Raw genomic sequence first — 56,648 nt, 5'->3', positions numbered from 1 at the left:
AGGTCGGCGGTGCTCATGCCCACACGCGCGGTGGTGACAACCAGCTGGTCACCCGTCGGGCCGCCCAGCGCGGGGCAGGTCACGTTGCTGACCGGGACCGAGTAGCGAGCGAGGAGGCGGCCGTCCCGTGCGTAGCGGGCGACGGCGGCGTTGCCCCACTCGGCGTTCCACAGGCAGCCTTGCGCGTCGATGCAGGAGCCATCGGGTTCGGCGGCCTCGACGTCCTTCTTGACGAAGACGCGCGGCTCGCTGACCTGGGCGGTGGCCGAGTCGTAGTCGCAGACCATGATGCGGCGGGCCAGCGTGTCGCAGTAGTGCATGCGCCGGCCGTCGGGGCTGAAGCAGATGCTGTTGGCGATGGCGACGCCGTCCAGCGCCAGGCGGCGCAGGCCGTGGGCCAGCGTGTACTGGTAGAAGCCGCCGATGGATTGACGGGGGTTGGCTTCGTCCAGCGAGCCGAAGACGAAGGCGCCGTCGCGGTCGCAGCGGCCGTCGTTGACGCGGGTGGTCGTGAACGCGGCCTCGACCGGCGTGATCTCGACCGGCTCGCCAGCGATGCTGCCGGTGGCCTGCAGGTCGGGGATGTGAAGCCGTGCCAGGCGCTTGGCCATGCCCAACAGCAATGCGCCGGAGCGGCTGTGCACGAAGCAGCCGACGCGCTCGGGCAGGCGCACCTGCAGCGTCGCGCTGGCGCCGGGCGTCCAGGCGTAGAGGCAGGCGCCCTCGATGTCGGTCCACCACCAGCGGCCGCTGGCGGCATGCCACTGGATGCCTTCGCCGAGCGTGGCGGCCTGGGCAAGGGAGAGGGCGAGCGGGTGTTCAGGATTCATCGGGTCGGGCTTCCAGGGTGGCGCGCGCCTGCTTGCGGGCGATGGCCGACGCGTGGCGCCGGCGCTCGTCGGGGGTGAAGGGGCGCAGCGGCGCCACGGGCACGGGCTTGTTGTCGTCGCCCACGGCCACCATCGTGAAGTAGCAGCTGTTGACGTGCCGGGTCTCCTGGGTGCGGATGTTCTCGGCCACGACCTTGATGCCCACCTCCATCGACGAGCTGCCGGTGTGGTTGATGCTGGCCAGGAAGGTGACCAGCTCGCCGACGTGGATGGCCTGGCGGAAGATCACCCGGTCCACCGACAGCGTGACGACGTAGCGGCCGGCATAGCGGCTTGCGCAGGCGTAGGCGACCTGGTCGAGCAGCTTGAGGATGTTGCCGCCGTGGACGTTGCCGGAAAAATTGGCGGTGTCCGGTGTCATCAACACCGTCATCGTCAGTTGGTGGGCGGGCAGGTCCATGGCGTCGATCTCGTCAGCTGAAGCGGTGCACGGTGGTGCTGCGCCAGACCTCGCCCGGCCGCAGCACCGTGGAGGGCCAATCGTCGCTGACGGCGTGATGCGGCGAATCGGGGTTGTGCTGGGTTTCCAGGCACAGACCGTCGCCTTGTCGGTAAACGCGGCCTTCGTGGCCGGCGAGGCTGCCGTCCAGGAAGTTGCCGGAATAGAACTGCAGCGCCGGCTCGCTGGTCAGCACGTCCATGCGCCGGCCGGAGTGGGGGTCCTCCAGCGTGGCGGCGGGGCGCAGGCCGTCGGCGTCGGGTTCGCCGTCGAGCAGCCAGTTGTGGTCGTAGCCCTTGGCGCGCAGCAGCTGCGGGTGGGCCTCGCGGATGCGGGCCACGATGGGCATGGGTGCGCGGAAGTCGAAGGGCGTGCCTTCAACCGTCGCGTGCTGCTGCGGAATCAGGTGCTGATCGACCTCGCTGTAGCGCGACGCGGGGATGGTCAGGCGGTGGCGCACCGCGGAGCCATGGCCGGCGAGGTTGAAGTAGTCGTGGTGGGTCAGGTTGACGACGGTGGCGCGGTCGGTCGTGGCTTCGTAGTCGATGCGCCAGCTGTTGTCCGTCGCGCTGACCGAGTAGCGCACATAGACCCGCAGCTCGCCGGGGAAGCCTTGCTCGCCATGCGGGCTGGTGTAGCTGAAGAGCAGCGCCTCGGCTTCGCCGGCGCGGGGTTCGACAGGCGCCGCGGACCACAGGCGATGGCCGAAGCCCTCGGTGCCGCCATGCAGGCAGTTGGGGCCGTCGTTGCGGCCCAGCGTGTGCGTCTGGCCGTCCAGCTCGAAGCTCGCACCGGCGATGCGGTTGCCGTAGCGGCCGACGATGATGCCGAAGGACGGGTTGCGGTGGACGTAGTCGTCCAGGTTGTCGAAACCCAGCACGACGTTGCCGGTCTGGCCCTGCACGTCTGGCACCCACAGGCCGGTGACGATGCCGCCCAGCGTGATGGCGGTCAGGCGCAGGCCCAGGCCGTTGCTCAGCGTGTACTCATGGACGAGCCGGCCGTCGGGCAGCGAGCCGTAGTCGCGACGCTCCATCGTCAGACCCAGCCGCCGTCGACGATGAAGTCCTGCGCCGTGCACATCGCGCTGTCGTCCGCCGCGAGGAACAAGGCCATGCGGGCGATGTGATCCGGCATCAGCGGTGCGTTGATGCACTGGCCCTTGGCGATCTCCTGCTTGGTCTCTTCGGTGACCCAGAGCTTGAGCTGCTTCTCGGTCATGACCCAGCCCGGCACCAGCGTGTTGACGCGGATGTTGTGCGGTCCGAAGTCGCGCGCCAGGCAGCGCGTCAGCCCCTGCGCCGCGGCCTTGCTGGCCGTGTACGCCGGCATGCCGCCCTGCTTGAGCATCCAGCTGATGCTTCCGAAGTTGATGATGGCGCCGCCGCCGGCCGCCTTCATGTCCGGCAGCACAGCCTGGGCGGTGAAGAACTGGTGCTTGATGTTCACGCCGACGCTGGCGTCCCAGAACTCGGGCGTGGTGTCCTCGACCGCGTGGCGCTTGTCGTTGGCGGCGTTGTTCAGCAGCACGGTGAAAGGCCCCAGGCGCTCGCGCAGCGTGGCGATGGCGCCGCGCAGGGACTCGACCTGGCTGAGGTCGGCCGCGACGAACTGCGGCGCATGGCGTGCGCTGCTCAGCCGGGCAGCCAGCGCCGCGCCCTCGTCGGCTGCCAGGTCGATGAAGCCCACCTTGGCACCCTGTTCGGCAAAGGCTTCGACCAGCGTTTCGCCGATGCCGGTGGCCCCGCCCGTGATCAGGACGCCCCGGTCCTGCAGGCTGGGGTAGCGGGCGTAAGAACTCATCGAACTGTCTCCTGCGATAGCCGGCCCGGCTGCTTTGGCCGGGCGATGACGGGATTATTAGTCATACTTTTTTGTTTGCAAAGCCGGCAATTTTCGGGTTAACCCCAATGATGCCGGTTAAATAGTCATACTTTAATGACGACATGCCGGCGATGACAGCCAGCCCTGCGCCCACGAGCCGGCGCTTGAACCAACTTCCCCCAGAGACAAGGGACCGCACCATGAGCGCCTCCACCAGCCGTCCGTACCGCGGCGTTTTTCCCGTCGTTCCGACCATCTTCCACGCCGATGGCACGCTGGACCTGCCGGGTCAGCTGCGCTGCATCGACTTCATGATCGACGCGGGCTCCACGGGCCTGTGCATCCTGGCGAACTTCTCCGAGCAGTTCGTGCTGTCGGACGCCGAGCGCGAGACGCTGACGCGCGCCATCCTGGGCCACGTCGCCGGCCGCGTGCCGGTCATCGTCACGACGACGCATTACTCGACCCAGATCTGCATTGAGCGCAGCCAGTTGGCTGAAGCGCTGGGCGCGGCCATGGTGATGGTCATGCCGCCGTACCACGGCGCCACCTTCCGCGTGTCGGAAGGCCAGATCGAGAGCTTCTACCAGCGCCTGTCCGACGCGATCTCGATCCCCATCATGATCCAGGACGCCCCGGTGGCCGGCACGCCGCTGTCGGTGCCGCTGCTGGCGCGCATGGCCGCCAACATCGCCAACGTGAAGTACTTCAAGCTGGAGATGCCGCAGGCAGCCGCCAAGATGCGCGAGCTGATCCGCGTCGGCGGCGCGGCCATCGAAGGCCCGTGGGACGGCGAGGAAGCCATCACGCTGCTGGCCGACCTGGACGCCGGCGCCACGGGCGCGATGACGGGCGGTGGCTTCCCCGACGGCATCCGCAAGATCTTCGACGCCTTCCATGCCGGTGACCGCGAGACCGCCGTCGTCGAGTACGGCCGCTGGCTGCCGCTGATCAACTACGAGAACCGCCAGGGCGGCATCCTGACCGCCAAGGCGCTGATGAAGGCCGGCGGCGTCATCGACAGCGACGCGCCGCGCCACCCCTTCCCCGAGATGAGCCCCGAGACGCGCGCCGGCCTGCTGGACGCGGCCAAACGACTCGACCCCCTGGTCCTGCGCTGGGGCAAGTGATGCGTGCGCTGTGGGCGCTGGTGGCAGCACTGGCGCTGTGCCTGGCCGCACGCGTGGACGCCGTCGAGCCGCAGGCCGAGCCCGGCGCGCACGACCCGACGCTGCTGATCCAGGGCGACCGCTGGTTCGTCTTCACAACGGGCCGCGGCCTGCAGCGGCTGGAGTCGACAGACGAAGGCAAGACCTGGCGCCGTCTGGCGCCGGTGTTCAGCCAGCCGCCCGCCTGGTGGGCGGACGCCGTGCCCGAGCACAAGGGCGTGGACGTGTGGGCGCCCAAGCTCTTCCAGCACCACGGCCGCACCTGGGCGCTGTATTCCATCTCGACATTCGGCAAGAACCGCTCGGCCATCGGCCTCGTCAGCAGCGACAAGCCGGACGGCAGCGAGTGGCGCGACGACGGCCTGGTCGTGCAGAGCGTGGCGACGGACAACTTCAACGCCATCGACCCCGACTTGTTCGTCGACAGCGACGGCAAGCTGTGGCTGAGCTACGGCTCGTTCTGGAGCGGCCTGCGCCTGACCGAACTGGACTCGAAGACCTTGCGCCCCATTGGCGAGTCACGCTTCATCGCCCGCAACAAGCCCGGCATCGAGGCGCCCACCATCATGAGGCACGGCGAATGGGTCTACCTGTTCGCCTCCTACGACCTGTGCTGCAAGGGCGCCGACAGCACCTACAACGTCCGCGTCGGCCGCGCCCGCAGCGTGACCGGGCCTTACCTGGACCGCGACAGCAAGGACCTGATGGACGCCGGCGGCACGCCGGTGCTGTCGGGCGGCATGCGCTGGAAGGGCCCGGGCCACCAGGACGTCGTCGGCGACTGGTTGGTCCATCACGCCTACGACACCGAACGCGGCGGCAAGCCGCATCTGCGCATCAAGCGCCTGAGCTGGTCCGACGATGGCTGGCCCGTGGTCGCACAAGAAGAATGAACCGGAGACACCCACCGTGGCTGGCCTGAAGTTGGAGAACGTCTGCAAGCGCTACGGCGCGGTGCAGGTCATCGAGAACCTGTCGCTGGACGTCGCCGAAGGCGAGTTCGTCGTCTTCCTGGGCCCGTCGGGCTGCGGCAAGACCAGCCTGCTGCGCATGGTGGCGGGGCTGGAAGAGGTGTCGGGTGGGCGCATCCTCATCGGCGACCGCGACGTCACCGTCGCGCCGCCCGGCCAGCGCAATCTGGCCATGGTGTTCCAGCACTACGCGCTGTACCCGCACATGACCGTGCGCGACAACCTCGCGTTCGGCCTGAAGAACCTCGGCATCCCGGCCGACGAGATCGCCAGGCGCATCACCGAGTCGGCCCGCATGCTGGAGCTGGACACGCTGCTGGACCGCAAGCCCGGCCAGCTCTCCGGCGGCCAGCGCCAGCGCGTCGCCATCGGCCGCGCGGTGGTCAAGGAGCCGGGCATCTTCCTGTTCGACGAGCCGCTGTCCAACCTCGACGCCGCGCTGCGCGGCCGCACGCGGCTGGAGCTGGCGCAGCTGCACCAGCGCCTGGGCGCGACGATGGTCTTCGTCACGCACGACCAGATCGAGGCGATGACGCTGGCCACGCGCATCGTCGTCATGAAGGGCGGCGCCATCGAGCAGGTCGCCACGCCCGCCGAGCTCTACCGCCGGCCGGCCACGCGCTTCGTCGCCAGCTTCATCGGCACGCCGGGCATGGGCTTCGTGCCGGTGCAGCGCGCGCCGGACGATCGCGGCCGCGCGGTCGTGACGGTGCCGGGCGGGCATGCGGTGACGACGCGGGTCGCAGCTGACGGCCTGGCTTCGCAAGGACTGGTGCTCGGCGTACGACCGGAGAACCTGCGCGTGGCAAATGTTGGCCCGCTGCGCGGCCGTGTCGAGCTGGTCGAGTTCCTGGGCGAGCGCACGCTGGCGCACCTGAAGCTGGAGGGCGGCACGCCGCTGATCGTCACGGTGCCCGCCGGCGTTTCGCCGAAGCTGGGCGCTTACGTCGCCGTCAGCGTGGACGTCGCCGAGGCTCATCTGTTCGACGAGTCGGGCCGCGCCCACCACGCGCAGGAGTCCCTGGCATGAGCGCCGCCGTCGGGCTGCGCGCCTCGCGCCCGGCCTACGCCCTCTTCGTGCTGCCCTTCGTGGCGATGTACGCGCTGATGCTGCTGTGGCCGCTCGCCAAGGGGGTCTGGATCAGCTTCCACGACCACGACTTGCTGTCCGACGACAGCTTCTGGGTGGGCCTGGCCAACTACAGGGAACTCTGGGCCGATGAGGTCTTCCAGCAGGTCGTCTGGAACACCATCCGCTTCGTCGCCATCAGCACGCCGATCTTCGTCATCCTGTCGCTGATGCTGGCGCTGGCGTTGAACCGTCCCGGCAAGCTGGCGACCTTCCTGCGCGCCACCTTCTTCTGCGCGTCGGTGTTCTCGGTCACGCTGATCACGCTGGTCTGGAAGCTCGCGCTGATGCCCGAACGCGGCCTCATCGCGCAGCTTTTCACCGCCCTCGGCATCCCCGAGCTGCCGCTGCTGACGAGCGACAACCTCGCGTTGCTCACCATCGCCTTGGTCACGGTGTGGTGGATCATCGGCCTGCCGATGATCCTGTTCCTGTCGGCACTGCAGCAGATCCCGGGCGACATCTATGAGGCCGCCGCGCTGGACAACACGCCGCGCTGGCGCGTGCTGACGCACATCACGCTGCCCAGCCTCAAGCGCGCCATCGTGCTGGTGGCGCTGATCGAGGTGATCCGCCAGTTCCAGGTCTTCCCGCAGATCATGCTGATGACCAACGGCGGGCCCAACAACACCACCCGCTCCATCGTGCAGTTCACCTACGAGCAGGCCTTCATGCAGCTCTCGCTGGGCTATGCCACGGCGGCCTCGCAGATCCTGCTGGCCATCATGCTGGTCGGTGTCTCCGCGCAGCTCTGGCTGGAACGTGATCGCAAGGGAGCCGCGCGATGAACCCTCTGCTCAGACGCGGTTGGTTCGACCGCTTCGTGATGGCCGCGCTCACGCTGCTGGCGCTGGCCTGGATGGCGCCGCTGTTGTGGGTGCTGGCCCTGTCCTTCAAGCCCAACGAGTTCCTGCTGCGCCACACGGAGGTGTTCCTGGCGCCGCCGTACACGCTGGCCAACTACCTGGACATCCTGCAGACCTCGCAGGTGTTCCGCTGGCTGGGCAACAGCGCGCTCGTCGCGCTGCTGCAGACGGTGGGCGTGCTGGTTCTGTCGTCGCTGGCCGGCTACGGCTTTGCGCGCTGCGAGTTCCCGGGTCGCAAGGTCCTGTTCGCGCTGGTCATGTTCGGCCTGGCCGTGCCGGCGCAGTCGGTGTTCATTCCGCTGCACCGGCTGTTCTCCGAGTGGAACCTGCAGAACACGATTGCCGGCGTGGCGCTGCCGGGCCTGGCCGCGCCGTTCGGCGTCTACCTGATGACACAGTACTTCAAGGCCATCCCGGCGGAGCTGGAAGAAGCGGCGATGCTGGACAACGCGTCGCGCTTCAAGACCTTCCTGACCATCATCCTGCCGCTGACGCTGCCGGCGCAGGCCACTTTAGGCATCTTCACCTTCCTGGCCTGCTGGAACGACTACCTGTGGCCGCTGGTTATCGCGACGCAGCCCGACATGTACACGCTGACGCGGGGCCTGGCTTCGACGCAGACCAACTTTGCGCAATCCGAGGGGCTGGGCTTCCTGATGGCACAGGCCGTGTTCGCCGGCGTGCCCGCGCTGATGCTGTATCTGTTCTTCCAACGCCACCTCGTCACCGCGGTCGCTGGGACGGGCAAGTCATGAAGCGCCTGTTGATTTGTCTCTCGGCCGCGCTGCTCGCGGCCTGCGGCGCCCGCACGCCCGAAGCCGGCAAGACCGAGATCACGCTGATGCGCTTCTTCGGCAGCTGCGAGTCGCAATTCGGCCAGGTCGTGAAGACATCCGAGGGCGTGGGCGAGTGCGGCATCGTCACCGCGCTGGTCAACGAGTTCAACGCGACGAACAAAGACGGCATCGTCGTGCGCACGCAGATCGGCGAGTGGGGACCGTACTACGACCAGCTCACCGCGCGCCTCGTGTCCAAGGACATCCCGACGGTTGCCGTCATGCACGAGTACGCGCTTGGCGACTACGTGCGCCGCAAGCTGGTGCTGCCGCTGGATGAGGATTTCAAGCGCGCCGGCGTGCCGGTGGACGACTTCACCGAACACGCGCGCAAGGGCACGACGTTCAACAGCCAGACCTACGCGCTGCCCTTCGACACCTGGGCCTGGCTGTGGCACATCAACACCAAATTGATGAAGCAGGCCGGCCTGCTGGGCGCCGACGGCCAGCCCGTGCTGCCGCGCTCGCCGGACGAGCTGCTCGCGCAGGCAAGGCAGTTCAAGCAGAAGACCGGCAAGCCCTTTTTCGCCTGGGCCGTGGCCAATGAGACGGCTGCCAACAACCGCACCTTCCAGTCGCTGGTGGCGCAGCAGGGCGCCGCGCTGTTCGCGGCCGACGGCAAGAGCATCCACATGCAGCAGCCGGCGGTGACCAAGGCGCTGACGCTGATGCAGACGCTCTACAAGGAAGGCCATGTGCGACCCAACCTGGATTACGCCGCCGCCAACCAGGCCTTCCTGAACGGCGAGGCGGGTGTCGTCGTCGTTGGCACCTGGACCATCGACCAGTTTCTGCGTGAATCCAAGAAGGCCGACTCGCCGCTGCAGGGCGGCTATGCGGTGCGGCCGTTCGCGCAGCTGTACGACAAGCCCGCCGTGTTCGCCGACGGCCACTCGTGGGCGCTGTTCAAGGGCGGCACGACCGACGCCAAGGGTCATGAGGCGGCCGTGAAGTTCCTGAAGTTCGTCTGGGACCACAGCGCCGAGTGGTCGCGCACCGGCCACCTGCCGGTCAGCAAAACGGTGGCGCAGAGCGAAGCCTTCCGCGCGCTGCCGCAGCGCGAGTCGCTGACCGAGATCACGACCACCGGCGCGTCCATGCCCGGCAACGTCCCCACGCAACGCAACATCGAGCTGCTGATCGGCGAGGACGTGGCCAACCTGCTGCTGTCGGGCAAGCCCGTGGCCGAGGTGCAGGCCAGCGTCGAGAAGCGCGTCAACAAGGCACTGCAGAAAGCCCGGCGATGACCTTCGAAGCCTCCCTGATCGTCGACCGCGACTTCGACCTCGCGCCGCTGGACCGCCGCCTGTTCGGCGTCTTCGTCGAGCACCTGGGCCGCTGCGTCCACAACGGCATCCACGAGCCCGGCCACCCCACCGCCGACGAGCTGGGCTTTCGCGGCGACGTGGCCGAGCTGACGAAGGAGCTGGGCGCCACCATCGTGCGCTACCCCGGCGGCAACTTCATGTCGGGCTACAACTGGGAGGACGGCGTCGGCCCGAAGGACCAGCGCCCGCGGCGCCTCGACCTGGCCTGGTTCTCGACCGAGACCAACCAGGTCGGCACCCACGAGTTCATGGCCTGGTGCCGCAAGGTTGGCATCGAGCCCATGTTCGGCGTGAACCTCGGCACGCGCGGGCCAGACGAGGCGCGGCACTACCTCGAATACTGCAACCACCCCGGCGGCACCGCGCTGTCGGACCTTCGCCGCTCGCACGGCGCCGAGGAGCCGCTGGGCATCAAGTTCTGGTGCCTGGGCAACGAGATGGACGGCCCCTGGCAGATCTGCCAGAAGACGCCCGACGAGTACGGCCGCATCGCCAAGGAGACCGCCAAGCTGATGCGCTGGGTGGACCCGAGCATCGAGCTGGCCGCCTGCGGCTCGTCGGCCTACGACATGCCGACCTACGGCGTGTGGGAAGACCGCGTGCTGGAGCATTGCTTCGAGCAGGTGGACTATCTGTCGCTGCACAGCTACTTCGTGAAGCCTCCGAGCGACACCAGCACCGAGAGCTTCTTCGCGCAGATCGAGACGAATGCGCGCTACATCGAGGACACCGTGGCGATTGCCGACGCGGTAGCCACGCGCAAGCGGTCGACGAAGCGGCTGAAGCTGTCCTTCGACGAGTGGAACGTCTGGTACCGCGCCCGCCACGGCGAGCATCTCAAGCAAGCGGGCTGGCCCGAGGCCCCGCGCCTGCTGGAAGAGGTCTACACGTTGGAGGACGCGCTGCTGATCGGCGGCATGCTGACGATGTTCATGAACCATGCGGACCGCCTCAAGGTGGCCTGCATGGCGCAGCTGTGCAACGTCATCGCGCCCATCATGACCGAGCCCGGCGGCGCGGCCTGGCGGCAGACGATCTTCCACCCGTTCGCGCAGGCGGCGCGCTGGGCACATGGCGATGTGATGCGCCCGGTCGTCAAGTCGCCCGGCTACGCCAACGCCCGGCACGGCGAGCTGCCCTATCTGTGCGCCAGCGTCGTCGACGACGCAGCGACCGGCCAGACGGCGGTCTTCCTGCTCAACCGTCACCTGACCGAAGAGATGGACCTGTCCATCACGCTGCGTGGCCTTGGTGTGGACCGCGAGCTGGTACTGGCCGAGCAACTGCACTCGGCCGACCTCAACGCCACCAACACCGCCGAAGCGCCCGACCGCGTGGCGCCTCAACCGCTCGATGGCATCTCCATGGCAGGCGACCGACTGAGCGTGAAGCTCAAGCCCGCGTCGTGGAATGTCATCGTGACGAAAGCCGTCCGCGCATGACCGCCTGGAACAACCCCCTCATCCCCCAGCGCGCCGACCCGCAGATCAGCCTCGTCGACGGCCGCTACTGGTTCACCGCCTCGGTGCCCAGCTACGACGCCATCGAGATCCGCGCCGCGCACAGCATCGCCGGTCTGGCGACTGCGCCGACGAAGGTGATCTGGCGCAAGCACGACAGCGGCCCGGCGAGCTTCCACGTATGGGCGCCGGAGCTCCATCGCATAGCCGGTCGCTGGTACGTTTACTTCGCAGCCTCTGAACGCGACGACATCTGGAAGCTGCGCATGTACGTCCTCGAATGCGAAGGCAGCGACCCGCTGACCGACGCGTGGGTCGAGCGCGGCCAGATCGCCACACCCGAGGAAGGCTTCTCGCTGGATGCGACGCCCTTCGAGCACCACGGCAAGCGCTACCTCTGCTGGGCGCAGAAGAGCCCGCCGACGGAGAGCAACCTCTACATCGCTGAACTGTCCGACCCGTGGACGCTGAAGACCGCGCCGGTCGTCATCACGCGGCCCGAGCTGGCCTGGGAGCGCATCGGCTTCTGCGTCAACGAAGGCCCCGCCGTGCTCAAGCGCAACGGCCGCGTCTTCATCGCCTACTCGGCCGCCGCGACCGACGCGAACTACTGCATGGGCCTGCTGTGGGCCGACGAGAACACCGACCTGCTCGACCCGGCCAGCTGGCACAAGTCGCCCACGCCGGTGTTCGCGACGGACCAGTCCGTCAGTCAGTTCGGCCCCGGCCACAACAGCTTCACGACGACGCTCGACGGCCAGACCGACTTGCTGGTCTATCACGCGCGCAACTACCGGGACATCGTCGGCGACCCGTTGAACGACCCCAACCGCCACACCCGCGTGCAGGCCTTTGGCTGGCGCGACGACGGATTCCCTGACTTCGGCACGCCAGTCGCCGACGGCCCTTACTCGATCTGACGCCATGAAATTCATTGCTTCTCTGTTGATCGCCGCACCCGCCCTCGCCAACGCGCTGGGCAGCCCCGACGGCCAGCTTCAGGTCGACGTGTCGGTCAACGACCAGCGGCAACTCGTCTACACGGTGCAACGTGCCGGCCAGCCCGTGCTGCTGGCCTCGCGCCTGGGCCTGGTGCTGGAGCAGGGCGACTTCGCCAACGGCTTGAAACTCGTCGCGACGTCGCCCGTGAAGGCCCATCGCGAGCAATACACGCTGGCCGCCGGCAAGAAGAGCAGCGTGGACTACCGCGCCAACGAGCAGCGGTTCACCGTCGCCAACTCGGCCGGCCAAAGGCTCTTGCTGACGCTGCGCGCCTCCAACGACGGCCTGGCGCTGCGCTACACGGTGGACGGCGCGGGCCAGAAGACCTTCAGGGACGAGCTGACCAGCTTCGCCTTCGCGCCGGAAGCCCGCGCCTGGCTGCAGCCCATGTCCGTCGCCAAGACGGGCTGGAAGCGCACCAACCCGTCCTACGAAGAGCACTACCAGACCGACATCGCCGTCGGCACCGCCGCGCCGTCGCACGCGGGCTGGGTGTTCCCCGCGCTGTTCCGCTCGGGCGCCAACTGGGTGGCGCTGACCGAGGCCGGCATGGACGGGCGCTTCCACGCGTCGCGCCTGGCCGCGGATTCCACGGGTGGCACCTATCGCATCGGCCTGCCGGAAGCCAGCGAGGTCAACACCAACGGCCACCTGTTGGCTGACGTGAACGGCCCGCTGACCACGCCCTGGCGCGTGCTGGCCATCGGCCCGCTGAAGTCGGTCATGGAGTCCACGCTGGGCACCGACCTCGCCGCACCCGCCGTCGCCTTCGACAAGAAGAAGCTGAAGCCGGGCCACGCGTCGTGGAGCTGGGCCATCCTGAAGGACGACGCCACCGTCTTCGACGTGCAGAAGCGCTTTGTCGACTACGCCGCCGACATGGGCTGGAACTACACGCTCGTCGACGCCGACTGGGACCGCAAGATCGGCGACACCAAGATGAAGGAGTTGGCCGACTACGCCAAGACCAAGAACGTCAGCATCCTCGCTTGGTACAACTCCTCGGGCGCCTGGAACGACACCGAGTACAGCCCCAAGAGCGCGCTGTTGACGAAGGCCGCCCGCGCCAAGGAATTCGCCCGCGTGAAGGCCATCGGCATCAAGGGCCTGAAGGTCGACTTCTTCGGCGGCGACGGCGCCTCCATGCAGGCCTACTACGTCGACCTGCTGAAGGAGACCGCGGCCGCCGGCTTGCTGCTGAACTTCCACGGCGCGACGCTGCCGCGTGGCTGGAGCCGCACCTATCCCAACCTGTTGACCGTGGAGGCCGTGAAGGGCTTCGAGTTCGCGACCTTCGAGCAGAAGGACCAGGACAAGGTCGTCGGCCATGCGGCCATGCTGCCGTTCGCGCGCAACCTGTTCGACCCGATGGACTTCACGCCCATGGTGTTCGGCGACATCCCCAACATCAAGCGCGCCACGCGCAACGGCTTCGAGCTGGCGGAGAGCGTGCTCTTCCTGTCGGGCATCCAGCACTACGCCGAGACGCCCGACGGCATGGCCACCGTGCCGGCCTACGTGAAAGGCCTGCTGCGCGAGCTGCCGCGGCATTGGGACGAAGTGCGCTTCCTGGACGGCGAACCGGGCAAGTTCGTCGTGCTGGCCCGCCGCGCCGGCAAGCAGTGGTTCGTCGCCGGCCTCAACGCCGATGGCCAGCCGCGCGAGGTGCAGCTGGATCTGGCCTGGCTGGGTGCTCGTGAAGGCCAGCTCATCACCGACGGCGCGGGCGAGCGCGAGTTCGCCGAAGGCAAGCTCGCCGCACCCGCGGCGAAGCTCACGCTGGCGCCCAGGGGCGGCTTTGTCGCGCGCTTTCGATAATGAAGGCTCTACTGACCAGCCTGGCGCCCATGCGAACCCGAGCGGACCACTCCACCTACAGCGCCCAGACCGAGGGCAAGAGCCAGCACGGCCGCATCGTCAGCGAGCTGGGGCTGTCCATCGTCGGCGGTGAACTCAAGCCCGGCGACAAGCTGCCGCCCGAGGCCCAGCTGCTGGAGCGCTACGAGATCAGCCGCCCCGTGCTGCGCGAGGCGGTGCGCGTGCTGGTGGCCAAGGGCCTGGTCGTGTCGCGCCAGCGCGCCGGCGCCATCGTGCGGCCGCGCAACGAGTGGCATCTGCTGGACCCCGACGTGCTGTACTGGCTCATCCAGTCCCGTCCGCAGCGCGACTTCGTGCAGACGCTGCTGGAAGTGCGCCAGATCTTCGAGCCCGCCGCCGCCGCACTGGCCGCCCGCGCCGCGACGGACGAGCAGCTCGAGGCAATAGCCACCGCCTACGCCGGCATGGCCGCCGCCAAGACGACCGAGGAGCTGCTGGAGCCTGACCTCGCCTTTCACCGGCGCATCGCCGAGGCCACGGGCAACGACCTGCTGGCCTACATCGGCAACATGCTGTCGCTGGCGCTGCGCGAGTCCATCACGCTGTCCAGCCAGCTGCCCAACACGCACGAGCTCTCGCTGCCGCGCCACAAGGCCATCCTGACCGCGCTGCAGGCCCGCGACCCGCTCGGCGCCCGCCAGGCCACGCTGGTGCAGCTGGACGAGACCGGCGACGACATCAACAGCGTTCTCGCCAACGACGGCAGAGTCAATCTTGCTTAAGAAAGTTGCCATGGCCCGCGACGACGATGACGACAGCGGCCTGACCGACGCCAGCCCCAACCCGAACTGGTTCCTGCGCGCGCGGCTGAAGACGCGCCAGCTGCTGTTGCTGATCGCACTGGACGACGAGCGCAACATCCACCGCGCCGCCGAGGTGCTGTGCATGACGCAGCCGGCTGCCTCCAAGCAGCTCAAGGACCTGGAGGACATGCTGGACGTGAAGCTCTTCGAGCGCCACCCGCGCGGCATGGAGCCCACGCTCTACGGCGAGACCATGATCCGCCACGCGCGGATGGCGCTGACGTCGCTCTCGGCCGCACATGACGACATCGTCGCGCTGAAGCACGGCCTGAGCGGCCAGGTCGAGGTGGGCGTCATCATGACGCCGGCCATGGGCCTGCTGCCGCGCGCCATCTCGCGCATCAAGCTGCAGGCGCCCCGCCTGCGCATCGGCGTGCACATGGAGGCCAGCAAGGTGCTGCTGGACATGCTGCAGCGGGGCAAGCTGGACTTCATGATCGGCCGCATCGTCGAGGAGGAAGGCGCCGCAGGCATGCACTACGAGGAGCTGACGGTGGAGCCCGCCTGCGCCGTGGCGCGCGTGGGCCACCCGCTGCTCAAGTCCGACAACCTCAAGCTCGCGGACCTGGCCAACCAGCCCTGGATCCTGCCGCCGCAGGGCAGCGTGCTGCGCCATCGCTGGGAGCTGATGTTCCGCCGCGCCGAGCTGGAGCCGCCCGCGAACAACGTCGACACGACGGCGTTGCTGCTGATCACCGCGTTGTTGCAGCAAACGGATTCACTGCATGTGATGCCCGTCGAGGTGGCGCGTTATTACGCGTCGCTGAACGTGCTGGCCATCCTGCCCATCGAGCTGCCGTGCCACATGGATGCGTTCGGGATCATCACGCGTGAGGGGCATCTGATGTCGCCGGGTGCGAGGCAGCTGCTGCATGAGGTGAGGTTGGCGGCGCGGGATTTGTATTGAGGGGCGCCGGCCTCCGTTTCATCCGATACCCCCCGCGAACTGGTGCTGAGAACACGAAGGTCTAGGGGTTGTGTGCGACCCCGGCCGGCGTAGCCTGCGCAGCTTGTCAACCAACGATGGTGGTCCGAGATGGTGTTCAAACATCTGCCTTGGCTCCTCGTCGCGCCGCTGATGGCGCACGCCGCGGACAGCCTGGTCATCAACGGCTCGATGAACTTCTCGGGGACAGGCGCGCCCACGGGGTGGACCGTGCTGGTCCCGAACGGTGAGTCGTGGCAATCCTTCGAGAGCCGGCCCAGCCCGGAAGGGGGCTCGTACTTCGGCATCCAGGACCTCGACTCGTTCGCGCCCCGGTTCAACGCGGGTGGCATCACGCAGCTCGTGTCGGGGCTGGAGGTCGGCACCAGCTATCAGCTGAGCTTCTTCTCGATGTCCAACCACACGTCGCTGAGTCCCACCGCCATGCAGCGATGGAACGTCACGTTCGGTGCGCAGACGCAGGCCAGCCAGCTGACGACGGCCAGCGGCGCGCCCACGTGGGTGCAATCGACGATGACCTTCACCGCCACGGCCACGGTGCAGGCCCTGACCTTTGCGGCCGAGTTCCTGCCGGGCTCGTACCCGGAGATCCTCAACCTCGATGGGGTCACGCTGAGCGCAGCGGCGGTTCCCGAAGCCTCCATCCAGCACCTGCTCGCCGCAGGGTTGGCGGGCCTGGGCTGGCTGAAGCTGCGCCGCCGCCGGGCCACCACCCCTTAGCCACGGCGCCGCGCCCTTGAGCCAGGTCTGGCAGCAATGGCAGGCGCTGGCGGCGTCATTGCCGCACAAGGCGCTCGGCCTGGCCGCATGGTTGCTGGCCATGGCGGTCGTGTTCGGCCTGCTGGAACGCCGGTTTCCGATCCGCGCCCAGCGCTTCCTGCGCAAGGACATGGCGCAGGACATTGGCTACTACTTCCTGGGCGGTCTGCTGCCGCCCTTCCTGACGGTGGTGGCGACGGCGGCCATGGCCTGGTTCGTCAGCGGCCTCGTGCCGGCGGCCTTCTACGCCTGGGTCGCCAGCCTGCCGTTTGCGGTGCGTGTCGGTGCCATGGTGCTGCTGGGCGACGTGGCGTTCTACTGGGCACACCGCTGGTCACATGAGAACGAATGGCTGTGGCGGATGCACGCCGTGCACCACAGCCCGACGTCGCTGGACTGGCTGGTGAACACGCGCGCGCATCCGCTGGACCTGGTGTTTGCTCGCGCGGTGTCGGCGGTGCCCATCGTCGTGCTGGGCATCCGGCAGGGCAACGATGGTCTGGACGCGGCGGTCGGCATCTATCTCGCCCTCACCACGCTGTGGGCGTTCTTCGTGCACACCAATCTGAAGTGGCGCCTCGGCTGGCTGGAACAGCTCGTCGTGACCCCGGCCTTTCATCATTGGCACCACGCCAACATGCCGGGAACCTTGAACAAGAACTACGCCTCTTTGTTCCCCTGGATCGATCGCATCTTCGGCACCTACCACCTGCCCGCGCAGCAATTCCCGCTGTCGTACGGGGCCGACCGGGATCTACCGCAGAAGCTTGGCGAGCAGCTGATCAGCCCGTTCAAAAGACGTCCGGGCTGAGCGCGCCCGCGTCGTCCGTCGGTTCAGACAGCCGCGCCCAGGCCAGCCGGCGAAGGCCTCTTCCGCGACGGCGATGCCGTTCGCCATCAAGCTGGCCCGATCCGCAGAGACGGTGCGGAGACGGGGCATCTGCAACATGCGCCGCATTGCCGCCATCCACGCCTGGTCGTGGGCCGGACCGGCAACGCACCCGCCCCTGCTTGCAGGGCACGGCCGACCATCTCGATGGAGACGACTTTGAGCGCACACACTTCAAACCAGGCCTTGCTGACGCATCGCCCCAGGCACGCCCGTTCGCTCGCCTGGGCCGCCACCGGCGCCGCGCTGCTGCTCCTTTGCGCCCCCGGCCGCGCCGCCACGGCAGCCGCCTCGGTGACCATTCGCCAGGTCGGTGATCCGTCGACACCCAACACCCAGCATTTCGCCGGCGTGGGCACCGACCGGTTGCGCGCGGCCGCGGGCGAGTACACCAACACACCAGTCACCACGTCAGGTACCGCCACCGCAGGCAACGGCAAGATTACCACCTTCGCCGGCGCCTTCAGCAACGGGCGTGGAAACCCGGGCGACCCCACCAGCGTGTCCACCACCGCCACCGCTTCGTTGACCGACAGCTTCACGGTCAGCGCCACGGGGGACGATCCCATACAGATGGTGTTCGCACTGCATGCCGGCGGCAACGTGACGGCGTCCAACACCGATCCGAACGCCAGCCTGGGCTTTGGCGGCGCCGGCGCAACGGCGAGCTGGCAGATCAGCCTGTCCGGGCCGAACGTCTCGCTGGCGAGCTCGGGCAGCGTGTCAGAGCAGAAGACCATCGTCAGTCGCAACCCCTTCCTGATCAGCATCGTCCATACCGAAACGGGCCTCGGCTTCAGCGAGTTCTCGATGGTGGTCGGCGTGACCCCCGGCCCGGCCGGAGCGACCTTCAGCCTGTCGATGCTTGCGGAGGCCAGCGCAGGTGTTCAGCAAGGCAACGGCACGATGAATGCCATCGCCGACTTCGGCAACACGCTGGAGTGGAAGGGCCTGGCCGGCGTGACGCTGCTGGACGGCAGCCCCTACCTCGGCAGCTTGTCGATCACGAGCGAATCGGGCTTCGACTACGGCCGCGCCGTGTCGGCAGTGCCGGAGCCGGCGAGCTACGCGCTGCTGCTGGGCGGCATGGCTTTGCTGGGGCTGGTGGCGCGCCGCCGGCAGGCCCGCGGCTGAAGGCTCAGAGCCAGAGCCAGCACGCCTTGCGGCGTGCGAGGACTTTTGTTGGTTGATTTTGCGGAGAGCGTGTTGGCTCGGTGCATTGCCGGGAGTCCGTCCCGGCGGCCGGGTAACTTTCTTCTGCGGGGCCAGAAGAAAGTCACCAAAGAAGAGGCCCTGAACCGCACACGATCACGACGCCGCCATCAGCGGCGCGCGAAAACAACCGGCGGCGTTGCGCCCAGACGCGACCCGCTTCGCTCTCGCTGCTGTCCCTGTGACGAACACCATCCATCGCCCCTTCACGCCGGTTAACGCCGGCTGCACGCCGGGCTCACCAGGAATGCGAAGTCAGCGCCGCTCGGGCGGCGCGACTGGTGTGTGCTGGGGAGGTCTGGCGCGTGGCTTCAGTCTTCGTCAGGTTCGGCAAACCTGGCCTGAAACGCCTCGGCGAACTCCGCCGATGCGCTGAACGTCAGCGTCACCGTCACCCACCCGCCCGCCTCGTGCTGCACCAGCAGCTCGTGGTCCCAGGCGTTGCCATCCTCAACCGGCCCCTGCCGTCCGCCGAACTCCGCCCGCGCCCAGGCCAGCACCCGCTCCACCTCGGCCATCACGGCCGCATGATCGGCCTCGCGCGTGGACGCCATGGCTTCCAGCGTGAGGATGTCGTCGGAGCTGTCGGTGAGGTCGAAGGTGAGGTGGCGCATGTCACTTCACAGATTGAAGTTGCTCGTCTGCGAGCTGAGTTTGATCGAGCAACCGCTTTCGTACCGACTTCTCGATATCGGTGTGCAGCGGCTCGCCCTCCTTTTTCAGCTTGTCCCAGGCCTCTCCAATCATCTTGTAGTCTTTCGAAGAGGGGTGATTGCCAACGTCGAAGGAAATCAGTGCCTCCCAGATAACGTGCACGAGCTTGTTGAAATCGTCTCGAAGCTCGTCAGGCAGAAAGATTGAGTTCGCCTTGAGGAATCGGTCCGCGTCTGCCAGTGCATCGTGCGTCTTGGCATATCTCATTCTTGTGTCTAGCTCTTGCCAGACCTTATCGCGGTTGCTAGCCGACGCATTTCGAATTTGCTCTCTCTGTGTCTCCCAAAGCATCTCCTGCTTTGACAGAAATTCTTCTAGGTGGCCCTCCGACATGTATTGCAAGGATGTGTAGGACTGCATTGGCGAGCAAAGCCAGCAAGAGAGTCCGTAGGCATTTCCTATCTTCTCCCACGCCTCCGGGATCACCTTGAATTCCCTTTCCTGTAGCTTTAGCGATCCCTGGATAACGGTATCCAGTCTTGCTTTGATCCGTTGCAGCTCCTTCGCCTGTTCATGCTCGAACGCCTTTTGGCGCTTTGCGAAGTGGGCGGGCGTCAACCCAGCGCTCCACCGCCTTCTGGAATATGAGCCAGAAGAGCCCTATTGAGGCACCACCATAGAAAAAGAATCGGCCGACATATTGCGTGAACTCATCAAGCGTCATTAGCACCTCCTATGGGTTGGCCGTCACTCGGCCGCACAAGACGCTGATTCTCATCTGTAGGCGGCCGCGCCTTGCAGCCCATAGCCCCGAGATTGGGGTGAACGCAGTGAACCCCAGCGATGCCTCTGCGCAACCGCCGAGTTGGCGAATACCGCACGCGTCGCCCGAGCGACGCTGACTTCGGATTCCTGGTGAGCCCGGCGTGCAGCCGGCGTTAACGGGCGGGATGGGGGCGATGGATGGCACTCGTGATAGGGACAGCAGCGAGAGCGAAGCGGGTCGCGTCTTCCCGGAATGCGGCTGCATGTTTTCGCGCGCCGCTCTTGGCGGCGTCGCAATGGCGTGCGGTTCAGCGCCTCTTCTTTGGTGACTTTCTTCTGGCGCCGCAGAAGAAAGTTACCCCGCCGCCGGGCGGGACTCCCGGCAATGCGCCGAGCCAACACGGTCTCCGCAAAAGCAGCCAGTTCCCACAAGGCTCAACGCGAGCGCCCAGCCGAATCGCTAGCGCGTCGGCAGCCCTTCCAGCGCAGCCAGTGAAGCCTGCAGCACATCTTCCAACTCGCCAAGCAAGCGTTGCCGCTCCGGTGCCGTCTCGGGCGTTTCCACGCTCAGCAGCTCGTGGAACGGCAGCACCAGCGGTGAACCTTCCATGGAACCCCGTGGCCCGTCGGGCAGGCCACCCTGGGGTGTGAACGGGCGCTGGGTCAGGTCGACCATCGTCCCGACCATGCGGGCCGCGCGGCCGTCGGCGCTCCACTCGATGACGCGGCCGCGAGAGTGCACCGCGCGATAGCCCGAGCCGTTGCTCCGCAGGCGGAACGTGGCCTCGTAGCTGGCTTGTGCGCCGCGGGCGTGCGCGCGCATCGCGGCCAGCATGCCCTCAAGGTCAGCCGGGTGCACTCGGCAGCGCCAGAAGTGCGTGCTGTCGGCGCTGTACGGCTCCGGGAAACCAAGCCGCAGCTTCCACTGCGGTGAATAGTGGACCGTCTCCAGCTCGAGCCTGAGGTCCCAGATCCCGAGCTCACCCCCTTCGACGGCCTGTCGCAAGCGAAGCTCCAGCGGTTGTCCGTGCATGCCCATGAACGCGATTGTCAGGTCCCGATGCCAGGGCAATAGGCTGTCCTGCCGTCCACGTTCTGCCGCGTGCGGGCCAGTGGCTTGCGTCAACGACAAGCCGGACGCGAGGGCATCAGCGCTTGCAACCCGGCGCTGGGTTCGCCTTCGGCCCCGACTTCGTCTGATGGATGAACGGGATCGTCCCATCCGCCCGGTACGAGAATTCCTCGACCGCCAGCGACCGTCGGAACTCGCTGCCCCCCGGCAGCTCGGCGTTGTGATACGCCACATAGCTCTTGCCGTTGAAGTCGAAGAACGCCTGGTGGATGGTCTTCGTCTTCAGATTGCGCTCCATGACGACGCCCTGCGGCGTCCAGGGGCCGGTGGCTGACGGGCCGGTCATGTAGGCCGTCTCTTCGGGGAAGTGCTGCGAGTAGCTCAGGTAGTACGTGCCGTTGTGCTTGTGCAGGTAGGACGCCTCGACGAAGTTGGCCACCGGCACGGCCGTGATCGGACCGTCCAGCTCGGTCATGTTGGCCTTGAGCTTGGCGACCTTCATCACCGTGTTGCCCCAGTACAGCCAGGCCTGGCCGTCGTCGTCGATGAACACGGCCGGGTCGATGTCGTCCCAGGCGATGTCGGTCTGCTGGGTCATGTCGTTGGTGATGAGCGCGGAACCGCGCGCATCCTTGAACGGGCCGGTCGGCGAGTCCGACACCGCCACGCCCACCGCGAAGCCGGGCACGGTCGCGTGTTCGACCGTCGAATAGAACCAGTACTTGCCGTGGCGCTTGACCACGTCCGACGCCCAGGCGCGGCCCTTGGCCCAGGCGAAGTCCCTGGCCTTGATGGGCACGCCCTCGTCCTTCCAGTTCACCATGTCGCAGGTGGAGAACACGCGCCACTCGTGCATGACGTAGTCCTTGCCCTCGGGCGGCGCCTCGTCGCGGCCGGCGAAGAGGTAGACGCGGCCACCGTCCACCAGCACGGCGGGGTCGGCGGTGAAGAGCGGCGCGAACAGCGGGTTGGTGGCGGCTTGAGCCGCACTCCAAGCAAACGCAGCCGTGAACAGTAGCTTCTTGAACATCTCAGCGATCCTTTCGCATGGGTGGCCCCGCGACACGCGAGACCAAGGCATTCGGGCCGAGCGCCGGGCCGCTCCCAAGCCGGCCCGAGTTGACGATGCATGCGGCTCGACGCCGCACGCATCGCCGTCCCCACGGGGGACCGACTGGGCTCGTCCGCGTTCAGCGGCACGAGACCGGGCGAGGGGCTCACATCACTTCAGGCAGTGGCTTTCTTCAGGGACAGCAGCCGCTGCACGGCGCAGAAGACGAACAGCAGCGCGCCGATGACGATCTTGGTCCACCAGGAGCTGAGGGTGCCGTCGAAGGCGATCAGCGTCTGGATGAGGCCCAGCACCAGCACGCCGGACAGCGCACCGGCCACGTAGCCATAACCGCCCGTCAGCACGGTGCCGCCGATGACCACGGCAGCAATCGCGTCCAGCTCCACGCCTTGCGCATGTTGGCCGTAGCCGCTGAGCATGTAGAACGCGAACAGCAGGCCGGCCAGCGACGCGCAAAAGCCGCTGAGGCCGTAGACGGCGACCTTGGTGCGGCCCACGGGCAGGCCCATCATCAGCGCCGAGGCCTCGCTGCCGCCCAGCGCGTAGACGGTACGGCCGAAGGCGGTGCAGTGCGCCACCCACAGGCCCGCGCCCAGCACGATCAGCGCGATCAGCGCGCCCGGCGACAGGAAGGCGCCCGCGAACAGCGGGATCTGCGTCTGCGACAGCGTGACGAACAGCGGCGCGTCGATGGTGATGCTGTCGACGCTGATGAGGAAGCACAGGCCGCGCGCCAGGAACATGCCGGCCAGCGTGACGATGAAGGCCTGCAGCTTGAACACGTGGATGACCACGCCCTGCAGCGCGCCGAACGCCGCACCGCCCAGCAGCACGAGGACGATGACCAGCTCCGCCGGCCACTGCGCAACCTGCAGCAACCAGGCGGCGACCATGGTGGTCAGCGCCAGCACCGAGCCCACGGACAGGTCGATGCCACCGGACAGGATGACGAAGCTCATGCCCACCGCGATGACGAGCAGGAAGGCGTTGTCGATGAGCAGGTTCAAGACGACCTGCGTGGAGCCGAAGCCGGTGTAGCTGCTGGCGCCGACGATGAAGAGCACGGCCATCAGCGCGACGCTGACCCAGCTGGTGAACGACGGGGCGGCCATTGCCGAGCGGAGCGCTTTCATGCCTTCCTCCAGGTCGACCAGGCCGAGGACTGCGAGATGCAGACCGCAAACACGACGACGGCCTTGACGACCATGGTCACCTGCGGCGGCACGCCCATCGCGTAGATGGTGGAGGTCAGCGTCTGGATGATGAGCGCGCCGATGAGGCTGCCGGCCAGGCTGAACTTGCCTCCGCTCAACTGCCCGCCGCCCAGCGTCACGGCGAGGATGGCGTCCAGCTCCAGCAGCAGGCCGGCGTTGTTGGCGTCGGCGCTCTTGATGTTGGACGAGATCATCAGCCCCGCCAGCCCCGCGCCGAGGCTGCAGTAGACGTAGACGAAGAAGACGATGGCCGCCGTGCGCACGCCGGCCAGGCGCGCGGCGACGGGGTTGATGCCGACGGTCTGGATGAACAGGCCCAGCGCCGTGCGCTTCATCAGCAGCGCCGTGAGGCCGCCCACCGTGGCGACGACGAACAGCGACACCGGCAGCCCCAGCAGGTAGCCGCCGCCCAGCCAGAAGAAGGTCGCGGGTTCGTAGACGGTGATGATCTGGCCGTCGGTGAACAGCTGCGCCAGGCCGCGGCCGGCGACCATCAGGATCAGCGTCGCGATGATGGGTTGCAGGCCCAGCGCCGACACCAGCAGGCCGTTCCACAGGCCGCACAACAGCGCGGCACCCAGGGCCGCGGCGAAGGCGACGGCCAGGCCGTGCGAGCCGACCAGCACGCAGGCCACCGTGCCGGCGATGGCGACGACGGCGCCCACCGACACGTCGATGCCGCGCGTGGCGATGACCAGCGTCATGCCGAGCGCCGCGAGCATCAGCGGTGCGGCGCGGTGCAGGATGTCGATGAGGCTGCCGTAGAGGTGGCCGTCCTTGATCTCCAGGTGCAGGAAGCCGGGCACGAAGACAGCCGCGACGACCAGCAGCAGCGCGAGCGCCGCGACGGGTCGCGCGAGCGGATGCTTCCAGGCCCTCGACACGGCAGAGGGGGCGCTTGGCGTGGACATGGCGAGACTCTGGGAATTCATGCGGGAACTGCGGTGGCGGGCTCGGCGGCGATGACCTCGAGCACGCTGCGCTCGTCCAGCTCGCCGCGGCGGTACTCGCCGGCGGCGCGGCGGTCGCGCAGCACGAGGACGCGGTCGCTGCAGTGCAGGACCTCGGGCAACTCGGACGAGATGAAGAGGATGGACATGCCCGTGCCGTCCTCCTTGTGCGCGAGCGCGCGGACGGCGTCCATCAGGTCCTCCTTGGCACGCACGTCGATGCCGCGCGTGGGCTCGTCGAGGATGAGCGCGGCGGGCTCGGTCGCCAGCCAGCGGGCGAGCAGCGCTTTCTGCTGGTTGCCGCCGCTGAGCTGACCGATGGGCGTGTCGGCGCTGGCCGTCTTGATGCCCAGGCGCTGGATGTAGTCGTCGGCCAGGGCCTGCTGCTGCTCGTGGCTCATGACCAGCCGCAGGCCGTGGCGGGCCTGCAGCGCGAGCAGGATGTTGTCGCGCACGGAGAGGTCCAGGATGGCGCCTTCGTGCTTGCGGTCTTCCGAGCAGAAGGCAATGCCGGCGGCGATGGCCTGGCGGGGCGAGTGCCAACGGCCGTTGTGGCTGCCGGCCTCGACATGGCCTGCGTCGGCCGTGTCGGCGCCAAACAGCAGGCGCGCGGCCTCGGTGCGGCCGGAGCCCAGCAGGCCGGCGAGGCCCAGCACCTCGCCGCGCTTCAGCTCCAGGTCCAGCGGGTGCAGCGCGCCGCGACGGCTCAAGCCCTGGGCCTTCAGCACCGCCGCGCCGGTGTTCGGCGCGCGGCTGTCCAGGCGGGTGGGCTGCTGGTCGGGCGGCGCGCCCACCATCTTGTTGACCAGGGCCAGGCGGCTGAGATCGCTCGCCAGGTACTCGCCCTCGGTCTCGCCATTGCGCATGACGGTGATGCGATCGGCCAGCGCGTAGGTCTGGTCGAGGAAGTGGGTCACGAACAGGATGGCCAGGCCCTGGTCGCGCAGGCGGCGCAACACGGTGAACAGGCGCTGCACGGCGGCGTCGTCCAGGCTGGACGTGGGCTCATCCAGGATGAGCACGCGGGCCTGCACGCGCAGCGCGCGGGCGATGGCGACCATCTGTTGCACGGACAGCGAGTAGCGCGACAGCGGGGCCGTCACGTCGATGTCCAGGTCCATCTGCGCGAGCACACGCCTGGCTTCGGCGTTGACGGCGGCCCAGTCGATGCGGCCCCCACCCAGCCAAGATTTGCGCGGGAAGCGGCCGGCGCAGATGTTCTCCGCCACGCTGAGGTTGGTGCAGAGGTTGACCTCCTGGTAGACGGTCTGGATGCCCAGGGCCTGGGCTTCCTCGGTGCGGCGCGGCGCGATCGTGTGGCCGTCCAGCGTGATGACGCCGGCGTCGGGCGTGTACAGACCCGTCAGCACCTTGATCAGCGTGGACTTGCCGGCGCCGTTCTGGCCCATCAGCGCGTGCACCTCGCCCGGGAACAGGCGCAGGCTGACGTCGCCGAGGGCCTTCACGCCCGGAAAGCCTTTATGGATGCCGGACAGCGCCAGCACCGGGGCCGCACTCACCGTCATGTCAATACTTTCGGTTCGGCAGTTCCTTGGCCGCCACCTCGGCCGGGAACACGCCCTCGGTCACCGTGATCCGCTTCTCGATCGGCTTCTTGGCCACCACGTCCTTGGCCAGCTGCATCAGCTGCGGCCCCAGCAGCGGGTTGCATTCCACCGTCACGTTCAGCTTGCCGGCCTTCATCGCCTCGAACGCACCGCGCACGCCGTCGATGGAGATGATGACGATGTCCACGCCCGGCTTCAGGCCGGCTTCCTCGATGGCCTGGATGGCGCCAATCGCCATGTCGTCGTTGTGCGCGTACAGCACGTCGATCTTCTTGTCGCGCTGCTTCAGGAAGGACTCCATGACCTCCTTGCCCTTGGCGCGCGTGAACTCGCCGGACTGCGAGCGGATGATCTGCAGCTTGGGGTTGGTCTTGATGACTTCCTCGAAGCCCTTCTTGCGGTCGATGGCCGGCGCCGAGCCCACGGTGCCCTGCAGCTCGACGATGTTCAGTGCGGCGTTCGGCGTCTTCGCCGCACGCTCCAGCAGCCACTTCGCGGCCTTGCGGCCTTCCTCGACGAAGTCGGAGCCGATGAAGGTGACGTACAGCGACGGGTCACTGACCTTGACCGCGCGGTCGGTCAGGATGACGGGGATGCCGGCCGTCTTGGCTTCCTTCAGCACCGTGTCCCAGCCGCTTTCCACCACCGGCGAGAAGGCGATGACGTCGACCTTCTGCGCGATGTAGCTGCGGATGGCCTTGACCTGGTTCTCCTGCTTCTGCTGCGCGTCGGCGAACTTCAGCGTGATGCCGGCCTCCTTGGCCGCGGCCTTGATGGAGGCGGTGTTGGCGGTGCGCCATTCGCTCTCCGCGCCGACCTGGGAGAAGCCCAGGACCAGCGGCGCGGCCAGGGCGCCGAAGGCGGACAAGGACAACGCGGCGGCGAGCAGCGTGCGACGAACAATAAGTGTCTTCATTCGGTTGTCTCCGTTGGGTGGTGGGCTTGTCTAACGCAGCAATCGCAGGCCGTAAAGCCCGCCGGCGATGGAACCTGGCTTGGCGACGAATTTCACATTGAGTTTGCCGCCGGCGGCACGAACCAGCTCGGCGGGCAGCGGGAACTCGCGCGTGTAGAGGTCGTCTGCCGTGTCGACCTTGGCCAGTTCGAGCTCGGCGACGAGTTGGCCGTTGACGACGAGGTCGAAGCGCCGGCCGGCGTCGCCCTTGGCGAAGCTCAGGCGCAGCGTGCGCGCTTCGGCCTTGGGGTCGTTCAAGTCGTAGCTGAACCACTGCCTGGCATGCCGCCAGCGGCCGGCCGGCGCGATGCCGTTCTCGGCACCCTCGCCCTTGAAGCCGTGGTCGGACTCGGGCTGCTGCTCGCCCGGCGCGACCTGGTCGATGGTCTGCGCGTCCAGCGCCAGGCGCGCTTCCTCGGCCTTGGCCAGCTCCACGCGCAGCAGGCTTTGCTGCGCCGCTGTGCTGCGCGCCCAATAGACCATGTAGCGCGAGTCGTGCAGGCGGAAAAAGGGGATGAGCTGCAGGTTCTCGCTGCCCTTGACACCCCGGATGAGGCCGGGCGCAGTGAAGGTCAGCGGCTGGCCGGAAACGGGCTTGAAGCGGCGCACGAAATCCGCCTTGTCGCTGACGAAGACCGGCGCGGCGTCCTGCGGGCAGACCGGCCCCTGAGCGATATGGCCCATGCGCGAGCCGTCGGCGGTGAAGCTCAGCGCCTCGCCCGGCTGCGGCGTCTTGGCGGCCAGCACGATGGGGCCGTGCAGCACGGCCACGTAATTCTTCAGCCCAGGCATGGGCTCCAACGTCGTGCGCATGGGCAGCTCGACGTCGACCTCGTCGCCCGGCTGCCACGTGCGGCGCAGTTCGACGTGGCTGCCCGGCCTGGCCGTCACCTTGACCGGCTTGCCGTTGAGCCTGACCTTCAGCGCGCCGGGCGCGACCCAGCCGGGGTAACGGATCTTCAGCGCGAAATCGCCGGCGTCGTGCACCGTCAACCGCGTGCGCGACTCATCAGGAAAGCGGGTGCTTTGCGTGACATGGATGCCGCGCTCGCGCCAGTCCAGCTGGGACGCGATGAAGAGGTTCACGTAGAGCGAGTCCGCGTCATGCGCGTAGATGAACTCGCCGTGGCGCGCGTGGCTCTCGATGCCGGAGCCCACGCAACACCACATGCCTTCGTCCACCTTGGAGTAGACGCGGTAGTGCTGCGGCCGCATCGGCGTGAAGTAGACGAAGCCGCCCTCGCCCGGGTGTTGCGACGCGAGGATGTGGTTGTAGAGCGTGCGCTCGTAGAAGTCGCTGTAGCGGCCGTTCTCAGGCTGGGCCTGCGCGAGCAGCGCGGTCAGCTTGAGCATGTTGTAGCTGTTGCAGGTCTCGGGGCCTTCCACCTCGTTGAGCATGGGCCGGAAGTCTTCCGCCGGGTGGAAGTGCTCCTTGACGCTGTTGCCGCCGATGGCGACCGTGCGCTTCTCGGTCACCGTGCGCCAGAAAAACTCCGCGGCGCGGCGACCCTCGTCCTCGCCGCCGATCTGCGCGATGCGCGCGAAGCCGATGACCTTGGGGATCTGCGTGTTGGCGTGCAGGCCGGTCAGCTTGTCCTGGCCCGCCGCCAGCGGCTGCAGCACGGCCTGGTGCGAGAAGCGCCGCGCCAGCGCCAGGTAGCGCAAATCACCGGTCATGTCGGCCACGTCGGCCAGCACCTCGTTCATGCCGCCGTGCTCGGCGCGCAGCATGTCCTGCATCTGCGCGTCGGTCAGCGGCGTCGTCAGGCGCAGCGCCCAGTCGCTCATGCGCACGAGCATGGCCTTGGCGTCGGCATTGCCGGCATGCACCCAGGCATCGCGCAGGCCGGCGAACAGCTTGTGGACGTTGTACCAGGGCACCCAGCGGCCGTTGACGGAGAAGCTGTCGACCTTGAGTTGCCCTGCGCCCACTTCAGCCCAGGCCTTGGCGCCGTCGGGGATGCCGCCGATGTAGCCCGTGCCCAGCTGGTCCTGGCAGCGCTTGAGTTCGGCGATGACGTAGTCCAGCCGCTGCTTCGCTTGCGCGTCGCCGGTCGACGCGACCATCAGCGCCAGCGCCGACACGTAATGCCCGCCCATGTGCCCATCCAGGCCCGACGACTCCCAGTTGCCGTAGCTCGGCGTGGGCACGGGCAGCCCCGCCTCACGGCGGAAGGGCGCGAGCAGGCGCTCGGGGTCGAGCGCCAGCAGGTAGCGCAGGTCGGTCGTCTGTGCCTGCAGGAAGGGACCGTCCAGCAGGCGCACGCGGTCCAGCGGGAAGGCCTGCGCTCCTCCACCCGTGATCGCACCCGCGCCGTGGGCACACAGCGCGAGCGTGACGGCAGCGAGCAGGCGCTTCATCGCGTCAGCCCGTGCGGATCGCCCACAACGACACGCCGCCGGACGACAGCGCGCTGAAGCTCACGACGAAGGCGCTGGCGTTGGTATTCCATTGCCGGGACAGTACCCCGGCATAGGTCGTCCCGCCGCTCACCACGCTGAGTTTGTTGCTGCCCTTGTGCGTCCAGGTGCCCGTCATGCCGCCGGTGACCGTGCCGTCGGCGTTCAGCGTGACGACGATGGACGCCTTGCTGACGGCCGTGATGTCCTTGCCGTGGTTGACCAGCTTGTACGTGCCTGCCGCCTGCGTGGCGCTGACGTCGGCCGTCTGCGCCGGCGTGGCCAGGCTCAGCGGTGCGTAACGCAGCGGCGCGATGACCAGCCAACCGTCTTCGTTCAGGTGCATCTCATGCACGCGGATCTCGTGCAGCTCACCGGTGCCGGGGAAGCGCGTGTGGAAGACGATGAAGTACTGGCCCGTCGCCGCGTCGTGGTAGGCCGAATTGTGGCCCGGTGACACATAGCCCAGCGCCGTGCCGGTCTCGCCGGTGGCGTTGGTGAACTGGTGGCCGCCCATCAGCTTCATGCCGTGCGGCGCGATGCTGGCGTCGTCGAAGAAGGTCCCGTTGGCGCCCTTGACGGTGGCCATGTCGGTACCGGCGCCGTCCAGGTAGGGCCCGTCGGGCTGCAGCGAGCGTGCCATGCGCACGTTGTAGCCGCCGGCCGCGTCCAGGCCGCCGAAGGACATGAACAGGTAGTAGTACTTGGTCGTCGGGCTGTAGAGGACGTAGGCGCCCTCGATGCGCGCGTGGTTGCCGCCGATGAGCCGCTTGCCGTAGCCCTGGCCCGCGATCGGCAGGCCGGTCGCCGGGTCCAGCTGCAGGATGAAGAGGCCGCCCGAATAGGAGCCGTACACCATCCACAGCTTGCCCGTCGCGTCCTTGAAGACGGCGGGGTCGACGACGTTGGGGTGCCTGGTGGCGTCGTAGTTGGTGCCGTCTTCCGACGTGCCCACCATGCCCGACTTCAGCAGCAGCTGCTTGTTGGCATAGGGCCCGTCGACCTTGGTGGCCACGGCGATGCCCAGCGCCGACAGCGGCGAGTCGCCCTTGCAGGCGCAGTAGTACATGTAGAACTTGCCGTCATCGAGCTTGGTGACGTCGGGTGCCCACAGCGTGGTCGTCTGCGCCCAGGTCAGCGCGGCGGACAGGTCGGTCGTGACGTTCGTGAACAGCGGGTTGGCGTTGTTGACGCCATCGGCGATCTTGGTCCAGTTCATCAGGTCCGTCGTCTTGGCCGCCGCGAGGTGGGAGCCGAAGACGTAGAACGTGCCGTCGGCGCGGATGACGGAGGGGTCATGCACGCCGGCGTTGGTGAACGTGAGCGCGGCCTGCGTGGGCGGCGGTGGTGCAGGGGGCGGGGGCGGCGGCGCCGGTGGGGGTGGCGGCGGCGTGGGCGTGATCGGGCTGGGCGCCGGCGAGGGGCTGCTGCCACCGCCGCCGCCGCAGGCGGTCAGCGCGATGGCGGCCGAGCCGGCGAGGAAGTCGCGTCGCTTCTGGAAGGCCATGGTGTGTTTGTCTCCGGGTCTGATGGTTGTGGCCGGCGCAGCCTAGGAGGCTCGGCGGCGGCGCACCAATGACATTGCAGACACGGTCGATCCTGGTTTTGATATGCCCCGTGTTGGCCACGGAGGCAGCGCAACGCCTGGGCAAGCAGCATGGCGGGCCCAGAGTTGCAGGTCAGGGAAAGGCGCTTGGCCGAAGGGGTGATCAGCCCTCGACGGCGACGACGACGATGGACTTGGCCGGCAGCTTCAACGTCAGCTTGCCGTCGGCGGCCTGCGCTTCAAACGCCACGGGCGTGACCTGGGCGGCCTTGCCGAGTTCGTTCTGCGCATCCATCGCGCCAGCCGTCAGCAGCTTGCCCTTCACAAGCTTCGGCGCAGTGGCACCGACCTGCAGCGTCAGCTCGGTGGCCTGCGTCGCGTTCGAGTTCACGAGGCCGATGTAGACCTTGCCGTCCTTGCCGCGCGCGGCGGTGGCGGACAGGCCCGGCATTTCGGTCGCGCCGACCTTGTAGACCGGGTTGTTCTCGAGCGTGATGGGCAGAGAGGTCGCGTCCTGGAAGGGCGTGTACAGCGCGAACGCGTGATACGTCGGCGTCAGCACCAGCTTGTCCTTGCTGGTGAGGATCATGGCCTGCAGCACGTTGACCATCTGCGCGATGTTGCTCATCTTCACGCGGTCGGCGTGGGCGTGGAAGACGTTGAAGTGCAGCGCCGCCAGCAGCGCGTCGCGCAGCGTGTTGCGCTGGACCAGGAAGCCGGGGTTGCTGCCGGGCTCGGGGTCGTACCAGCTGCCCCACTCGTCGAAGTACAGGGCCAGCTTCTTCTGCGGGTCGTTCTTGTCCAGGATGACCGTGCTCTTGGTCAGCGTGCTGTCGATCTTGCTGACCTGCTGCAGCATCGAGATCCACTCGCCTTCGGGGAAGCCCACGGCCGAGCCCTTGCCCTCCCACTTGCCGCTGGGGAAGGTGTACGCGTGGTGGGCGATGCCGTTGAAGTTGTGGCGGATGTTCTTGCTCAGCACGTCGGTCCAGGTGGTGTCCTGGTCGTTGCCGCCGCTGGCGATGAACTGGGGCCGGTTGTTCTCGGGTGTCTTCAGGAAGGTGGCGACCTGGCGGTACTGGTCGGCGTAGTACTCGGGGCGCATGTTGCCGCCGCAGCCCCAGGTCTCGTTGCCGACGGCGAAGTAGTGCACGCGGAAGGGCTTGTCACGGCCGTTCTTGCGGCGCAGGTCGGTCAGCGTGGACTTGCCCTCGGCCGTCATGTACTCCAGCCACTCGGCCATCTCCTGCGCGCTGCCGGTGCCCAGGTTGCCGTTCACGTAGGCCTCGGCGCCCAGCTGCTCGACCAGGTCGAAGAACTCGTGCGTGCCGACGGCGTTGTTCTCCTGCACGCCACCCCAGTGGGTGTTGACCTTGACGGGGCGCTTGTTGCGCGGGCCGATGCCTTCGCGCCAGTGGTACTCGTCGGCGAAGCAGCCACCGGGCCAGCGCACCAGCGGCACCTTCAGGTCCTTCAGCGCGCCGACCACGTCCTTGCGCCAGCCGCGCACGTTCGGGATCTTGCTGTCGGGGCCGACCCACATGCCTTCGTAGATGCCGGTGCCCAGGTGCTCGGCGAACTGGCCGTAGATGTTGCGGTGGATGACCGGGCCGGGCTGGTCGGCGTTGACGACCAGCTTGATGTCGGCCGCCTGGGCGCCAAAGGCCCAGGCCAGGCAGGCCGCGAGGGCGGCGAGTTGCTTCTTCATGTCTTTTGTCTCCTTCGTTGTTCTGTTCGGGCCTGCGCGTCTCAGTTGCGCGTCAGTGCTCCGTCGCGGCGGCGCCAGACGCCGCGCTCGTTGGGCTCGCGCAAAACCGCCGGCAGCAAGGCGCGCGGCAGGTTCTGGTAGCAGACCGGGCGCAGGAAGCGCTGGATGGCTGCGGTGCCGACCGAGCTGCTGCGGCCGTCGCTGGTGGCCGGGAACGGGCCACCGTGGACCATGGCCGTCGACACCTCGACGCCGGTGGGATAGCCGTTGGCCAGGATGCGACCGACCTTGCGCTCCAGCGCCGGCAGCAGGCGGCGGGCGGCGGCGAGGTCGGCCTCGTCGTCGTCCTGCAGTTGCAGCGTGGCGGTCAGCTGGCCTTCCAGGCCTTCGATGACGGCAAGCAGCTCGTCCAGGTCCGTGCAGGCGACCAGCAGCGAGGCCGGGCCGAAGATCTCGGCCGACATCGCGTGGTTGGCCAGGAAGGCCGCGCCGGTCGTCTTGAACAGCGCCGGGGCGCCCTGGCAGCCGGCGGACTCGCCACGCAGCAGCGTGTCGACCTGCGCCTGGCCCGCGAGCTGGTCTTCACCGCGCTGGTAGGCGCTGGCGATGCCGGGCGTCAGCATGGTGCCCGCAGCCACGGGCTTGAGCGCCTCGGCAGCGGCGGCGGCGAAGCGGTCGAAGTCCGCGCCGGCCAGGCCCAGCACCAGGCCGGGGTTGGTACAGAACTGGCCCACGCCCATGACCAGCGAGGCGGCAAAGCCGGTCGCCACGTCGGCGCCGCGCTGGGCGAGTGCGCCCGGCAGCAGGACGACCGGGTTGATGCTGCTCATCTCGGCGTAGACGGGGATGGGCTGCGGGCGCGCGGCTGCGGCGGCCATCAGCGCGAGGCCGCCGCTGCGCGAGCCGGTGAAGCCGACGGCCTGGATGGCCGGGTGGCGCACCAGCGTGTCGCCGATGCCATGGCCGCTGCCGGTCAGCAGCGCGAAGACGCCGGCCGGCAGCTTGGACAGCTTGACGGCCTCGACGACCGCACGGCCGACCAGCTCCGACGTGCCCGGGTGGGCCGAGTGCGCCTTGACGACGACGGGGCAGCCGGCGGCCAGCGCGGCGGCGGTGTCGCCACCGGCGACCGAGAAGGCCAGCGGGAAGTTGCTGGCGCCGAACACGGCCACGGGGCCCACGCCGACGAAACGCAGGCGCAGGTCCGGCCGCGGCGGCGTGCGCGTGGGCAGGGCGGTGTCGATGCGCGCGTCCTGCCAGCTGCCTTCGCGCAGCAGTTCGGCGAACAGCTTGAGCTGGTTCATCGTGCGGCCACGCTCGCCTTCCAGGCGGGCGCGCGGCAGGCCGGTCTCGGCCATGGCGCGGACGATCAGGTCATCGCCCAGCGCGAGGATCTGCGCGGCGATCTGCTCCAGGAAGTCGGCGCGCTCCTGATCGGTCGTGGCGCGATAGGCGTCGAAGGCGGCGCCGGCGAGCGCGCAGGCTTCGGCCACCTGGGCCGCATCGACGGCGTTGAAGTCGGGGCCGAGGGCTTCGTTCTTGCCCGGGTCAAACGCCTGGAAGGGCTTGCCCGCGCCGCGCACCGGCTGGCCGCCGATCAGGGCCAGGCCTTGGATGGTGTTGCTCATGAAAACCTCGGAATCAGTGGGAATGGCGCGGCACGGCCGAGCCGCGCTTGCCGCGCAGGAAGTCGAAGTCGCAGCCCTCGTCGGCCTGCAGCACGTGGTTCACATAGAGCTGGCGGTAGCCGCTGGCGTCCTGCGGGTCCACGGTCTGCGCGGCGGCCCAGGCCGCCAGGCGCGTGGCCAGTTCGGCCTCGGAGATGTCCAGGTGCAGGCGGCCGGCGGCGCAGTCCAGCTCGATCCAGTCGCCTTCCTGCACGATGGCCAGCGGCCCGCCGGCGCGCGCCTCGGGCGCCACATGCAGCACGACGGTGCCGTAGGCGGTGCCGCTCATGCGGGCGTCGGAGATGCGCACCATGTCCTTCACGCCGGCTGCGAGCAGCTTGGGCGGCAGGCCCATGTTGCCGACCTCGGCCATGCCGGGGTAGCCCTTGGGGCCGCAGTTCTTCATGACCAGGATGGAGCTGGCGTCAACGGCCAGGTCGGGGTCGACGATGCGCGCCTTGTAGTCCTCGAAGTGCTCGAAGACGACGGCGCGGCCGCGGTGCTTCATCAGCTCGGGCGTGGCCGCCGAGGGCTTGAGCACGGCGCCGCGCGGCGCCAGGTTGCCGCGCAGGATGCAGATGCCGCCGTCTTCGATCAACGGGTTGTCCAGCTGGCGGATGACTTCGTCGTCGTAGATGGGCGCATCGACGCAGTTGGCCCACAGGCTCTTGCCGTTGACGGTCAGCGCGTCGGGGTTGGGCAGCTTGCCGCCCTCGCCCAGGCGGCGGATGACGGCCGGAAGGCCACCGGCGTAATAGAACTCTTCCATCAGGAAGCGACCCGAGGGCAACAGGTCCACCACCGTGGGCGTGCCGCGGCCGATGCGGGTCCAGTCTTCCAGCTCCAGGTCCACACCGATGCGGCCGGCGATGGCCTTCAGGTGGATGACGGCGTTGGTGGAGCCGCCGATGGCCGCGTTGACGCGGATGGCGTTCTCGAACGCTTCCTTGGTCAGCACCTTGGACAGCGTCAGTTGCTCCCAGACCATGTCGACGATGCGCATGCCGGACAGGTGGGCCAGCACATAACGGCGTGCATCAACGGCAGGGATCGCGGCGTTGTGCGGGAGGGACGTGCCCAGCGCCTCGGCCATGCAGGCCATCGTGGACGCGGTGCCCATCGTGTTGCAGGTGCCGGCCGAGCGCGAGTGGCCCGCCTCGGCGGCCATGAAGTCGTGCATGCTGATCTCGCCGGCCTTGACCTGCTCGTGCAGCTGCCACACGGCCGTGCCCGAGCCGATGTTCTTGCCGTTCAACTTGCCGTTCAGCATCGGGCCGCCGGTGACGACGATGGCCGGCACGTCGACGCTGGCCGCGCCCATCAGCAGCGCGGGCGTGGTCTTGTCGCAGCCGACCAGCAGCACGACGGCGTCCATCGGATTGCCGCGGATGCTCTCCTCGACGTCCATGCTGGCCAGGTTGCGCGTCAGCATGGCCGTGGGGCGCAGGTTGCTCTCGCCGCTGGAGAACACCGGGAACTCGACCGGCCAGCCACCCGCTTCGATGATGCCGCGCTTGACGTGCTCGGCCAGCTTGCGGAAGTGCGCGTTGCAGGGCGTCAGCTCGCTCCAGGTGTTGCAGATGCCGATGATGGGCTTGCCGTTGAACTCATGGTCCGGGATGCCCTGGTTCTTCATCCAGGAGCGGTACATGAAACCGTTCTTGTCCTGGGTGCCAAACCATTCGGCCGAGCGCAGCTTGACCTTGCTCTTCTTGTCCTCAGTCGTCATGTCTTGTCTCGATGTCGTTCTGCGGCGTGCAGGAGGGTGCCGCTGGAGCAGGCCGAGGGCGCGGTACGCGCGCCGAAAGCCGTTGAAACGATGCTAGGGGCCGTGGGAATTGCAATCCAATCAATTTCCACGGTGTACCGATGCTGTTTTCTGTATCAGGGACCACCCTAGTCGCGGCGCGAGGGCTTGCCGAACAGCGGCATGCCGTCCGCGCTCCAGCGCAGCGGCTTCACGAAGGTGTGACGGTCGGGGTTCCACAGCGGGTCGCCCTCGATCTCGGTGTAGCTGCGGGCGTGATAGACCAGCAGCACCTCATCGGCGTCGCTGCCCACGGTGAAGCTGTTGTGGCCGGGTCCGAAGACGCTGTCCTCGGCCGCGCTGCGCATCACGGGCTGGGCGGACTTGTGCCAGCTCGCCGGGTCCAGCAGGTCGGCGTTCTCGTCGGCCCACAGCAAGCCCATCGCGTAGTTCTCGTCCGTCGCGCTGGCCGAGTAGCTGATGAAGACGCGGCCGTGGCGCTGCAGCACTGACGGGCCCTCGTTGACGAGGAAGCCACGGCATTCCCAGTCGAACTCGGGCTTGCTGAGCAGCACGGGCTTGGCCGCCAGCTGCCAGGGCGTCTTCACGGGCGCGATGTAGAGGTTGGAGTTGCCGGCGATGGCCAGGTCCTTCTGCGCCCACAGGTAGTAGAGCTGGCCGCGGTGCGTGAAGGTGGTCGCGTCCAGGCAGAAGCTGTCGATGCCGCTGTCGATCTGACCGAGGAACTCCCATTCGCCGCCCAGCGGATCCTTGGCCTGGTTGCGGATGGCGTACATGCGGTGCTGGAACATGCCTTGATGGTCCAGCGCGCGGGTGTGCGCGGCGGCGAAGTAGACATACCAGGCGCCGTCGTTGAAGTGCAGCTCGGGCGCCCAGATCAGCTCCGAGTACGCGCCGGTGTCGGGCTTGTGCCAGACGTCAAACACCGGTGCGTCGGCGAGGCCCTCGATGGTCAGCGCCCGCCGCACCTCGATGCGGTCGTACTGCGGCACCGAGGCGGTGAAGTAGTAATAGCCGTCGGTGTGGCGCGAGATGTGGGGGTCGGCGCGCTGGCGGATCAGCGGCTGGATCAGGTCGGACATGGGGACTGCGAAAAAGGAAAAGGGCGTTGCCCGGTGGCCCGCGCAACGCCCGAACGAGGAAAGTTTCAGCCTCTTGGTTTACAGCTTCCAGCGGAAACCGACCGAGAACGCACGCCCAATCTGGACCGTACCGAAATTGGTCAACTCGGGGCTGCCCGCGTCGCCGAAGTGGTAGTACTGCTGCTGCATTTCGTTGGTCAGGTTGACGCCGCTGAAATCGAACGCCATGCGGTCGTTGATGTTGTAGGTCAGCTGGAAGTCCACGCTCTTTTCCGGCTGGCGCCAGATGCCGATCGGGTTGGCGAACAGCGCCGCTTCGTTGGCGGCCAGGAAGGCGTTGCGGCGGACGTAAGACAGGCGTGCGCCGATCGGGCCCTTCTCGTAGGCCAGGGTGGCGTTCCACGACAGCTTGGACACGCCGAAGAACGGCCCCTCGAGCTGCGAGGTGATCTGGCCGGCGTTGTCGGCGATCGGCACGTTCTGCGACGAGGTCAGGCGCGTCACGCTGCCCTGGAAGCCCAGGCCATCCAGCAAGCTCGGCAGGCCCTTCGGGAAGTAGATCGCACCCAGCTCAAGGCCGCTGATCTTGCCGTTGGAGGCATTGACCGGCGAGCTGATGACGTAGTCATAGCCGTTGGTGTGGTCGCCGCCCGAAGTCGAGTTGCGGAACGGATCTTCGGCCGGCGAGAGGTGGATGCGGCGGCGCAGCGGCACAACCAGGCCCTCGATCTTGCGTTGGAACACGGTGCCGTACAGCGCGCTGTCCTTCTGGAAATACCACTCGCCCGTCAGGTCGAGGTTCTTGGAGCGGGTCGGTTCCAGGCCAGGATTGCCGCCGCTGCCGCCGCCGTAGCCGACCTTCGAAACGTCGTCGCTGGGCTGCACGATGGGGTTGAGATCGCCGAAGTTCGGACGGCGCAGCGTTTCGCCATAGTTGAAGCGCAGCAGGACGTCCTTGGCCGCCTCGTAACGCAGCGTCAGGCTGGGCAGGAACTTCCTGGCCGTCTTCTCGCCGTTCGTCGGCGTCACCACCTTGGTGGTGGCATCGACCTTGTAGGCGGTCATGCTGGTATCGACCTGCACGTAGCGCACGCCGAAATTGGCGCGCAGGCGATTGCCGAACAACGTGTGCTCGGTATCCGCCATCAGGAACAGGTTGGTGGTGTCTTCCTTGACCTGGAAGGTTTTCTGCAAACTCAGCTTGTCGGTCGTCAGGAAATTCGGATCGGCCGCCTTGTACGTCGCGCGCCACTGATCGATGTTGTCCCGGATGTAGTAGGCATTCGGCTCGATCCAGGAGCGCGGCACGTCCGAGATGTCCGTGCCGAAGCCCGAATTGACGTGGTAATAGTTGGCGCCCAGCGTGGCCAGGTTCTTGCCCAGGAAGGCCGATTGCGTCCGGTTGGCTTCCGAGGCCTTGCGGCTGTCGAAGCGCGCGCCGAAATGCAGCGTCTTCAACGGACCCCAATCGGCGTCGTAGGCGCCGTTCAGGCTGGCGGTTGCGGCGCTGCCCTCGTTGCGGTTGGCGTTGTCGTAGAACTGCGCGACGTTCCACTTGGTCGGGTCCGCCAAGTCCGCATTGTTGTTGAACTTGAAGGCCATGTTGCCGCCGCCCGAATTGAAGTCGACGTTGATCGACGGCGCAACGCGGTCAATGCGGGTGGCAGTGAATTCCGAGTGGTACTTGCTGGTCTGGTACGACACATCGCCGTCCAAACGCAGGCGGTCGCCAATATTCCATTTGCCGTTCAAGGCATAGACAAAGGAATCGGTGGCCGAGGTGGTGTAGTCGCCGCTGTTGAAGCCGTAAACGTCATTCACGGCCCGCGTCTTGATGACGTTCGTTCCCGGGAATGTGGTGATCGTCCCTGCGGGATTGCTGCCGAGACTGCCCCACCAGTCCACGAAGCTGAACAGCAGCTTGTTGAAGACCTTGTCGCGATACCCGTTGTACATCGCCTCGAACGTGTAGACGGCGTCGTCGTTCGGCTTCCATTGCAGCGCGACGTTGGCGGCCGGACGCTCGCGCTGGCCCTCCACGTCGCTCTGGAAAACGGCGTCGCGCGCCAGGTAGTACGGACGGGGAGTGCCGTTGAAATTCAGCGTCGAACCCGCCTTCTGCGGCAAGCCCGTGTAGGTGCCCGGCGTCCAGATGGCGTTGTCGAAGATGCGCTGCAACGGGGTATAGCCGGCCGGCACTTCAGCGGCATTGGGGCTGGTGAACGGCACCATGGCCCCGGGCGTCACGCTTTCGTTGCGGTAGTCCGTCTTGACCATCGACAGATTGACCAGCGCGCCGAACTCACCGGCGTCGGTCTTCCAGCGATTGCTGCCCATCGCGCTGAGCTGCGGGTTCCACTTCTTCGCCGGGTCGAGATAGGTTTCCCGCGCCAGCAGCGACAGCTTCGCACCCTTGAAATCGAAGGGGCGCAGCGACTTGACGTCGATCTGGCCGGCGATGCCGTTTTCCAGCTGGCTGGCGTCGCGGGTCTTGTAGACGTCGATCTGGCGCACCAGCGTCGACGGAATGTCCTGCAGCGCCACCTGCGTACCGGACGCGGTGAAGATGTTGCGGCCGTTCCAGGTGGTGGCGACGTCGGGCAGGCCGCGGATGGACAGCGTGCCGACTTCACCGCCGGCGCGGTTGGTGACCTGGATGCCCGTCACGCGCTGCAGCGCTTCGACGACGTTGTTGTCGGGCAGCTTGCCGATGTCTTCGGCAACGACCGATTCCACGACCTGGTCGCTGGTGCGCTTGATCGCCAGGCTCTTGGTCAGCGAAGCCCGGACACCGGTGACCGTCACCGTTTCCAACGACGCGGCCTTGTCGGCTTCCTGGGCCACGGCGGTGGCGGACAGCGCGGCCAGCGCGGCGGCGGCGGTCAGGCTGAGGGTGAAGCGGGCGCGGGAGCGATCGGTGCGCGCATGCGGCAGCACCAGGGCTGGGTTCTTCATCGTGTCTCCGGAATCGTTATGGGGATCGGCCAACCCTTCAGCCGTTCTGGGCCTCTAGAGCGGGCCGTGGGCTGGGGTCTGAATTCATGCTAGGGGGCCGACCGATTCGCGACTAATCACATTTTTGGACTTCTCGATGCTGGTTTTCGCATCGCTGCCTCGGGTAAGCCCGGAGCCGCCCCCGGGCGTGCCCCATGGGCACTCGGTGCGCGACGACGACGGAGAAGAAGGTCTGGCCGAAGCCGTTGTCGAGCATGAACAACAGCGTGTTGCGTCCAGCCGTCAGCGCCGCCTCGACGCGGGCTTCAACGAGGGCGTCACGCGGCGTGTCGGCATGCGAGCCGACAACGAAGAGGCAGGCGGGCAGCGCGCGGCGCGCGCGAAGCTGGCGTCAGCGGCCGTGCGGCCAGGTCGCCTTGGAGGCCGGACCCTTGGCCGTCTTGCTGCGCGCGGCCCACAGCTTGTAGGCGGGCGGCGTCAGCTCGCGCTTGAGCAGCGCGACGAGTTCGCCGTGGCCGATGCCGTGTTCGATCAGCACGCGCCGGTAGGGCGGCTTGTCGTCCCAGGCGGTGGCGATGACGCGCTTGATTTCTTCGGGGGTGAGTCGGGGTGCGGTCTTGGCCATGCGCGCATTGTCGGCTTCAACCGAAGCGCTGCGACACCCAGGCGGCCGTCGCGCCAGCAGCGGTGCTGGCGAACGTGCCCCAGGCCGTGTCCACCAGCGCCAGCTTGACCGGCCACTGGCGCAGCGTGGCCATGTTGGTCAGGTCGTAGACACCGTAGGCCACCAGGCCCACCAGCGCCGCGCGCGCAACCTGCGCGGCGAAGGGCTGGCCGCTCGGGTACAGCGCCAGCGCCACCAGCGCGGCGGGGTAGGCGAAGTAGAAGGCCAGCGCCGGCGCCCAGCGGATCTGTTCGACCATCTGCGCGCCGATCTCTTGGCGGTAGAAATCCTTGGCGAGCACGCCCAGCCACAGCGCGTCCAGCACGCCCATGACGATCAACGCGGCGAGGTAGGGCTTGAGGGCGACATTCATGGCGACCGCGAGTGTGCCCCGCGCTGCCCGGGCGCGCGTGTAGGAAGGCGCCGCACGACGCCGGCGCCGGTTTTTGTCCTACAGCGGCTGTCGCTGCAGGCTGGCACCAGGCCATTGCCGCGCACCGCAGCATCGGGTCACCCCAACGCAAACCCGGCACCGCCGCCACGGCCATGACCACCACCACGCTGCCACTGCCTGCCAAACCCGTCCTCGCACCGCACCGCCGGCCCGCGCTGTCGCTGCTGGCCACGGAACCCGCGCGTGCCACGCTCGAGGCCTTGCAGGCGCTGACCCACTGGCGCACGACACCGAAGCAGGTCGGCCAGGGGCGCACCGTCGTGCTGTTCCCCGGGTTGGGCACGGACAGCCTGTCGCTGTGGCCGCTGCGTCGCCACCTGGAACGCGCCGGCTTTCGCGCGCTGGATTGGGGCCAGGGCGTCAACCGCGGCCCGCAGGGCGACGTCGACGCCTGGCTGGACAAGCTCGCCGAGGCCGTGCACGAGCGCATCGCGCCGTCGGACCAGGCCAGCCTCGTTGGCTGGAGCCTGGGCGGCTTCTACGCCCGCGAGCTGGCCAAGCGCCTGCCCGAGCGCGTGCCGCACGTCATCACCATCGGCACGCCGTTCAGCGGCGGGCCGGAGGACACCAACGTCGGCTGGCTGTTCCGCCTGCTGAACGGCCGCCGTGCCGAGGAGCACAGCGCGCTGCGCGACCGCCTGGCCGAGCCGCCGCCCGTGCCCACCATCTCGCTGTACAGCCGCAACGACGGCATCGTCTCGTGGGAGGCCTGCAAGCACACCACCAGCTGGCCGCTGGCGCGCGACATCGAGGTGCAGGCCAGCCACATGGGCATGGGCTGGAGCCCCGAGGTGCTCAAGCAGGTGACCGCGCTGCTGGCCATTCACCGCGGCAACGCCGGCAAGGCGGCCGCGTGACCACGGCCGTCATGACGGCCGCCGGGCGCGTGCTGACCCCACGCAGCGGCCCGCGCGAGGACTCGCCGGCGCCCGCGCCGCTGCCCGATAAGCTGCCCCCGCGCGAGCCCGTCACGCCGGTCAAGCTGCGCAGCACCTTGAAGCGCGTGTTCGGGCTGCGCGCGCTGCGCCCCGGCCAGACCGAGGTCATCGAGCGCGTGCTGGCCGGGCAGAACACGCTGGCCGTCATGCCCACCGGCGCCGGCAAGTCGCTGTGCTACCAGCTGCCCGCCGTCTTGAGCGACGCGCTGACCGTCGTCATCTCGCCGCTGATCGCGCTGATGAAGGACCAGTGCGACGCACTCAGTGCGCGCGGCGTGATGGCGGTGCAGCTGCACTCGGGGCTGGACGGCAACCGCCGGCTGGAGAACGAGGCGCTGCTGACGCGCGGCGCCGTGCGCGTGCTGTTCACGACACCCGAGCGCCTGGCCGACCCGCGCACGCTGGGGCTGCTGCAGGAGCAGCGCGTGGGGTTGCTGGTGGTGGACGAGGCGCACTGCATCTCGCAATGGGGCCACGACTTCCGCCCGGCGTTCAGCGCGCTGCGCGACGCCCGACGCGCACTGGGCCGCCCGCCGGTGCTGGCGCTGACGGCCACCGCGTCAGACGTGGTGCAGCGCGAGATCGCGCAGGCGCTGGACATCCCGCGAGACGGTGTGCTCAGCCACGGCGTCTACCGGCCCAACCTGCGCCTGGCCGTGGAGCTGCCGCAGACGGAGGCGCAGCGGCGCGAGTTCATCCTGCGCCGGCTGCAAGCCCTGGCCGGCACGCCGGGCAGCGCCATCGTCTACTGCGCCACCGTGCGCGAGGCCACTGCGCTGCACCGCCAGCTGCGCGAGGCCAATGTGGCCGCCGGGCTTTATCACGGCAAGCTGCCCGCCCGGGACCGCACGGCTGCGCAGGAGGCCTTCATGCGCGACGAGCACCGCGTCATGGTCGCCACCAACGCCTTCGGCATGGGCATCGACAAGCCCGACATCCGCCTCGTGCTGCACGCGCAGATGCCCGCCTCCATCGAGGCCTATGTGCAGGAGTTCGGCCGCGCGGGCCGCGACGGCGAGCCCGCGGATGCCGTGCTGCTGTTCCGCGAGGGCGACCGCGCACTGCAGCAGTTCTTCGCCAGCGGCCACACGCCGTCGCGCGAGGAGCTGAGCACCGTCTGGCGGGCGCTGGCCAGCCACACGCCGCAGCGCGGCTGGCTGCCGGCCGCGCTGGCCGAGGTGGCCCGGCTGCCGCAGCGGCGCCTGTCGCATGCGCTGGCGGCGCTGCGCTCGGTGCGTGCGCTGCGCGGCAGCGAGGCCGCCGGCCTGCGCCTGGCCACGCGCCGCGATGCCGACGCGGTCATCGACGACGCCGAAGCCGCCGCGCTGCAACGCCAGCAGACCGGCCGCGACGGCCTGGCGGCGATGGTGCTCTACGCCAAGGCCGGCAACTGCCGCTGGGCCGGCGTGCTCGCGCACTTCGGCGAGACGCTGGAGGACGGTGAGGCGCGCTGCGGGCATTGCGACAGCTGCCGGCGCTTCGAGGCGTTGCGGGCGGCGGAGCGCGAGGCACCGGCCGAGGCGCCGGTCGCCGCGTCCAGCTCGCCGACACCCGCTTTCGAACCGGGCCAGCGCGTGCGGGTGCGCCGCTTTGGTTGGGGTCTGGTGCTCGACTGCACCGCCGACGCCGTGCGCATCGCCTTCCCGCGGCACGGCGAGCGCGACATCCACCCGGATTTTGTGAGCTCCTCGCCCGGTCTCACCCGCTGAACGCGGGGTGAGCCCAGTCGGTCCCCCGAGGGGACGGCGATGCTTGCGGCTTCGAGCCGCAAGCACATCGCCAGCGCGGGCCGGCTTGGGGCGGCCCGGCGCTCGGCCCGCAAATCTGCGTCAGCTGCCACGCGTCACTGGCATGTGCACCTTGTCGGCCGGCAGCTTCATGTGGCTGGCCAGTTCCAGCTTGGCCAGCGAGTTGCGGTGCACCTCGTCCGGGCCGTCGGCCAGCCTCAACGTGCGCTGGTGCGCCCACATCATGGCCAGCGGCGTGTCCTGCGACACGCCCGCGCCGCCGAAGACCTGGATGGCCCAGTCGATGACCTGCAAGGCCATGTTGGGCGCGACGATCTTGATCATCGCGATCTCGGCCTTGGCGACCTTGTTGCCCACCGTGTCCATCATGTGAGCGGCGCGCAGCGTCAGCAGGCGGGCCTGGTCGATCATGCAGCGCGACTCGGCGATGCGCTCCTGCGTGACGGTCTGCTGCGCGATGGTCTTGCCGAAGGCCGTGCGGGCGATGGCGCGTTCGCACATCAGCTGCAGCGCGCGCTCGGCGGCGCCGATGCTGCGCATGCAGTGGTGGATGCGGCCCGGGCCAAGGCGACCCTGCGCGATCTCGAAGCCGCGGCCTTCGCCCAGCAGGATGTTGGCGACCGGCACGCGCACGTTCTTCAGCTCGACTTCCATGTGGCCGTGCGGCGCGTCGTCGTAGCCGAACACGGACAGCGGGCGCAGCACGGTGATGCCGGGCGTGTCGGCCGGCACGACGATCATGGACTGCTGCTCGTGGCGGCCGGCGTCGGTGTTGGTCTTGCCCATGACGACGTAGACGGCGCAGCGCGGGTCGCCGGCGCCACTGCTCCACCACTTGCGGCCGTTGATGACGTAGTCGTCGCCATCGCGCTCGATGCGGCATTCGATGTTGGTCGCGTCGCTGGACGCCACGGCGGGCTCGGTCATCAGGAAGGCCGAGCGGATCTCGCCGCGCAGCAGCGGCTCCAGCCACTTGTCCTTCAGCGACTCGGACGCGTAGCGCTCCAGCGTCTCCATGTTGCCGGTGTCGGGGGCCGAGCAGTTGAAGACCTCGGGCGCCCAGAACACGCGGCCCATGATCTCGCACATGGGCGCGTACTCGAGGTTGGACAAGCCCTCGGGGGCGCGCGCCGACTTGGGCAGGAACAGGTTCCACAGCCCCGCCGCGCGGGCCTTGGGCTTGAGTTCCTCGATGACCTTGGTGGGCACCCAGGGGTTGCCGGCACGGCGGTTGGCCTCGACCTCTTCCAGGTAACGCCGCTCGTTCGGGTAGATGTGCTCGTCGAAGAAGGCGAGCAGGCGTTCGCGCATCTGCGCGACCTTGGGGCTGTAGTCGAAGTTCATCGGGGTCTCCGTGTCCTAGGGCTGCAGTGTCGGGCAGCACGCCTGCGCGGCCTGTCACCCATGCATCAGGGCCTGCGGCCCCGGCGGCGGTGCAACGCAACAATGCGCCCCCATGCATGCACGCCTCTCGAGCGCCTCCGTCGACATGGCCCACCGCTGGGACATCCAGGCCCTGCGTGGCCTGGCGATCCTGCTGGTGCTGTTGCACCACGCGCAGCACGGCTGGCTGCCGGCCGGCTACCTGGGCGTGGACATCTTCTTCGTCATCTCGGGCTTCCTGATCACGGCGCAGGTGCTGCGCGGCCAGGCCGAGGGCAGCTTCAGCCTGCCGATGTTCTACGCGCGCCGCGCGCGGCGGCTGCTGCCCGCGGCCTATGTCGTGCTGGCGCTGACGGCGCTGGCCTCGCCCTGGCTGCTGAGCCCGCTGGAGCAGCGCGACTACACCGCGCAGCACTGGGGCGCCCTGGGCTTCGTCAGCAACATCGTGCTGTGGCTGCAGGCCGGCTACTTTGGCGTCGCCGCGGAGCTGAAGCCGCTGCTGCATTTCTGGTCGCTGTCGCTGGAGGAGCAGTACTACCTGCTGCTGCCGGCGCTGCTGCTCATCACGCCGGCGCGTGCGCATGCGGCGGTGCTCGTCGCGCTGGTGCTGGCCAGCTTTGCGCTGGGCCTGGCCTGGCAGGCGCGCGATGCGTCGGCCGCCTTCTACCTGCTGCCCATGCGCGCCTGGGAGCTGGGGCTGGGGTCGCTGGGGGCGTGGGTCGCACAGCGCGGCCTGGCGCCGCTGGCAGCGCACTGGCGCTGGCCGGCGTCACTGTTGTTGCTGGCCCTGCCCACCTGGCCGCTGCCGGCTGTGTGGTCGCTGGGTCACCCGGGCTTCAATGCCTTGGCCGTCACGGTGGCCACGCTGGTGCTGCTGTGCGTGCGGGCGCCAAGCCTGCAGACACCGACCGCATTGCGCCCGCTGGTGCGGCTGGGCGACCTGTCTTATTCGCTGTACCTGCTGCACTGGCCGCTGATCGCCTTCGTCAACAACGCCTGGGTGGGCCCGGCCGGTGACCCGGCGCTGAGCGGCCCGCGCTGGGGCGCCGTGCTGCTGGCGCTGCTGCTGGCCGCGGCGCTGTGGCGCGGCGTGGAGGTGCCGACGCGGCGCATGGCGCTGCGGCCACGCGCCTGGCTGGCCTGGGCGGCGCTGACGCTCACGCTGGCCGGCCTGCCGCTGCTGGCTGAACGCCTGCGCGGGCCCGAGCCGCTGGACGACACCGCCGCGCGCGCACCCAACCACGGCTTCTCGCCGCGCTGCGACCAATGGCAGCAGTTCGCCGCGCTGCCCGAATGCCGCGATGCCGAGGCGCCGCGCTGGGCGGTCTGGGGTGATTCCTACGCGATGCACCTGGTGCCGGGGCTGCGTGTGCTGGCGCCGGGACTGCTGCAGGCCACGCAGTCGTCCTGCGGCCCGCTGCCGGGCCTCGCGCCGTGGCGCGCCGACGCGGCGGAAGGGGCCAGCCTGACACGGTCCTGGGCGCAGCAATGCGAGGACTTCAACCGCTCGGTGCTGACCGCCCTGGCCCGGCAGCCGCAGGTCGAGGTGGTGCTGCTGTCCAGCCTGATGACGCAATACCTGGAGCCCGACGCGCAGCTGCTGCGCTTTGCCCCGGACAGCGACGCGGCGCTGTCGCAGCAGGCCAAGGCCCAGGCCTTTGTCGACGCCGTGCGCCGCACCGCGCAGGCGCTGCGTGCGCAGGGCAAGCGCGTGCTGTGGGTGGCCCCACCGCCGGCGGGGGACTTCGATGCCGGTGCCTGCCTGGCGCGCACCCGGGCCGGCCGGCCGAGCCTGGGCGCACCGCCCGACTGCCGCATCGACCGCCAGGCCCAGCCGGTCGCGCGACAACGGGCCGCCGCGGTGCTGGACCGCATCGAGCGCGAGGCCGATGTGCCGGTGCTGCGGTTCGAGCCGCGGCTGTGCGACGACCGCTGGTGCCGCACGGCCGACGTGGACGGGCTGGCGCTGTACCGGGACGGCGGCCACCTCAGCGTGGCAGGTTCGGCGCGGCTGCTGCCGCAGCTGGGCGACCGCGCTGCCTTCGACCGCCTGGCGCGCTGAAATCCGGCGGTTCAGCCCCGCGTCAGCGCGTCCTCGGCCAGCGCCAGCGCGGTGGGCGTGCCGCTGAGCACCAGCGTGTCGCCGCCGGCCAGCTTGACGTCGTCCTGCCCGGTCACGGCGGCGCCGCTGGCCCGGCGCAGCGACACGACCGCCACGCCCATCGCATGCAGCGCCAGGTCGGTCAGCGGCTGACCGGCCAGCGGCGAGGCCGTGGGCAGCGTCACGGACGCCAGCCGCGCCTGCTCGACATCGTCGGCGTCGTCGTCGGCGCCATGGAAGTAGCCGCGCAGCAGACCGTAGCGCTTGTCGCGGGCGTCGCGCGTGATGCGGATGACGCGGCGCATCGGCACGCCCACCAGCGCCAGCGCGTGCGAGGCCAGCATCAGCGACCCCTCGATGGCCTCGGGCACCACCTCGGTGGCGCCCGCGCCCTTGAGCCTCTCCAGGTCGCTGTCGTCGATGGTGCGCACGACCACCGGCACGCGCGGCGCATGGGTCTGCACGAGGTTGAGGATCTTCAGCGCCGACGGCGTGTCGTGATAGCTGACGACCACCGCACTGGCGCGCGCCAGGCCAGCGGCCATCAGGCTCTGCACCTTGGCCGCGTCGCCGAACACGACGCTCTGGCCCGCCGCCGCCGCCTGGCGCACGCGGTCGGGGTCCAGGTCCAGCGCCATGTAGGGAATGCCTTCGCCCTCCAGCAGCCGCGCCAGGTTCTGGCCCGAGCGGCCGTAGCCGGCAATGATGACGTGGGCCTCGGTCTTGATGGACTTCTTGGCGATGGACGTCAGCTGCACGGACTGCATCAGCCAATCGCTGCTGGACAGCTTCATGACGATGCGGTTGCTGTACATGATGAGGATGGGCGTGGCCAGCATGGACAGCACCATGCTCGCCAGCACCGGGCTCACCCATTGCGCGGCGATCAGGTGGTGCTGGGCGCCCAGCGTCAGCAGCACGAAGCCGAACTCGCCCGCCTGGGCCAGGTACAGGCCCGTGCGCAGCGCCACGCCGGGCGGTGACTTGAACAGCCGCGCCAGACCCGCGATCAGCGCGAACTTGGCGCCCACCGGCAGCGCCGTCAGGAGGATGACCAGCCACCAGCTGTCCACCAGCGGCCGCCAGTCCAGCTTCATGCCGATGGTGATGAAGAACAGGCCCAGCAGCACGTCGTGGAAGGGCCGGATGTCGGTCTCCACCTGGTGCTTGTATTCGGTCTCGGCGATCAGCATGCCGGCCACGAAGGCGCCCAGCGCCAGGCTCAGGCCCGCATGCTCGGTCATCCAGGCCAGGCCCAGCGTGACCAGCAGCAGGTTGAGCATGAACAGCTCGTCGCTCTTGCGCCGCGCCACCAGCGTCAGCCACCAGCGCATGACCTTCTGGCCGCCGTACAGCAGCAGGCCCAGCAGCACGGCCGCCTTCAGCCCGGCCCAGGCCAGCGCCTCGGCCATCTCGCCGCCCGTGCTGTTCAGCGCGGGGATCAGCACCAGCAGCGGCACCACGGCCAAGTCCTGGAACAGCAGCACGCCCATGACCAGCTTGCCGTGCGGGCTCTCCAGCTCCAGCCGCTCGGCCATCAGCTTGACGACGATGGCCGTCGAGCTCATCGCCATCGCCGCGCCCAGCACCAGCGCGCCCTCCCAGCGCAGGTCCCAGGCCCGGCCGAGCAGCGTCAGGCCGGTCATCAGCAGCACGTTGCCCAGCAGCGCGCCGCCGATGGTGAGCACCACCTGCGCCATGCCCAGCCCGAACACGGCCGTCTTCAGCGCGCGCAGCTTGGGCAGGTTGAACTCCAGCCCGATGGCAAACATCAGGAAGACCACGCCGAATTCCGCCAGGTACTGGATGCTGGCCGAGTCATGGGCGAAGGCGAGGGCGTTGGGCCCGATCACCACGCCCACGGCCAGGTAGCCCAGCATCGGCGGCAGCTTCAGCAAGCGGCAGACCACCACGCCCAGCACGGCGGCGACGAGATAGAGCAGGGCGAGGTCCAGGGATGTCACCGGGCGATGGTAGAGCGCGTTCCCCGCGTTCAGAGGGGGCGCCGCGAATCTGGCCTTCCTCGCTGGCAGACTCGCCCCCCTCCAATAGATAAGACCTGGGAGGGTTTTGATGCTGCAGATCCGCACGCGTGGCGTGGTTCTTTGTCTCTTGTCGAGCATCCTGGCGGCCTGCGGCGGCGGGGGTTCCGGAGGTTCCGCACCCAACCAGCCGACGATGTCGGGAACCTACGACGTCAGCGCCGCCGCCGAGGTGCTCGTTCCAGCCAGCGTGACCGCTGTCGCACCGTCACTGCCTGGTGGCCTGAAGTGCACGTACTCGAGCGGCAATCTGCCTCCCGGCATGACCATGGCCGGCGATTGCAGCCTGGCAGGCACGCCCACCCAGCCCGGTCGCTTCGATTCGCAGCTCTCGGTGACGGCCGCCGGCTACAACGGCACCGCCACCGTCAGGCTCAGCGTCGACATTGGCGGCCCTGCGCTCGCCGTGTCCGAACCCGCCGAGGCCCGCATGCTGAGCGGGGTGGATGCAAATGCACGCGCCTACTTCCAAGCCGCCGGCATGTTCAGCACGCGTCCCTCGGACGTCAGCAATTTCACCGTGACCGCAGGGAAACTGCCCGCCGGGCTCTCGCTGGACGCGAAGACCGGCGCGTTCACGGGAATCCCCCTGCAAACGGGCGACTTCGAGGTCACCGTGTCCGCCACCCTGGACCGCGGCGGTCAACGCCTGACCCTCCTGCCCGTCACCCGCAAGTTCACGGTGGGCGTGCCGGGCATCAACTACAGCTACTACGGCTCGTTCATCGACGCCATCTACATGGGCGAGTTGAAGCCCGCCATCCCGGCCGGCCCGTCTGCGCAAGCGCTCAGCCCCTACCGGCCGGTACGTTTCGAGTTCATTGGAACGGCGCCGCCGGGCTTGAGGGTCGACCCGGACACGGGCGTCATGACGGGCACCGTCGATACCGCCTTCCAGGCCAGCTTCGCCGTTCGCGTTTCGCTGGCGACTCCCGATGGACTTCAGTATTCGGTCGACACCGCACCCGTGGAAATCCGCGTCAACGGCGTGCTGCCCATCTATGACCCGCGCGACTGCGAGACCGTGCCCAGCGGCATCTGCTATGCGTCTTTCCGGCTGGGTCAGGTCTACAAGGGCAGCAACGTGTTCATTCCACGCACGATGTTCCAGGGCCAGGCGGGTGACAGCTACACCTACGAAATCCTGCCGCCCCTCGATTCAAGCACCCTGCCAACCTGGGCCGTCGTGAACCCGACGACCGGCGTCGTCTCGATGACGGTGCCCGACGACGTCGAGCGCCGGACTTACGGCCTGCGGCTGAAGGTGACGACGCAGCGCGGCGGCAAGAGCTTCTCTTCCGTCCAGACGTGGAGCTTCTCGATCGGCTAGCGCCGTCACTGGCCGCCTCCGCCAGGCAACACGAAACCCGGCCCCGGCCGGGTTTTTTCTTGCTCGCAACGGTCCCGTGGTCGTGAATTCCGGCACCCGAAACCGATGCCATGCATTGCGTGCATGAGCGCATACGCACTTGGCTAGACAAGTCGTGGCGGGAAAGCCGGCCTTCGCGCTACCGTTCGGCCCACTAAAAGTTACGGAGCATTTCATGCCCAACCTGTCGTTTGTTTCGCCCACGCGCAACAGCCCGTGGGGAACCTATCTGTCCCAGATCGACGCCGTGGAGCCCTACCTCGGCAACCTGGCCCGCTGGGTCGAGACTCTGCGCCGCCCCAAGCGCGCGCTGATCGTGGACATCCCCATCGAGCTGGACAACGGCAGCATCGCCCACTTCGAGGGCTATCGCGTGCAGCACAGCCTGACGCGCGGCCCGGGCAAGGGCGGTGTGCGCTACCACCCGGACGTGACGCTGGAAGAAGTGATGGCCTTGTCGGCCTGGATGACGATCAAGAACGCCGCGGTGAACCTGCCCTACGGCGGCGCCAAGGGTGGCATCCGCGTCGACCCCAAGCTGCTCAGCCTGAAAGAGCTGGAGAAGATGACCCGCCGCTACACCAGCGAGATCGGCATCATCATCGGCCCGCAGCAGGACATCCCCGCGCCCGACGTCAACACCAACGGCCAGATCATGGCCTGGATGATGGACACCTACTCGATGAACACCGGCGCCACGGCGACTGGCGTCGTCACCGGCAAGCCCATCCCGCTGGGCGGGTCCCTCGGCCGCGTGGCCGCCACCGGCCGCGGCGTGTTCGTCGTGGGCCGCGAGGCGATGCGCCGCCTCAACATCGACATGGACGGCGCCCGCGTCGCCGTGCAGGGCTTCGGCAACGTCGGCTCCATCGCCGCCAAGCTGTTCGCCGCCAACGGCGCCAAGATCGTCTGCGTGCAGGACCACACCGGCACCATCCTGAACGAGAAGGGCTTTGACATGCAGAGCCTGCTGGACCACGTGGCCACCTACAAGGGCGTGGCCGGCTTCGCCGGTGCCGACAAGATCGACAACGACAACTTCTGGGATGTGAAGAGCGACGTGTTCATCCCGGCCGCGCTGGAAGGCCAGCTGAACCAGGAACGCGCCGGCCGCATCCAGACCCGCCTGGTGCTGGAAGGCGCCAACGGCCCGACGACGCCCGACGGCGAAGCCGTGCTGGCCGACCGCGGCATCGTGGTGGTGCCGGACGTCATCGCCAACGCCGGCGGCGTGACCGTCTCCTACTTCGAATGGGTGCAGGACTTCTCGTCCTTCTTCTGGACCGAGGACGAGATCAATGTGCGCCTGGACAAGATCATGATCGGCGCCTTCAAGCACATCTGGGAAACCAGCGAGCAGCACAAGATCACGCTGCGCACGGCCGCTTTCACGGTGGCCTGCACGCGGGTGCTGCAGGCGCGCGAGGAGCGCGGGCTCTACCCGTAATCTCCGCGGGCTTGCGCCATCCGACCGCCGCCAGTGGCCGCAAGGCGCCTGGCGGCGGCTTCGTTTCGACGTAGGTAAGTAGGCACAATTCGGTCAACCCGCATGGACAGCCCGCATGAAGTCGGCAAAGTCATGCGGCTGTGGCCATGACTCCCGAACTGCCTGAATCCCCATCCGCCGGCCCCGCTCACCTCGACCGCCGGCAACTGCTGCGCGGCGCGCTGGCGTCGGCGCTGCCCGCGCTGGGCCTGCCCGCAGCCGCGGCCTCCGGCCCGTTGATCGTCGGCGGCCTGCCGGTCACCTGCAATCTGACACTGCCCATCGCCTGCACGGCGCGCGCCACGGCCAACAAGGCGAGCGGCAGCAAGGCCTTCGAGTTCGAGTACAGCAAGTACAACGGCTGGCCCGAGATCAAGGAATCGCTGATGACGGGCCGCATCCAGGCGGCCTACATGCTGGCGCCGCTGGTCATGGACCTGGCGGACAAGAAGATTCCCGTCAAGATCGTCTCGCTGGGCCATCGCTCGGGCGCCGTCATCATGGTGCGCACCGATTCGCCGCACAAGAAGTTCAAGGACCTGACCGGCAAGCGCATCGCCATCCCCAGCCGCTTCGCGGTGGATTTCCTGTTCCTGCGCAAGATGCTGGCGCAGGAAGGCATGACGCCGAAAGACATCGAGATCGTCGAGATGCCGCCGCCGGACATGCCGGCCGCGCTGTTCGCCAAGGCCGTAGACGGCTATTGCACCGGCGAGCCCTTCGGCGCCGCGGCGCAGCGCGCCGGCTATGCCCGGCCGCTGCGCATGACGCGCGACGAGTGGCGCAACTACATCTGCTGCGTGCTGACGGTGCGCGAGGAGCTGATCAAGGAGAACCGGCCGCTGGTGCAGGACCTGGTCAACCACGTGCAGGGCGCCGGCAACTGGCTGGACCTGCAGCAGGCCAACCGCGAGAAGGCCATCCAGATCGCCGCCGGCCGCAAGTTCTTCAACCAGGATCCCAACATCCTGCGCTTCGTGATGGAGAACCCGACCGACCGCGTGACCTATGGCGACCTGCGCATGATCCGCGCCGAGTTCGACGAGCTGATGCAGCTGTCCATCGAGGCCGGCACCTTGAAGCAGCCCGTGGCCTACGAGAAGTACGTCGACGACAGCTTCGTGAAGGCGGCCAAGGCCGCGGCCATGCCGATATGAGGCGGCGCGCGTTGCTGCTCGCCGCGCTGCCGCTGCCCAGCCTGGCAGCCACGCCGGCCGCGCCGCGCCTGAAGGCCGGCGTCTTCGACCCGGCTCAGCCCGCCCCCGAGTTCACGCTGAAGGGCAGTGACGGTGCCGCGCTGAAGCTGGCGCGCTTCAAGGGCAAGCTGGTGCTGCTGGTGTTCGGCTTCACGAACTGCCCCGAGGTCTGCCCGACGACACTGGCCACGCTGGCCCAGGCGCGCAAGGCATTGGGTGGCGACGCGAACGACGTGCAGGTCGTCTACGTGACGGTGGACCCGGCGCGCGACGACGTGGCGCGCATCCGCCAATACCTCGCCGCCTTCGACCCGACCTTCATCGGCGGCACCGAGGCGCCGGACAAGCTGGCCGAGATGCGCAAGCGCTACGGCGTCGTTGCCGAGAAGATCGCGTCCCCTCAGCCCAACGCCTATGGCATGAACCATTCGACGTCGGTCTGGCTGATCGACCGGGCCGGCATGCTGCGGGCCATGATGCCCTACGGCCACGAGGCCAAGGACTTCGTGCACGACCTCAAGCTGTTGCTGGCCGCGCGATGAAACGCCTTGTCCAAGGCCGCCCTTGGCCGGCCCCCCGGGAGGATGGCGATGCTTGCCGGATTGACCGGCAAGCACACCGCCATGACGGGCCGGCCTGGGCGCGGCCCGCAGGCTGCCTGCGGCACGGACACCTGACGTGAAACGCCTGCTGTGGCTCCTGCCGGTGATCGCGCTGGCGCCACTCGCGTGGGCCGCCTTCGCGCCGATTCAGCTGCCCACCCGCGACGAGCTGTTCGAGATCCCGCCCGGCACCTACGCGCGACGCATGGCTGGCGACAAGGTCGAGATCCTGCCCGACCGCATTGACCTGACGCTGGGCCTCAACGACCAGCTGCTGCTGCGCAACCATGACGATGTGCCGCAGCAGTTCGGCCCCGTGCTCATCATGCCGGGGCAGAGCTTCAGGTTGCCCTTCGAGGTCGCGTCGACCTACAGCTTTGCGTGCAGCGCGCACGCCAGCGGCCAGATGAGCGTGGTCGTCGCGCCCACGCCCGAGCCCGGCTGGCAGCGCCTGCAATGGCGCTGGCGGCACCGCCACAAAGCCTTCACGAAGAACCCGGAGACCGCTGCTTGAACTGGAACTCACGTCTGGCCCGCGTGCTGCCGCCGCTGGCGGTCATCGCCGTCCTCATCGCCGCCTGGTGGGGCATCGTCGTCTACACCCAGAGCCCCATCTTTCCGACGCCCTGGGCCGTCACCACCGGCACGCTGGAGCTGGCCGAGGACGGCACGCTGTGGGAGCACATCGGCTCGTCGCTGTTCCGCGTCGGCATCGGTTTCGGCCTGGCCATGCTGGTGGGCATCCCGCTGGGCCTGTGGATGGGCTGGGTGAGCGGCGCCTACCGCACCTTCAACCCCATCTTCCAGATGCTGCGGCCGATCTCGCCGATCGCGTGGATCCCGCTGGCCATCCTGTGGTTCGGCGTTGGCGACGTGTCGCCCATCTTCCTGATCTTCATCTCGTCGGTGTTCCCGCTGATCGTGCAGACGACCTCGGGCGTGCACACCATCGACCGGCGCTACCTGCGCGCGGCGGCCAACTTCGGCGTGTCGCGCAGCGTCATGTTCCGCCGCGTCGTCATCCCCGCCGTGCTGCCGGAAATCATCATCGGCATGCGCATCGGCATCGGCGTGGCCTGGCTGGTGGTCGTGGCCGCCGAGATGATCGCGCTGCGCTCGGGGCTGGGCTACCTGATCATGGACTCGCGCAACGCCGGCAACCGCTACGACCTCGTCATCGCCAGCATGATCCTCATCGGCGTCATCGGCCTGATGCTGGACGGCATCACCCGGCTGCTGGAAAAACTCAAGACCGTGCGTTGGCGCTATGTCAGATAACAAGACCCCCAAGATCGCCGTCAGCGGCCTGACCAAGAGCTTCACCGCCGCCAAGGGCGGCCAATTGCCGGTCATCCAGGGCGTGGACTTCGAGGTCGCCGAAGGCGAGTTCGTCGCCATCGTGGGTCCGTCGGGCTGCGGCAAGTCGACGTTGATGAACATCCTGGCCGGCTTCGAGAAGCCCGACGCCGGCAGCCTGCTGATCGGCGGCCAGCCCCACCCCGGCCCCAGCCCGCAGGGCATCGTCATCTCGCAGTACGGCTCGGTGTTCCCATGGCTGACCGTGCAGCAGAACCTGATGTTCGGCCTGACCGGCCAGCGCCACGGCGACGATGCCGAGCGCGTCAAGCTGGCCGACCACTACGCCGCGATGGTGGGGCTCAAAGGCTTCGAGGGCGCCTACCCTCACGAGCTGTCGGGCGGCATGCTCAAGCGCGTGGAGCTGGCGAGGGCCTTCATCGTCAAGCCCGAGATCCTGTACCTCGACGAGCCCTTCTCGGCGCTGGATGCGCTGATGAACCTGCGCATGCGCAACGAGCTGCTGCGCATCCTGGCGGAGGAGAAGCACACGGTGCTGCTCATCACCCACGATGTCGACGAGGCGCTGTACATGGCCGACCGCATCCTCGTGCTGTCGCCGCGGCCCACGCGCATCCAGGCCCGCTTCGAGCTGGACATGCCGCACCCGCGGCGGCTCATCAGCGCCGAGATGGATCAGCTGCGCGAAGCCATCCTGAAGGAGCTGGGGCTGGACCTCAACCCTTGAGCACGGCGCCCGTGCTGTCCAGCACGCGCAGCGTGACAGGGATCGCCGGCGCCACGCTCTGCGTGACGGTGCAGTAGTCCTCGAAGGTGTCCAGCACCCGCTGGATGTGGCCCAGTTCGGCGGCGGCCTTGCCCAGGTGCAGGTCCACCGCCAGGCCCTGCACGCGGTTGCGGCCCCGCTCGTTGCGACCCACCGTCGCCTTCACCTCGGTGCGCAGCGGCGACGGGTCGTCCTTGTACTTCTGGCAGGCAAACCACAGCGACGCGCTCAGGCAGTTGCCCACGGCCGAGGCCAGCAACTCCACCGGGTCGGGACCCAGGCCCGTGCCGAACGGCACCGGCTCATCGGCCAGCAACACCGGCAGGTCGGGCGCGTAATGGTGTTCGAACTGGTAGCCCTGACGCTGGATCAGGGTGACGCTGGGTTGGTCCATGAAGGGCTCCGTGAGTTGGAGGTAGTTGATAACAAAGTATCGAACTGGAGGTCAATGTGTCGAACCGGCAGCCGATCAGAGAGGTGCCGCTGATGTCAATGTTTCGAACAAGGCGACGCAGATTTGAGCCACGCCGACAACGCGCTGACTTTCAGGTGAAAGTGAACCGCCCCGGCAATCGCGGAGGCCTATTGGTTTAAGTCAGACGGTCGCGGCCTGACCAGCGCGTTGTCGATGGTAGTTGGCCTCGAACTCGGCCGGCGGGATGTAGCCCAGCGGCTCCATCAATCGGTGGTGGTTGAACCAGGCCACCCATTCCAGCGTGGCCAGCTCCACCGCCTGCTTGGTCTTCCACGGCCCGCGCCGATGGATCACCTCGGCCTTGTAGAGGCCGTTGATGGTCTCGGCCAA

Annotated in this window: 49 protein-coding genes and 1 pseudogene (1 of these 50 running past the window's edge); 24 read left to right on the top strand and 26 right to left on the bottom strand. The window is 68.2% G+C overall.

All coding sequences use genetic code 11. The annotated features are described in order from the left end of the window. From AC1D29_RS24390 to AC1D29_RS24370, 5 genes are all read right to left on the bottom strand, one after another. A protein-coding gene (locus tag AC1D29_RS24390; RefSeq protein ID WP_477902362.1) for an SMP-30/gluconolactonase/LRE family protein crosses the window boundary here: on the bottom strand, nucleotides 1-830 show its 5' portion. 88 nt of this gene lie to the left of the window's left edge; 830 of the gene's 918 nt are visible here — the first part of the coding sequence; it begins with the start codon at nucleotides 828-830; the stop codon falls past the left edge of the window. Continuing rightward, nucleotides 820-1,290: an acyl-CoA thioesterase gene (locus AC1D29_RS24385; protein WP_477902360.1), complete on the bottom strand. Its 471-nt coding sequence runs from the start codon at nucleotides 1,288-1,290 to the stop codon at nucleotides 820-822. The genes AC1D29_RS24390 and AC1D29_RS24385 overlap by 11 nt, the downstream gene beginning before the upstream one ends. Before the next feature lie 13 nt (nucleotides 1,291-1,303). Continuing rightward, nucleotides 1,304-2,365, bottom strand: coding sequence for an aldose epimerase family protein (locus AC1D29_RS24380; RefSeq protein ID WP_477902358.1), 1,062 nt, complete (start codon nucleotides 2,363-2,365; stop codon nucleotides 1,304-1,306). A 2-nt stretch (nucleotides 2,366-2,367) separates the two neighbouring features. Next, nucleotides 2,368-3,132: an SDR family NAD(P)-dependent oxidoreductase gene (locus tag AC1D29_RS24375; RefSeq protein WP_477902356.1), complete on the bottom strand. Its 765-nt coding sequence runs from the start codon at nucleotides 3,130-3,132 to the stop codon at nucleotides 2,368-2,370. Between the two features lie 61 nt (nucleotides 3,133-3,193). Beyond that, entirely contained in the window at nucleotides 3,194-3,355 is a 162-nt protein-coding gene (locus tag AC1D29_RS24370) for a hypothetical protein (protein ID WP_477902354.1), read from the bottom strand. On the opposite strand from AC1D29_RS24370, the gene AC1D29_RS24365 reads away from it, so the two are divergent. The 14 genes and pseudogenes from AC1D29_RS24365 to AC1D29_RS24300 form a co-directional block, all read left to right on the top strand. Next, nucleotides 3,354-4,283: a dihydrodipicolinate synthase family protein gene (locus AC1D29_RS24365; RefSeq protein ID WP_477902352.1), complete on the top strand. Its 930-nt coding sequence runs from the start codon at nucleotides 3,354-3,356 to the stop codon at nucleotides 4,281-4,283. The two genes, AC1D29_RS24370 and AC1D29_RS24365, sit on opposite strands and share 2 nt — an antisense overlap. Next, nucleotides 4,283-5,215 (top strand): arabinan endo-1,5-alpha-L-arabinosidase, encoded by a 933-nt coding sequence (locus AC1D29_RS24360; RefSeq protein WP_477902350.1) that lies wholly within the window; start codon nucleotides 4,283-4,285, stop codon nucleotides 5,213-5,215. Before AC1D29_RS24365 ends, AC1D29_RS24360 begins: the two co-directional genes overlap by 1 nt. Further along, nucleotides 5,184-6,323 carry an ABC transporter ATP-binding protein gene (locus AC1D29_RS24355; RefSeq protein WP_477902348.1) on the top strand — a complete coding sequence of 380 codons (1,140 nt, stop codon included), beginning with the start codon at nucleotides 5,184-5,186 and terminating at the stop codon, nucleotides 6,321-6,323. The genes AC1D29_RS24360 and AC1D29_RS24355 overlap by 32 nt, the downstream gene beginning before the upstream one ends. Continuing rightward, complete coding sequence (locus tag AC1D29_RS24350) at nucleotides 6,320-7,210, top strand: carbohydrate ABC transporter permease (RefSeq protein WP_477902346.1); 891 nt, start codon at nucleotides 6,320-6,322, stop codon at nucleotides 7,208-7,210. The genes AC1D29_RS24355 and AC1D29_RS24350 overlap by 4 nt, the downstream gene beginning before the upstream one ends. After that, nucleotides 7,207-8,043 carry a carbohydrate ABC transporter permease gene (locus tag AC1D29_RS24345; protein WP_477902344.1) on the top strand — a complete coding sequence of 279 codons (837 nt, stop codon included), beginning with the start codon at nucleotides 7,207-7,209 and terminating at the stop codon, nucleotides 8,041-8,043. Before AC1D29_RS24350 ends, AC1D29_RS24345 begins: the two co-directional genes overlap by 4 nt. After that, on the top strand, nucleotides 8,040-9,371 hold the full coding sequence (locus AC1D29_RS24340; protein ID WP_477902342.1) for an ABC transporter substrate-binding protein: 1,332 nt from the start codon (nucleotides 8,040-8,042) through the stop codon (nucleotides 9,369-9,371). Before AC1D29_RS24345 ends, AC1D29_RS24340 begins: the two co-directional genes overlap by 4 nt. Beyond that, nucleotides 9,368-10,894: an arabinosylfuranosidase ArfA gene (gene arfA / locus AC1D29_RS24335; protein ID WP_477902340.1), complete on the top strand. Its 1,527-nt coding sequence runs from the start codon at nucleotides 9,368-9,370 to the stop codon at nucleotides 10,892-10,894. The genes AC1D29_RS24340 and arfA overlap by 4 nt, the downstream gene beginning before the upstream one ends. Further along, nucleotides 10,891-11,832 (top strand): glycoside hydrolase family 43 protein, encoded by a 942-nt coding sequence (locus tag AC1D29_RS24330; RefSeq protein WP_477902338.1) that lies wholly within the window; start codon nucleotides 10,891-10,893, stop codon nucleotides 11,830-11,832. Before arfA ends, AC1D29_RS24330 begins: the two co-directional genes overlap by 4 nt. 4 nt (nucleotides 11,833-11,836) lie before the next feature. Then, nucleotides 11,837-13,732 (top strand): glycoside hydrolase family 97 protein, encoded by a 1,896-nt coding sequence (locus AC1D29_RS24325; RefSeq protein ID WP_477902336.1) that lies wholly within the window; start codon nucleotides 11,837-11,839, stop codon nucleotides 13,730-13,732. A gap of 29 nt (nucleotides 13,733-13,761) precedes the next feature. Next, entirely contained in the window at nucleotides 13,762-14,514 is a 753-nt protein-coding gene (locus AC1D29_RS24320; protein ID WP_477902334.1) for a FadR/GntR family transcriptional regulator, read from the top strand. Between the two features lie 10 nt (nucleotides 14,515-14,524). Further along, complete coding sequence (locus tag AC1D29_RS24315) at nucleotides 14,525-15,502, top strand: LysR family transcriptional regulator (RefSeq protein ID WP_477902332.1); 978 nt, start codon at nucleotides 14,525-14,527, stop codon at nucleotides 15,500-15,502. A gap of 129 nt (nucleotides 15,503-15,631) precedes the next feature. Continuing rightward, nucleotides 15,632-16,261 carry a carbohydrate binding domain-containing protein gene (locus AC1D29_RS24310; protein WP_477902330.1) on the top strand — a complete coding sequence of 210 codons (630 nt, stop codon included), beginning with the start codon at nucleotides 15,632-15,634 and terminating at the stop codon, nucleotides 16,259-16,261. 16 nt (nucleotides 16,262-16,277) lie between these two features. Then, complete coding sequence (locus AC1D29_RS24305) at nucleotides 16,278-17,111, top strand: sterol desaturase family protein (protein ID WP_477902328.1); 834 nt, start codon at nucleotides 16,278-16,280, stop codon at nucleotides 17,109-17,111. Nucleotides 17,112-18,224: 1,113 nt separating this feature from the next. Next, nucleotides 18,225-18,323: pseudogene (locus tag AC1D29_RS24300) on the top strand (PEP-CTERM sorting domain-containing protein); the annotation flags it as partial. A 389-nt stretch (nucleotides 18,324-18,712) separates the two neighbouring features. Here the strand turns inward: AC1D29_RS24300 and AC1D29_RS24295 are convergent. The 17 genes from AC1D29_RS24295 to AC1D29_RS24215 form a co-directional block, all read right to left on the bottom strand. Next, entirely contained in the window at nucleotides 18,713-19,015 is a 303-nt protein-coding gene (locus AC1D29_RS24295) for a hypothetical protein (protein WP_477902327.1), read from the bottom strand. Nucleotide 19,016: 1 nt separating this feature from the next. Next, nucleotides 19,017-19,673, bottom strand: coding sequence for a hypothetical protein (locus AC1D29_RS24290; RefSeq protein ID WP_477902325.1), 657 nt, complete (start codon nucleotides 19,671-19,673; stop codon nucleotides 19,017-19,019). A 607-nt stretch (nucleotides 19,674-20,280) separates the two neighbouring features. Further along, nucleotides 20,281-20,946 (bottom strand): PAS domain-containing protein, encoded by a 666-nt coding sequence (locus tag AC1D29_RS24285; protein ID WP_477902324.1) that lies wholly within the window; start codon nucleotides 20,944-20,946, stop codon nucleotides 20,281-20,283. Nucleotides 20,947-20,968: 22 nt separating this feature from the next. Then, nucleotides 20,969-21,922: a glycoside hydrolase family 43 protein gene (locus tag AC1D29_RS24280; protein WP_477902322.1), complete on the bottom strand. Its 954-nt coding sequence runs from the start codon at nucleotides 21,920-21,922 to the stop codon at nucleotides 20,969-20,971. 197 nt (nucleotides 21,923-22,119) lie between these two features. After that, nucleotides 22,120-23,097: a galactofuranose ABC transporter, permease protein YjfF gene (gene yjfF / locus AC1D29_RS24275; RefSeq protein ID WP_477902320.1), complete on the bottom strand. Its 978-nt coding sequence runs from the start codon at nucleotides 23,095-23,097 to the stop codon at nucleotides 22,120-22,122. Next, complete coding sequence (locus AC1D29_RS24270) at nucleotides 23,094-24,089, bottom strand: ABC transporter permease (RefSeq protein ID WP_477902318.1); 996 nt, start codon at nucleotides 24,087-24,089, stop codon at nucleotides 23,094-23,096. The genes yjfF and AC1D29_RS24270 overlap by 4 nt, the downstream gene beginning before the upstream one ends. Before the next feature lie 17 nt (nucleotides 24,090-24,106). Further along, complete coding sequence (locus AC1D29_RS24265; protein WP_477902316.1) at nucleotides 24,107-25,654, bottom strand: sugar ABC transporter ATP-binding protein; 1,548 nt, start codon at nucleotides 25,652-25,654, stop codon at nucleotides 24,107-24,109. Nucleotide 25,655: 1 nt separating this feature from the next. Continuing rightward, nucleotides 25,656-26,612 carry an ABC transporter substrate-binding protein gene (locus AC1D29_RS24260; protein WP_477902314.1) on the bottom strand — a complete coding sequence of 319 codons (957 nt, stop codon included), beginning with the start codon at nucleotides 26,610-26,612 and terminating at the stop codon, nucleotides 25,656-25,658. Between the two features lie 30 nt (nucleotides 26,613-26,642). Then, nucleotides 26,643-29,012 (bottom strand): beta-L-arabinofuranosidase domain-containing protein, encoded by a 2,370-nt coding sequence (locus tag AC1D29_RS24255; RefSeq protein ID WP_477902312.1) that lies wholly within the window; start codon nucleotides 29,010-29,012, stop codon nucleotides 26,643-26,645. Nucleotides 29,013-29,016: 4 nt separating this feature from the next. Then, the gene (locus AC1D29_RS24250) at nucleotides 29,017-30,558 is read right to left on the bottom strand and encodes a glycoside hydrolase family 43 protein (RefSeq protein ID WP_477902310.1); all 1,542 of its coding nucleotides are present in this window, start codon (nucleotides 30,556-30,558) and stop codon (nucleotides 29,017-29,019) included. A 202-nt stretch (nucleotides 30,559-30,760) separates the two neighbouring features. After that, nucleotides 30,761-32,305, bottom strand: coding sequence for an alpha-N-arabinofuranosidase (locus AC1D29_RS24245; RefSeq protein WP_477902308.1), 1,545 nt, complete (start codon nucleotides 32,303-32,305; stop codon nucleotides 30,761-30,763). A 41-nt stretch (nucleotides 32,306-32,346) separates the two neighbouring features. Beyond that, a complete protein-coding gene (locus AC1D29_RS24240; protein ID WP_477902306.1) occupies nucleotides 32,347-33,933 on the bottom strand; it encodes an aldehyde dehydrogenase (NADP(+)) in 1,587 nt (528 codons plus the stop codon). A gap of 13 nt (nucleotides 33,934-33,946) precedes the next feature. Beyond that, nucleotides 33,947-35,701, bottom strand: a complete 1,755-nt coding sequence (locus tag AC1D29_RS24235) for an IlvD/Edd family dehydratase (RefSeq protein WP_477902304.1) — start codon at nucleotides 35,699-35,701, stop codon at nucleotides 33,947-33,949. 167 nt (nucleotides 35,702-35,868) lie between these two features. Continuing rightward, nucleotides 35,869-36,822 (bottom strand): glycoside hydrolase family 43 protein, encoded by a 954-nt coding sequence (locus AC1D29_RS24230; protein WP_477902302.1) that lies wholly within the window; start codon nucleotides 36,820-36,822, stop codon nucleotides 35,869-35,871. 78 nt (nucleotides 36,823-36,900) lie between these two features. Next, entirely contained in the window at nucleotides 36,901-39,777 is a 2,877-nt protein-coding gene (locus AC1D29_RS24225; protein WP_477902300.1) for a TonB-dependent receptor, read from the bottom strand. 391 nt (nucleotides 39,778-40,168) lie between these two features. After that, on the bottom strand, nucleotides 40,169-40,402 hold the full coding sequence (locus tag AC1D29_RS24220) for a DUF2805 domain-containing protein (RefSeq protein ID WP_477902299.1): 234 nt from the start codon (nucleotides 40,400-40,402) through the stop codon (nucleotides 40,169-40,171). Nucleotides 40,403-40,418: 16 nt separating this feature from the next. Continuing rightward, nucleotides 40,419-40,814, bottom strand: a complete 396-nt coding sequence (locus AC1D29_RS24215; RefSeq protein WP_477902297.1) for a DUF2177 family protein — start codon at nucleotides 40,812-40,814, stop codon at nucleotides 40,419-40,421. A 173-nt stretch (nucleotides 40,815-40,987) separates the two neighbouring features. On the opposite strand from AC1D29_RS24215, the gene AC1D29_RS24210 reads away from it, so the two are divergent. Then, complete coding sequence (locus AC1D29_RS24210; RefSeq protein ID WP_477902295.1) at nucleotides 40,988-41,752, top strand: alpha/beta hydrolase; 765 nt, start codon at nucleotides 40,988-40,990, stop codon at nucleotides 41,750-41,752. Continuing rightward, nucleotides 41,749-43,542 (top strand): RecQ family ATP-dependent DNA helicase, encoded by a 1,794-nt coding sequence (locus AC1D29_RS24205; protein WP_477902293.1) that lies wholly within the window; start codon nucleotides 41,749-41,751, stop codon nucleotides 43,540-43,542. Before AC1D29_RS24210 ends, AC1D29_RS24205 begins: the two co-directional genes overlap by 4 nt. A 120-nt stretch (nucleotides 43,543-43,662) precedes the next feature. Here AC1D29_RS24205 and AC1D29_RS24200 read toward each other — a convergent pair whose 3' ends face one another. Further along, nucleotides 43,663-44,925 carry an acyl-CoA dehydrogenase family protein gene (locus AC1D29_RS24200; protein WP_477902291.1) on the bottom strand — a complete coding sequence of 421 codons (1,263 nt, stop codon included), beginning with the start codon at nucleotides 44,923-44,925 and terminating at the stop codon, nucleotides 43,663-43,665. Nucleotides 44,926-45,037: 112 nt separating this feature from the next. Here AC1D29_RS24200 and AC1D29_RS24195 point away from each other — a divergent pair, with 112 nt between their 5' ends. Continuing rightward, the gene (locus AC1D29_RS24195) at nucleotides 45,038-47,026 is read left to right on the top strand and encodes an acyltransferase family protein (protein ID WP_477902289.1); all 1,989 of its coding nucleotides are present in this window, start codon (nucleotides 45,038-45,040) and stop codon (nucleotides 47,024-47,026) included. 11 nt (nucleotides 47,027-47,037) lie between these two features. On the opposite strand, the gene AC1D29_RS24190 is transcribed toward AC1D29_RS24195, so the two are convergent. Continuing rightward, nucleotides 47,038-49,029, bottom strand: a complete 1,992-nt coding sequence (locus AC1D29_RS24190; RefSeq protein ID WP_477902287.1) for a monovalent cation:proton antiporter family protein — start codon at nucleotides 49,027-49,029, stop codon at nucleotides 47,038-47,040. Nucleotides 49,030-49,138: 109 nt separating this feature from the next. On the opposite strand from AC1D29_RS24190, the gene AC1D29_RS24185 reads away from it, so the two are divergent. The 7 genes from AC1D29_RS24185 (at nucleotide 49,139) to AC1D29_RS24155 (ending at nucleotide 55,804) form a co-directional block, all read left to right on the top strand. Continuing rightward, a complete protein-coding gene (locus AC1D29_RS24185; RefSeq protein ID WP_477902285.1) occupies nucleotides 49,139-50,437 on the top strand; it encodes an Ig domain-containing protein in 1,299 nt (432 codons plus the stop codon). Between the two features lie 214 nt (nucleotides 50,438-50,651). Continuing rightward, nucleotides 50,652-51,923: a Glu/Leu/Phe/Val family dehydrogenase gene (locus tag AC1D29_RS24180; protein WP_477902283.1), complete on the top strand. Its 1,272-nt coding sequence runs from the start codon at nucleotides 50,652-50,654 to the stop codon at nucleotides 51,921-51,923. 146 nt (nucleotides 51,924-52,069) lie between these two features. Continuing rightward, entirely contained in the window at nucleotides 52,070-53,119 is a 1,050-nt protein-coding gene (locus tag AC1D29_RS24175; protein ID WP_477902281.1) for an ABC transporter substrate-binding protein, read from the top strand. Further along, nucleotides 53,116-53,700: an SCO family protein gene (locus AC1D29_RS24170; protein ID WP_477902279.1), complete on the top strand. Its 585-nt coding sequence runs from the start codon at nucleotides 53,116-53,118 to the stop codon at nucleotides 53,698-53,700. Before AC1D29_RS24175 ends, AC1D29_RS24170 begins: the two co-directional genes overlap by 4 nt. Before the next feature lie 136 nt (nucleotides 53,701-53,836). After that, nucleotides 53,837-54,274 (top strand): cupredoxin domain-containing protein, encoded by a 438-nt coding sequence (locus tag AC1D29_RS24165; protein ID WP_477902277.1) that lies wholly within the window; start codon nucleotides 53,837-53,839, stop codon nucleotides 54,272-54,274. Then, nucleotides 54,271-55,038 (top strand): ABC transporter permease, encoded by a 768-nt coding sequence (locus AC1D29_RS24160; protein ID WP_477902275.1) that lies wholly within the window; start codon nucleotides 54,271-54,273, stop codon nucleotides 55,036-55,038. Before AC1D29_RS24165 ends, AC1D29_RS24160 begins: the two co-directional genes overlap by 4 nt. Further along, on the top strand, nucleotides 55,028-55,804 hold the full coding sequence (locus AC1D29_RS24155) for an ABC transporter ATP-binding protein (protein ID WP_477902273.1): 777 nt from the start codon (nucleotides 55,028-55,030) through the stop codon (nucleotides 55,802-55,804). Before AC1D29_RS24160 ends, AC1D29_RS24155 begins: the two co-directional genes overlap by 11 nt. Here AC1D29_RS24155 and AC1D29_RS24150 read toward each other — a convergent pair. Both AC1D29_RS24150 and AC1D29_RS24145 read right to left on the bottom strand, forming a co-directional pair. Then, nucleotides 55,794-56,237: an OsmC family protein gene (locus AC1D29_RS24150; RefSeq protein ID WP_477902271.1), complete on the bottom strand. Its 444-nt coding sequence runs from the start codon at nucleotides 56,235-56,237 to the stop codon at nucleotides 55,794-55,796. The two genes, AC1D29_RS24155 and AC1D29_RS24150, sit on opposite strands and share 11 nt — an antisense overlap. A gap of 201 nt (nucleotides 56,238-56,438) precedes the next feature. Further along, on the bottom strand, nucleotides 56,439-56,648 hold a 210-nt coding region (locus AC1D29_RS24145; protein WP_477902269.1), incomplete at its 5' end, for an IS3 family transposase.

It is taken from the genome of Roseateles sp. P1_C6 (assembly GCF_056406315.1).
This window is presented reverse-complemented; position numbering and strand designations above follow the sequence as displayed.

What these genes read in the sequence shown, in the direction of transcription:
- AC1D29_RS24385 (WP_477902360.1), bottom strand. Translation starts at nt 1,290, where the DNA reads ATGGACCTGCCCGCCCACCAACTGACGATGACGGTGTTGATGACACCG.
- AC1D29_RS24380 (WP_477902358.1), bottom strand. Translation starts at nt 2,365, where the DNA reads ATGGAGCGTCGCGACTACGGCTCGCTGCCCGACGGCCGGCTCGTCCAT.
- AC1D29_RS24375 (WP_477902356.1), bottom strand. Translation starts at nt 3,132, where the DNA reads ATGAGTTCTTACGCCCGCTACCCCAGCCTGCAGGACCGGGGCGTCCTG.
- AC1D29_RS24365 (WP_477902352.1), top strand. Translation starts at nt 3,354, where the DNA reads ATGAGCGCCTCCACCAGCCGTCCGTACCGCGGCGTTTTTCCCGTCGTT.
- AC1D29_RS24370 (WP_477902354.1), bottom strand. Translation starts at nt 3,355, where the DNA reads ATGGTGCGGTCCCTTGTCTCTGGGGGAAGTTGGTTCAAGCGCCGGCTC.
- AC1D29_RS24360 (WP_477902350.1), top strand. Translation starts at nt 4,283, where the DNA reads ATGCGTGCGCTGTGGGCGCTGGTGGCAGCACTGGCGCTGTGCCTGGCC.
- AC1D29_RS24355 (WP_477902348.1), top strand. Translation starts at nt 5,184, where the DNA reads ATGGCTGGCCCGTGGTCGCACAAGAAGAATGAACCGGAGACACCCACC.
- AC1D29_RS24350 (WP_477902346.1), top strand. Translation starts at nt 6,320, where the DNA reads ATGAGCGCCGCCGTCGGGCTGCGCGCCTCGCGCCCGGCCTACGCCCTC.
- AC1D29_RS24345 (WP_477902344.1), top strand. Translation starts at nt 7,207, where the DNA reads ATGAACCCTCTGCTCAGACGCGGTTGGTTCGACCGCTTCGTGATGGCC.
- AC1D29_RS24340 (WP_477902342.1), top strand. Translation starts at nt 8,040, where the DNA reads ATGAAGCGCCTGTTGATTTGTCTCTCGGCCGCGCTGCTCGCGGCCTGC.
- arfA (WP_477902340.1), top strand. Translation starts at nt 9,368, where the DNA reads ATGACCTTCGAAGCCTCCCTGATCGTCGACCGCGACTTCGACCTCGCG.
- AC1D29_RS24330 (WP_477902338.1), top strand. Translation starts at nt 10,891, where the DNA reads ATGACCGCCTGGAACAACCCCCTCATCCCCCAGCGCGCCGACCCGCAG.
- AC1D29_RS24325 (WP_477902336.1), top strand. Translation starts at nt 11,837, where the DNA reads ATGAAATTCATTGCTTCTCTGTTGATCGCCGCACCCGCCCTCGCCAAC.
- AC1D29_RS24320 (WP_477902334.1), top strand. Translation starts at nt 13,762, where the DNA reads ATGCGAACCCGAGCGGACCACTCCACCTACAGCGCCCAGACCGAGGGC.
- AC1D29_RS24315 (WP_477902332.1), top strand. Translation starts at nt 14,525, where the DNA reads ATGGCCCGCGACGACGATGACGACAGCGGCCTGACCGACGCCAGCCCC.
- AC1D29_RS24310 (WP_477902330.1), top strand. Translation starts at nt 15,632, where the DNA reads ATGGTGTTCAAACATCTGCCTTGGCTCCTCGTCGCGCCGCTGATGGCG.
- AC1D29_RS24295 (WP_477902327.1), bottom strand. Translation starts at nt 19,015, where the DNA reads ATGCGCCACCTCACCTTCGACCTCACCGACAGCTCCGACGACATCCTC.
- AC1D29_RS24280 (WP_477902322.1), bottom strand. Translation starts at nt 21,922, where the DNA reads ATGTTCAAGAAGCTACTGTTCACGGCTGCGTTTGCTTGGAGTGCGGCT.
- yjfF (WP_477902320.1), bottom strand. Translation starts at nt 23,097, where the DNA reads ATGAAAGCGCTCCGCTCGGCAATGGCCGCCCCGTCGTTCACCAGCTGG.
- AC1D29_RS24270 (WP_477902318.1), bottom strand. Translation starts at nt 24,089, where the DNA reads ATGTCCACGCCAAGCGCCCCCTCTGCCGTGTCGAGGGCCTGGAAGCAT.
- AC1D29_RS24265 (WP_477902316.1), bottom strand. Translation starts at nt 25,654, where the DNA reads ATGACGGTGAGTGCGGCCCCGGTGCTGGCGCTGTCCGGCATCCATAAA.
- AC1D29_RS24260 (WP_477902314.1), bottom strand. Translation starts at nt 26,612, where the DNA reads ATGAAGACACTTATTGTTCGTCGCACGCTGCTCGCCGCCGCGTTGTCC.
- AC1D29_RS24255 (WP_477902312.1), bottom strand. Translation starts at nt 29,012, where the DNA reads ATGAAGCGCCTGCTCGCTGCCGTCACGCTCGCGCTGTGTGCCCACGGC.
- AC1D29_RS24250 (WP_477902310.1), bottom strand. Translation starts at nt 30,558, where the DNA reads ATGGCCTTCCAGAAGCGACGCGACTTCCTCGCCGGCTCGGCCGCCATC.
- AC1D29_RS24245 (WP_477902308.1), bottom strand. Translation starts at nt 32,305, where the DNA reads ATGAAGAAGCAACTCGCCGCCCTCGCGGCCTGCCTGGCCTGGGCCTTT.
- AC1D29_RS24240 (WP_477902306.1), bottom strand. Translation starts at nt 33,933, where the DNA reads ATGAGCAACACCATCCAAGGCCTGGCCCTGATCGGCGGCCAGCCGGTG.
- AC1D29_RS24235 (WP_477902304.1), bottom strand. Translation starts at nt 35,701, where the DNA reads ATGACGACTGAGGACAAGAAGAGCAAGGTCAAGCTGCGCTCGGCCGAA.
- AC1D29_RS24230 (WP_477902302.1), bottom strand. Translation starts at nt 36,822, where the DNA reads ATGTCCGACCTGATCCAGCCGCTGATCCGCCAGCGCGCCGACCCCCAC.
- AC1D29_RS24225 (WP_477902300.1), bottom strand. Translation starts at nt 39,777, where the DNA reads ATGAAGAACCCAGCCCTGGTGCTGCCGCATGCGCGCACCGATCGCTCC.
- AC1D29_RS24220 (WP_477902299.1), bottom strand. Translation starts at nt 40,402, where the DNA reads ATGGCCAAGACCGCACCCCGACTCACCCCCGAAGAAATCAAGCGCGTC.
- AC1D29_RS24215 (WP_477902297.1), bottom strand. Translation starts at nt 40,814, where the DNA reads ATGAATGTCGCCCTCAAGCCCTACCTCGCCGCGTTGATCGTCATGGGC.
- AC1D29_RS24210 (WP_477902295.1), top strand. Translation starts at nt 40,988, where the DNA reads ATGACCACCACCACGCTGCCACTGCCTGCCAAACCCGTCCTCGCACCG.
- AC1D29_RS24200 (WP_477902291.1), bottom strand. Translation starts at nt 44,925, where the DNA reads ATGAACTTCGACTACAGCCCCAAGGTCGCGCAGATGCGCGAACGCCTG.
- AC1D29_RS24195 (WP_477902289.1), top strand. Translation starts at nt 45,038, where the DNA reads ATGCATGCACGCCTCTCGAGCGCCTCCGTCGACATGGCCCACCGCTGG.
- AC1D29_RS24185 (WP_477902285.1), top strand. Translation starts at nt 49,139, where the DNA reads ATGCTGCAGATCCGCACGCGTGGCGTGGTTCTTTGTCTCTTGTCGAGC.
- AC1D29_RS24180 (WP_477902283.1), top strand. Translation starts at nt 50,652, where the DNA reads ATGCCCAACCTGTCGTTTGTTTCGCCCACGCGCAACAGCCCGTGGGGA.
- AC1D29_RS24175 (WP_477902281.1), top strand. Translation starts at nt 52,070, where the DNA reads ATGACTCCCGAACTGCCTGAATCCCCATCCGCCGGCCCCGCTCACCTC.
- AC1D29_RS24170 (WP_477902279.1), top strand. Translation starts at nt 53,116, where the DNA reads ATGAGGCGGCGCGCGTTGCTGCTCGCCGCGCTGCCGCTGCCCAGCCTG.
- AC1D29_RS24155 (WP_477902273.1), top strand. Translation starts at nt 55,028, where the DNA reads ATGTCAGATAACAAGACCCCCAAGATCGCCGTCAGCGGCCTGACCAAG.
- AC1D29_RS24150 (WP_477902271.1), bottom strand. Translation starts at nt 56,237, where the DNA reads ATGGACCAACCCAGCGTCACCCTGATCCAGCGTCAGGGCTACCAGTTC.